Origin of the sequence: Pseudomonas sp. A-B-19 (assembly GCF_019947515.1) — a bacterium.
Taxonomy (GTDB): Bacteria; Pseudomonadota; Gammaproteobacteria; order Pseudomonadales; family Pseudomonadaceae; genus Aquipseudomonas.
Genome location: NZ_JAGYGN010000011.1, coordinates 112,588 through 169,670 on the forward strand (window position 1 = coordinate 112,588; position 57,083 = coordinate 169,670).

The 57,083-nt window shown below is 60.5% G+C and carries 50 protein-coding genes and 1 riboswitch (2 of these 51 only partly in view); of the genes, 19 read left to right on the top strand and 31 right to left on the bottom strand.

Going from position 1 to position 57,083, the window contains the following annotated elements:
- The 3 genes from KGA81_RS14760 to ahcY form a co-directional block, all read right to left on the bottom strand.
- Positions 1-354 carry the beginning of a substrate-binding periplasmic protein gene (locus KGA81_RS14760; protein ID WP_223546937.1) on the bottom strand. The gene continues 462 nt to the left of window position 1, outside the view, so only the first 354 of its 816 coding nucleotides appear in the window; it begins with the start codon at positions 352-354; its stop codon lies off the left edge, out of view.
- Between the two features lie 214 nt (positions 355-568).
- Positions 569-1,414 carry a methylenetetrahydrofolate reductase [NAD(P)H] gene (gene metF, locus KGA81_RS14765; RefSeq protein WP_223546938.1) on the bottom strand — a complete coding sequence of 282 codons (846 nt, stop codon included), beginning with the start codon at positions 1,412-1,414 and terminating at the stop codon, positions 569-571.
- A 161-nt stretch (positions 1,415-1,575) separates the two neighbouring features.
- A complete protein-coding gene (gene ahcY, locus KGA81_RS14770; RefSeq protein WP_223546939.1) occupies positions 1,576-2,985 on the bottom strand; it encodes an adenosylhomocysteinase in 1,410 nt (469 codons plus the stop codon).
- A gap of 23 nt (positions 2,986-3,008) precedes the next feature.
- Positions 3,009-3,108: riboswitch (S-adenosyl-L-homocysteine riboswitch) on the bottom strand.
- 198 nt (positions 3,109-3,306) lie between these two features.
- Here ahcY and KGA81_RS14775 point away from each other — a divergent pair.
- Entirely contained in the window at positions 3,307-3,711 is a 405-nt protein-coding gene (locus KGA81_RS14775) for an acyl-CoA thioesterase (protein WP_007994339.1), read from the top strand.
- A 43-nt stretch (positions 3,712-3,754) separates the two neighbouring features.
- Here the strand turns inward: KGA81_RS14775 and KGA81_RS14780 are convergent, their stop codons facing one another.
- Positions 3,755-4,924: an MFS transporter gene (locus tag KGA81_RS14780; RefSeq protein ID WP_223546940.1), complete on the bottom strand. Its 1,170-nt coding sequence runs from the start codon at positions 4,922-4,924 to the stop codon at positions 3,755-3,757.
- A gap of 312 nt (positions 4,925-5,236) precedes the next feature.
- On the opposite strand from KGA81_RS14780, the gene KGA81_RS14785 reads away from it, so the two are divergent.
- Positions 5,237-6,070 (top strand): EamA family transporter, encoded by an 834-nt coding sequence (locus tag KGA81_RS14785; RefSeq protein ID WP_223546941.1) that lies wholly within the window; start codon positions 5,237-5,239, stop codon positions 6,068-6,070.
- 49 nt (positions 6,071-6,119) lie between these two features.
- Positions 6,120-6,503 carry an MAPEG family protein gene (locus KGA81_RS14790; protein WP_223546942.1) on the top strand — a complete coding sequence of 128 codons (384 nt, stop codon included), beginning with the start codon at positions 6,120-6,122 and terminating at the stop codon, positions 6,501-6,503.
- Positions 6,504-6,630: 127 nt separating this feature from the next.
- Here the strand turns inward: KGA81_RS14790 and KGA81_RS14795 are convergent, their stop codons facing one another.
- Positions 6,631-7,815 carry a murein transglycosylase A gene (locus KGA81_RS14795; protein ID WP_223546943.1) on the bottom strand — a complete coding sequence of 395 codons (1,185 nt, stop codon included), beginning with the start codon at positions 7,813-7,815 and terminating at the stop codon, positions 6,631-6,633.
- A 128-nt stretch (positions 7,816-7,943) separates the two neighbouring features.
- On the opposite strand from KGA81_RS14795, the gene KGA81_RS14800 reads away from it, so the two are divergent.
- A complete protein-coding gene (locus tag KGA81_RS14800) occupies positions 7,944-8,393 on the top strand; it encodes a c-type cytochrome (protein WP_150672059.1) in 450 nt (149 codons plus the stop codon).
- Between the two features lie 63 nt (positions 8,394-8,456).
- Here KGA81_RS14800 and KGA81_RS14805 read toward each other — a convergent pair whose 3' ends face one another.
- The 4 genes from KGA81_RS14805 to KGA81_RS14820 all read right to left on the bottom strand — a co-directional run bounded on the left by KGA81_RS14805 (position 8,457) and on the right by KGA81_RS14820 (position 13,102).
- On the bottom strand, positions 8,457-8,852 hold the full coding sequence (locus tag KGA81_RS14805; RefSeq protein ID WP_223546944.1) for a DUF1090 domain-containing protein: 396 nt from the start codon (positions 8,850-8,852) through the stop codon (positions 8,457-8,459).
- A gap of 96 nt (positions 8,853-8,948) precedes the next feature.
- The gene (ligB, locus tag KGA81_RS14810; RefSeq protein ID WP_223546945.1) at positions 8,949-10,628 is read right to left on the bottom strand and encodes an NAD-dependent DNA ligase LigB; all 1,680 of its coding nucleotides are present in this window, start codon (positions 10,626-10,628) and stop codon (positions 8,949-8,951) included.
- 269 nt (positions 10,629-10,897) lie between these two features.
- The gene (gene metK / locus KGA81_RS14815; protein WP_223546947.1) at positions 10,898-12,088 is read right to left on the bottom strand and encodes a methionine adenosyltransferase; all 1,191 of its coding nucleotides are present in this window, start codon (positions 12,086-12,088) and stop codon (positions 10,898-10,900) included.
- Between the two features lie 18 nt (positions 12,089-12,106).
- Positions 12,107-13,102, bottom strand: coding sequence for an ArsR/SmtB family transcription factor (locus tag KGA81_RS14820; protein ID WP_223546948.1), 996 nt, complete (start codon positions 13,100-13,102; stop codon positions 12,107-12,109).
- Positions 13,103-13,374: 272 nt separating this feature from the next.
- On the opposite strand from KGA81_RS14820, the gene tkt reads away from it, so the two are divergent.
- From tkt to fba, 6 genes are all read left to right on the top strand, one after another.
- Positions 13,375-15,372 carry a transketolase gene (tkt, locus tag KGA81_RS14825; protein WP_223546949.1) on the top strand — a complete coding sequence of 666 codons (1,998 nt, stop codon included), beginning with the start codon at positions 13,375-13,377 and terminating at the stop codon, positions 15,370-15,372.
- Between the two features lie 173 nt (positions 15,373-15,545).
- Positions 15,546-16,604, top strand: a complete 1,059-nt coding sequence (gene epd, locus KGA81_RS14830; protein WP_223546950.1) for an erythrose-4-phosphate dehydrogenase — start codon at positions 15,546-15,548, stop codon at positions 16,602-16,604.
- 24 nt (positions 16,605-16,628) lie between these two features.
- Positions 16,629-17,792 (top strand): phosphoglycerate kinase, encoded by a 1,164-nt coding sequence (locus KGA81_RS14835; RefSeq protein ID WP_223546951.1) that lies wholly within the window; start codon positions 16,629-16,631, stop codon positions 17,790-17,792.
- Between the two features lie 35 nt (positions 17,793-17,827).
- The gene (locus tag KGA81_RS14840) at positions 17,828-18,049 is read left to right on the top strand and encodes a hypothetical protein (RefSeq protein WP_223546952.1); all 222 of its coding nucleotides are present in this window, start codon (positions 17,828-17,830) and stop codon (positions 18,047-18,049) included.
- 56 nt (positions 18,050-18,105) lie between these two features.
- Positions 18,106-18,438, top strand: coding sequence for an MliC family protein (locus tag KGA81_RS14845; RefSeq protein ID WP_223546953.1), 333 nt, complete (start codon positions 18,106-18,108; stop codon positions 18,436-18,438).
- A gap of 225 nt (positions 18,439-18,663) precedes the next feature.
- The gene (gene fba, locus KGA81_RS14850; RefSeq protein ID WP_008081027.1) at positions 18,664-19,728 is read left to right on the top strand and encodes a class II fructose-bisphosphate aldolase; all 1,065 of its coding nucleotides are present in this window, start codon (positions 18,664-18,666) and stop codon (positions 19,726-19,728) included.
- Positions 19,729-19,831: 103 nt separating this feature from the next.
- Here the strand turns inward: fba and KGA81_RS14855 are convergent, their stop codons facing one another.
- Positions 19,832-20,497 carry a polysaccharide lyase family 7 protein gene (locus tag KGA81_RS14855; RefSeq protein WP_223546954.1) on the bottom strand — a complete coding sequence of 222 codons (666 nt, stop codon included), beginning with the start codon at positions 20,495-20,497 and terminating at the stop codon, positions 19,832-19,834.
- Between the two features lie 323 nt (positions 20,498-20,820).
- Here KGA81_RS14855 and KGA81_RS14860 point away from each other — a divergent pair, with 323 nt between their 5' ends.
- The 3 genes from KGA81_RS14860 to KGA81_RS14870 are packed head-to-tail and all read left to right on the top strand — an operon-like array spanning position 20,821 to position 23,812.
- Positions 20,821-22,944, top strand: coding sequence for a putative bifunctional diguanylate cyclase/phosphodiesterase (locus KGA81_RS14860; RefSeq protein WP_223546955.1), 2,124 nt, complete (start codon positions 20,821-20,823; stop codon positions 22,942-22,944).
- A gap of 45 nt (positions 22,945-22,989) precedes the next feature.
- A complete protein-coding gene (locus KGA81_RS14865) occupies positions 22,990-23,478 on the top strand; it encodes a M48 family metallopeptidase (protein WP_223546956.1) in 489 nt (162 codons plus the stop codon).
- A gap of 37 nt (positions 23,479-23,515) precedes the next feature.
- Entirely contained in the window at positions 23,516-23,812 is a 297-nt protein-coding gene (locus KGA81_RS14870) for a helix-turn-helix domain-containing protein (protein WP_007894945.1), read from the top strand.
- Positions 23,813-23,908: 96 nt separating this feature from the next.
- Here the strand turns inward: KGA81_RS14870 and KGA81_RS14875 are convergent, their stop codons facing one another.
- Positions 23,909-24,361: a GNAT family N-acetyltransferase gene (locus KGA81_RS14875; protein WP_223546994.1), complete on the bottom strand. Its 453-nt coding sequence runs from the start codon at positions 24,359-24,361 to the stop codon at positions 23,909-23,911.
- A gap of 256 nt (positions 24,362-24,617) precedes the next feature.
- Here KGA81_RS14875 and KGA81_RS14880 point away from each other — a divergent pair, with 256 nt between their 5' ends.
- A complete protein-coding gene (locus KGA81_RS14880) occupies positions 24,618-25,355 on the top strand; it encodes a substrate-binding periplasmic protein (protein WP_223546957.1) in 738 nt (245 codons plus the stop codon).
- A 157-nt stretch (positions 25,356-25,512) separates the two neighbouring features.
- Here KGA81_RS14880 and yccS read toward each other — a convergent pair whose 3' ends face one another.
- From yccS to betI, 9 genes are all read right to left on the bottom strand, one after another.
- On the bottom strand, positions 25,513-27,696 hold the full coding sequence (gene yccS, locus KGA81_RS14885) for a YccS family putative transporter (RefSeq protein ID WP_223546958.1): 2,184 nt from the start codon (positions 27,694-27,696) through the stop codon (positions 25,513-25,515).
- A 261-nt stretch (positions 27,697-27,957) separates the two neighbouring features.
- The gene (locus tag KGA81_RS14890) at positions 27,958-29,136 is read right to left on the bottom strand and encodes an NAD(P)/FAD-dependent oxidoreductase (protein ID WP_223546959.1); all 1,179 of its coding nucleotides are present in this window, start codon (positions 29,134-29,136) and stop codon (positions 27,958-27,960) included.
- Positions 29,137-29,265: 129 nt separating this feature from the next.
- Positions 29,266-30,603, bottom strand: coding sequence for an ATP-dependent RNA helicase DbpA (dbpA, locus tag KGA81_RS14895; protein ID WP_263293349.1), 1,338 nt, complete (start codon positions 30,601-30,603; stop codon positions 29,266-29,268).
- 105 nt (positions 30,604-30,708) lie between these two features.
- On the bottom strand, positions 30,709-32,136 hold the full coding sequence (gene mdtD / locus KGA81_RS14900; protein WP_223546961.1) for a multidrug transporter subunit MdtD: 1,428 nt from the start codon (positions 32,134-32,136) through the stop codon (positions 30,709-30,711).
- Positions 32,137-32,319: 183 nt separating this feature from the next.
- Positions 32,320-33,657 (bottom strand): TldD/PmbA family protein, encoded by a 1,338-nt coding sequence (locus KGA81_RS14905; RefSeq protein ID WP_223546962.1) that lies wholly within the window; start codon positions 33,655-33,657, stop codon positions 32,320-32,322.
- Entirely contained in the window at positions 33,657-35,099 is a 1,443-nt protein-coding gene (locus KGA81_RS14910) for a TldD/PmbA family protein (RefSeq protein WP_223546963.1), read from the bottom strand. The genes KGA81_RS14905 and KGA81_RS14910 overlap by 1 nt, the downstream gene beginning before the upstream one ends.
- A gap of 283 nt (positions 35,100-35,382) precedes the next feature.
- Positions 35,383-37,083 (bottom strand): choline dehydrogenase, encoded by a 1,701-nt coding sequence (gene betA, locus KGA81_RS14915; protein WP_223546964.1) that lies wholly within the window; start codon positions 37,081-37,083, stop codon positions 35,383-35,385.
- A 153-nt stretch (positions 37,084-37,236) separates the two neighbouring features.
- Entirely contained in the window at positions 37,237-38,709 is a 1,473-nt protein-coding gene (gene betB, locus KGA81_RS14920; protein WP_223546965.1) for a betaine-aldehyde dehydrogenase, read from the bottom strand.
- A gap of 62 nt (positions 38,710-38,771) precedes the next feature.
- Positions 38,772-39,365, bottom strand: a complete 594-nt coding sequence (betI, locus tag KGA81_RS14925) for a transcriptional regulator BetI (protein WP_223546966.1) — start codon at positions 39,363-39,365, stop codon at positions 38,772-38,774.
- A 381-nt stretch (positions 39,366-39,746) separates the two neighbouring features.
- On the opposite strand from betI, the gene KGA81_RS14930 reads away from it, so the two are divergent.
- Positions 39,747-41,687: a BCCT family transporter gene (locus KGA81_RS14930; protein ID WP_223457004.1), complete on the top strand. Its 1,941-nt coding sequence runs from the start codon at positions 39,747-39,749 to the stop codon at positions 41,685-41,687.
- 244 nt (positions 41,688-41,931) lie between these two features.
- Here KGA81_RS14930 and choV read toward each other — a convergent pair whose 3' ends face one another.
- The 3 genes from choV to KGA81_RS14945 all read right to left on the bottom strand — a co-directional run bounded on the left by choV (position 41,932) and on the right by KGA81_RS14945 (position 44,966).
- Positions 41,932-43,110 (bottom strand): choline ABC transporter ATP-binding protein, encoded by a 1,179-nt coding sequence (gene choV / locus KGA81_RS14935; RefSeq protein ID WP_223546967.1) that lies wholly within the window; start codon positions 43,108-43,110, stop codon positions 41,932-41,934.
- Entirely contained in the window at positions 43,107-43,952 is an 846-nt protein-coding gene (gene choW / locus KGA81_RS14940; RefSeq protein WP_223546968.1) for a choline ABC transporter permease subunit, read from the bottom strand. Before choW ends, choV begins: the two co-directional genes overlap by 4 nt.
- A gap of 66 nt (positions 43,953-44,018) precedes the next feature.
- Positions 44,019-44,966, bottom strand: a complete 948-nt coding sequence (locus KGA81_RS14945) for a choline ABC transporter substrate-binding protein (protein WP_223546969.1) — start codon at positions 44,964-44,966, stop codon at positions 44,019-44,021.
- Between the two features lie 435 nt (positions 44,967-45,401).
- On the opposite strand from KGA81_RS14945, the gene KGA81_RS14950 reads away from it, so the two are divergent.
- Together KGA81_RS14950 and KGA81_RS14955 are read left to right on the top strand one after the other, a co-directional pair.
- The gene (locus KGA81_RS14950) at positions 45,402-46,778 is read left to right on the top strand and encodes an L-serine ammonia-lyase (RefSeq protein WP_223546970.1); all 1,377 of its coding nucleotides are present in this window, start codon (positions 45,402-45,404) and stop codon (positions 46,776-46,778) included.
- 539 nt (positions 46,779-47,317) lie between these two features.
- A complete protein-coding gene (locus KGA81_RS14955; RefSeq protein WP_223546971.1) occupies positions 47,318-48,421 on the top strand; it encodes a GlxA family transcriptional regulator in 1,104 nt (367 codons plus the stop codon).
- A gap of 99 nt (positions 48,422-48,520) precedes the next feature.
- On the opposite strand, the gene KGA81_RS14960 is transcribed toward KGA81_RS14955, so the two are convergent.
- From KGA81_RS14960 to KGA81_RS14985, 6 genes are all read right to left on the bottom strand, one after another.
- Positions 48,521-48,784 (bottom strand): hypothetical protein, encoded by a 264-nt coding sequence (locus KGA81_RS14960; RefSeq protein WP_223546972.1) that lies wholly within the window; start codon positions 48,782-48,784, stop codon positions 48,521-48,523.
- Between the two features lie 385 nt (positions 48,785-49,169).
- A complete protein-coding gene (locus tag KGA81_RS14965) occupies positions 49,170-50,333 on the bottom strand; it encodes a gamma-butyrobetaine dioxygenase (protein WP_223546973.1) in 1,164 nt (387 codons plus the stop codon).
- A 13-nt stretch (positions 50,334-50,346) separates the two neighbouring features.
- Positions 50,347-50,823: a thioesterase family protein gene (locus KGA81_RS14970; protein WP_223546974.1), complete on the bottom strand. Its 477-nt coding sequence runs from the start codon at positions 50,821-50,823 to the stop codon at positions 50,347-50,349.
- 135 nt (positions 50,824-50,958) lie between these two features.
- Positions 50,959-51,924, bottom strand: coding sequence for an L-carnitine dehydrogenase (locus KGA81_RS14975; RefSeq protein WP_223546975.1), 966 nt, complete (start codon positions 51,922-51,924; stop codon positions 50,959-50,961).
- A gap of 108 nt (positions 51,925-52,032) precedes the next feature.
- Positions 52,033-52,920: a 3-keto-5-aminohexanoate cleavage protein gene (locus tag KGA81_RS14980; protein ID WP_108216978.1), complete on the bottom strand. Its 888-nt coding sequence runs from the start codon at positions 52,918-52,920 to the stop codon at positions 52,033-52,035.
- Positions 52,921-53,015: 95 nt separating this feature from the next.
- Entirely contained in the window at positions 53,016-53,960 is a 945-nt protein-coding gene (locus KGA81_RS14985; protein ID WP_223546976.1) for a choline ABC transporter substrate-binding protein, read from the bottom strand.
- A 210-nt stretch (positions 53,961-54,170) separates the two neighbouring features.
- On the opposite strand from KGA81_RS14985, the gene KGA81_RS14990 reads away from it, so the two are divergent.
- Positions 54,171-55,115 carry a GlxA family transcriptional regulator gene (locus tag KGA81_RS14990; RefSeq protein ID WP_223546977.1) on the top strand — a complete coding sequence of 315 codons (945 nt, stop codon included), beginning with the start codon at positions 54,171-54,173 and terminating at the stop codon, positions 55,113-55,115.
- Positions 55,116-55,254: 139 nt separating this feature from the next.
- Here KGA81_RS14990 and KGA81_RS14995 read toward each other — a convergent pair whose 3' ends face one another.
- Positions 55,255-55,671 carry a DUF3010 family protein gene (locus KGA81_RS14995; RefSeq protein ID WP_046039547.1) on the bottom strand — a complete coding sequence of 139 codons (417 nt, stop codon included), beginning with the start codon at positions 55,669-55,671 and terminating at the stop codon, positions 55,255-55,257.
- 61 nt (positions 55,672-55,732) lie between these two features.
- The gene (locus KGA81_RS15000) at positions 55,733-56,134 is read right to left on the bottom strand and encodes a lysozyme inhibitor LprI family protein (RefSeq protein WP_223546978.1); all 402 of its coding nucleotides are present in this window, start codon (positions 56,132-56,134) and stop codon (positions 55,733-55,735) included.
- Positions 56,135-56,358: 224 nt separating this feature from the next.
- On the opposite strand from KGA81_RS15000, the gene KGA81_RS15005 reads away from it, so the two are divergent.
- A protein-coding gene (locus KGA81_RS15005) for a dipeptidase (protein WP_223546979.1) crosses the window boundary here: on the top strand, positions 56,359-57,083 show its 5' portion. The gene runs 253 nt beyond the window's last position; only the first 725 of its 978 coding nucleotides appear in the window; its start codon is at positions 56,359-56,361; its stop codon lies off the right edge, out of view.

The following is a 57,083-nucleotide window of genomic DNA, read 5'->3' on the forward strand; positions in this document are numbered from 1 at the left end:
GGGCCGCTCATTGGCGTAGAACATCACGAACTGGACTTCAGACAGTGGTTCGCTGGGGTAGAGCAGGGTCGCATCACGTTCGTCGCTGTGGAAGATGTCCAGTGCGCCGTCGGCCTGCCCGGTTTCAAGCATCGACAGGCAGCGTTTCCATGGCAGAAACTGCCATTCCACTTCGATGCCCAGGCGCTTGAAGACAATGGCGGTGGTTTCGTAGTCCAGGCCCAGTGATTTGCCGTTGACTTCATACACATAAGGCGCCCACGGCTCCGTGACAATGCGCAGCTTCTCGCCCCGGGCGGCGAAGCTCAGGCAAGCGAAGACAAGCATGGCGATTAACTGCGTGATCAAAGGCATGGGTTTGAGATTACGACGAGAAACCGGAAAGAGCCAGAAACTGACCGCAGATGCTCTAACTCCGTGGATTGCTGCACATTAATAGTGCGCTGAAAGCAAAAGATCGCAGCCTGCGACAGTTCCTGCAGGGAATACACATTCCGGGGTAGGAGCTGCCGAAGGCTGCGATCTTTTGGTCTTGCTTGTAGCTTTCAACTTGCAGCTTATAGCTGCTTCAACGTGGCAACTTCAGGTTATTCCACACCGCCAGGCTCGCTTCAGCCTGGTTCAATGTGTAGAAGTGCAGCCCTGGAGCGCCGCCCTGCAGCAATTGTTCGCACATTTCGGTGATGACCTGTTCACCAAAGCGCTGAATGCTCTGGGTGTCGTCGCCGTAGGCTTCCAGTTGCTTGCGGATCCAGCGCGGGATTTCCGCACCGCAGGCATCGGAGAAGCGTGCCAGCTTGCTGTAGTTGGTGATCGGCATGATGCCCGGCACGATCGGGATGTTCACACCCAGCGCCCGCACACGTTCCACGAAGTAGAAGTAGCAGTCGGCGTTGAAGAAGTACTGGGTGATCGCACTGTCGGCGCCAGCATTGGCCTTGCGTACGAAGTTGGCAACATCGTCTTCGAAATTGCGCGCTTGCGGATGCATCTCCGGGTAAGCGGCGACTTCGATGTGGAAATGATCACCGGTTTCTTCACGAATGAATTCAACCAGGTCGTTGGCGTGGCGCAATTCACCGCTGGCCATGCCCATGCCCGAAGGCAGGTCACCGCGCAGAGCGACGATACGCTTGATGCCGGCGGCCTTGTACTCGGCCAGCAGGCCACGCAGGTCAGCTTTGCTGTCGCCCACGCAGGACAGGTGCGGAGCGGCAGGGATTTTGACTTCGCTTTCGAGCTGCAACACGGTGTTCAGCGTGCGATCACGGGTCGAACCGCCGGCGCCGTAGGTGCAGGAGAAGAAATCGGGGTTGTAGGTGGCCAACTGGCGAGCAGTGGCGAGCAGCTTTTCTTGCCCGGCATCGGTCTTCGTAGGGAAGAACTCGAAGCTGTAGCGACGATCTTGGGACATGGTCATATCCTTGGAAACTCGAAAGCCAAACGGTGTGTCCGTCACGACGCCTTCGCTGGCAAGCCAGCTCCTACAAGTGCGACATAAACCCTGTAGGAGCTGGCTTGCCAGCGAACCAGACAACACGGTGCGCCAGGCACACCGCGTTGTCATTCAAGGTATCAGTAGCGGTAAGCGTGCGGCTTGAACGGACCCTCGACGGTCACGCCGATGTAGTCGGCCTGGGTCTTGGTCAGTTGAGTCACGACGCCGCCGAAGCCACGGACCATTTCCAGGGCCACTTCTTCGTCGAGTTTCTTGGGCAGTACTTCAACGGTCAGGCGCTCGGCTTTCCGGGCTGGCGACAGGTCGGCGTACTTCTGGCCGAACAGGAAGATCTGCGCGAGAACCTGGTTGGCGAACGAACCGTCCATGATGCGGCTCGGGTGGCCGGTTGCATTGCCCAGGTTAACCAGACGGCCTTCGGCCAGCAGGATCAGGTAGTCGTCGTTCTGTGGGTCGAAATCGCCAGCGCCGGTACGGTGGATCTTGTGAACCTGCGGCTTCACTTCTTCCCATGCCCAGTTCTTGCGCATGAAAGCGGTGTCGATTTCGTTGTCGAAGTGACCGATGTTGCAGACAACTGCACGCTTCTTCAGGGCTTTGAGCATGTTCGAGTCGCAAACATTGACGTTACCGGTGGTGGTCACGATCAGGTCGATCTTGCCCAGCAGGGCCTTGTCGATGCTCGCTTCAGTACCGTTGTTGATACCGTCGATGAATGGCGAAACCACTTCGAAACCGTCCATGCAGGCTTGCATGGCGCAGATCGGGTCGACTTCGGAAACCTTGACGATCATGCCTTCCTGGCGCAGGGACTGAGCGGAACCCTTGCCCACGTCGCCGTAGCCGATGACCAGCGCTTGCTTGCCGGACAGCAGGTGGTCGGTGCCGCGCTTGATGGCATCGTTCAGGCTGTGACGGCAGCCGTACTTGTTGTCGTTCTTGCTCTTGGTCACCGAGTCGTTGACGTTGATGGCCGGGATTTTCAGCTCGCCCTTGGCCAGCATGTCCAGCAGGCGGTGAACGCCGGTTGTGGTTTCTTCGGTCACGCCGTGGACGCGATCCAGAACCTGTGGGTACTTCTTGTGCAGCAGCTCGGTCAGGTCGCCGCCGTCGTCGAGGATCATGTTGGCGTCCCATGGCTGGCCATCCTTCAGGATGGTCTGCTCCAGGCACCACTCGTACTCTTGTTCGGTTTCACCTTTCCAGGCGAAAACCGGAATGCCGGCAGCGGCGATGGAGGCGGCGGCCTGGTCCTGAGTCGAGAAAATGTTGCAGGACGACCAGCGCACTTCGGCACCCAGGGCAACCAGGGTTTCGATCAGCACGGCAGTCTGAATGGTCATGTGGATGCAGCCGAGGATCTTCGCGCCCTTGAGCGGTTGCTCTTCGGAGTATTTGCGACGCAGACCCATCAGGGCTGGCATTTCGGATTCAGCGATGATGGTTTCGCGACGGCCCCAGGCAGCCAGGGACATGTCGGCGACTTTGTAATCGGTAAAATCTGCAGGCGTGATAACAGCGCTCATGAAGAGCCTCCATTCGTAATGTATGCGAATGGGCGCCGTTGTGCGTTTAGTGTCTGGCTTAAGGCCAGGCAACGCCCCATCCGAGCCTGACAGGACGAACCTGCTGCAGCGCCCCTCGGACAGGTGGCGGGAAAACGGTATCAAGCGATGATGACCGTTTTGAAACGGTGGCGATTATAGCGGGCTATGCTGATCTTCCAAAGCGTTTCTGTCGGTCAATGTCCGAACGGTAATCGAGACCATAGTCAAAGCTTGATAGAGCTCTAGCCCGGGCTCTGCCATGATGCCAGGCATCAATCGGCAAGATGGTCAGGAGTGAGCATGAATTTCCACACCCGCAAATGGGTAAAACCCGAAGACCTCAACCCTAACGGCACTTTGTTCGGCGGCAGCCTGCTGCGCTGGATCGACGAAGAGGCGGCGATCTACGCCATCGTCCAGTTGGGGAACCAGCGTGTAGTGACCAAGTACATTTCCGAAATCAACTTCGTCAGCGCCTCGCGCCAGGGCGACATCATCGAACTGGGCATCACGGCAACCGAATTCGGCCGCACCTCGATCACCCTGACATGCGAAGTGCGCAACAAGATCACCCGCAAAAGCATCCTCACGGTGGAGAAGATGGTCTTCGTCAACCTGGGTGAAGACGGTTTGCCCGCGCCCCATGGCCGAACCGAGATCAAGTACGTCAAAGACCAGTTCAAGGATGATGATGCTGCTCAGTGAGATCAGTGGCGCGCCCTTCGCAAGCATACGATCGAGTTGATGCTCAACCCGCCAGATCAAGCGCAGCCGCAACGCGACGCTGGCGATAGATGAAGAACAATGCAGTCAACACGGTCAGCCCGCTGACCAGCGCACCGGTCCATGGCAAGTCCGCCAGATCCGCGCCGCTGGCCACCACCAGGCCGCCGATCCAGGCTCCGGCGGCGTTGCCGAGGTTGAAGGCGCTCTGGTTCAAGGTCGAACCCAGGTTCGGCGCCTCAATGGCCTGATCGATGATCAGCAGTTGCAGGATCGGGCAGAGCGCAAAGGCGAACGTCCCCCACAGCACCAGCGTGATCGCTGCCGGAATGGCCGAATGGCTGGTTTGCGTGAACGCCGCCAGCACCACCAGTACCGCCAGCGCCATGCCCACCAGTGAAGGCAGCAAACGGCTGTCCGCCAGACGACCACCGAGCATGCTGCCGGCGGTCAAGCCAACGCCGAACAACAGCAGCATGAGGGTGACGCCGTGCGGGCTGACGCCAGTGATGTCCTGCAGGATCGGCGCGATGTAGGTAAACACACTGAACAGGCTGGTCGAGGCCAGCACACTCATACCCAGCGCCAGCAGTACGTTGGCCTTGCCCAGCACCTTGAACTCGCTGGCCAGGTTGGCTTTATCCATCGCGATGTTCTTCGGCAACCAGACCCATTGCGCAATCGCCGCCAGCACACCGATCACCGACACTGCCCAGAAGGTCGAGCGCCAGCCTGCGTATTGCCCGAGTGCGGTGCCCAGCGGCACGCCGAGCACGTTGGCCAGGGTCAGGCCAGTGAACATCATGGCAATCGCCTGGGCCCGTTTGTTGGGTGCCACCAGTCCGGCGGCGACCACCGAACCGATGCCGAAAAATGCGCCATGGCACAGTGCGGTGATCACTCGCGCGGCCATCAGCGTGGCGTAATTCGGCGCCAGCGCGCAGAGCATGTTGCCCAGGATGAACATCAGTGTCATGCCCAGCAGGGTAGCTTTGCGCGGCATGTTGGCGGTGCCGACGGCGAGGATCGGTGCGCCGAACACCACGCCCAGGGCATAGCCGGTGATCAGCAGTCCGGCATCGGGAATGCTCACGCCGAGATCGCGTGCGACGTCGGGCAACAGGCCCATGATGACGAATTCGGTGGTGCCGATGCCGAAGGCGGCAACAGCGAGGGCAAGCAAGGCGAGTGGCATGCGCAAGGTCTCTGTCGGTAGTCTTGACGCTGTGATCAGGCATACGCAGGCCGGTGTCCGTTCTCGACGAGAGCGGGCCGGGCAGAATTTTTATTGGAATTAGTCGTGCGCAACTGAATGCGGCGTGGTCGCTTGCAGTATAAACAGCCACTGATATATCGCGAATCAATTCTCCGCCGAACACTGTAGGAGCGAGCTTGCTCGCGAAAAACGTCAGGGCAACGCGTTCAGGCAGCTAGTACGCGTTATCGTTGACGTCCATCGCGAGCAAGCTCGCTCCTGCAAGGGGCTGGGTCAAAAAAGGAGTAGGCCGTGCTGGCAACGGCGTTGGTGTTGATGGCGGCGCTGTTGCATGCGGCGTGGAATACCCTGATCAAATTCAGTGCGGAGCGGCTGCTGGTGGTGGCCTGCATGGACAGCGTGGGGCTGCTCTTTGTCGCGCTGATGTTGCCATTGCTGAGCGTGCCGCCGCTGGAGATCTGGCCGTGGATCCTGGCATCGGCGGCGTTCGAGTTGCTCTATCGCTATTTGTTGATCCAGGCCTATCGGGTCGGCGACCTTGGGCTGGTCTATCCATTGATGCGCGGCCTGTCGCCGTTGGTGGTGCTGGCGTTGACGCTGATCTTTGCCGGGGAAGAGCTGACCCGCCAACAGATTTTCGGAATCCTGCTGATCCCGTTCGGCATGCTGTGCCTGCTCTGGCAGGGCGGCGGCGGTGCGCGTTTGCCGTGGTCGATGCTGCCGGTGGTGGCGCTGATCGGCCTGTGCATCGGCTGCTACACCTACATCGACGGGCAGGCATTGCGGCGCTGGTCCCATCCACTGGATTACCTGGTCTGGGTCACTCTGCTCAGCGCCTGGCCGTTTCCTCTATTGGCGTGGGTGCGCAAACGACCGGCGTTCTTGCTGTTCTGGCGCGAGCAGTGGCGGCTGGGCCTGGCGGTCGGGTTCTGCGTGTTGTTCAGCTACGCTTTGGTGCTGTGGGCGATGCAGCTGGGTTCGATTGCCGAGGCCGCAGCATTGCGCGAGATCAGCGTGATTCTGGTGGTGCTGTTTGGCATGCGCTACCTGAAAGAACCGTTTGGCGGGCCACGGTTGCTCGCCTGTAGCCTTGTGATGATAGGCATGCTTGTGATGAAGTTTTGATCGCCCGGATGGAATTCAACTTTCCACAACCAGAAGAAAGGACGACGTTATGACGGTGGCTCTATGGTGCATTTTGATTGCGATACTCCTGCCGTATATGTGTACGTGGATCGCCAAGATCAGTGGCGGATTCCGGCTGAAAGACAATCATGATCCTCGGGATTTTCTCGATTCTCTGGAAGGCTTGGGCAGGCGGGCACACTCGGCGCAGTTGAACAGTTACGAAGTGACCCCGGCGTTCGCGGCGGCGGTGATTGTGGCGCACCTGGTCGGCAATGCCGAACTGGTGACGATCAATGTGCTGTCGGTGTTGTTCATTACCAGCCGCCTGCTTTACATCATCTGCTACCTGGCGGACTGGGCGACGCTGCGGTCGCTGGTGTGGTTCGTGGGGATGGCGTTGATCGTGAGTTTCTTTGTGGTGTCGGTCTGACAGATCTTCGCCGACACCATTGACCTGTAGGAGCCGGCTTGCCGGCGAAAGCGGAGTGTCAGGCGACATCATTGTTGATCAACCCGCCGCCTTCGCCGGCAAGCCGGCTCCTACAGTAATTTGTTGCTCACGGATTGGCTTTAACCGCATCCGCCACCTGCGGCACTTGCGGTAGCGCCGCACCTTTGGGCCAGAGCATCCAGATTTGCCCCTGTTGCTTCATGTCTCCGGCCAATTGCCCGGCCGCATCGCCGGTGCCCCAGAACAGATCCGCCCGGACCTCGCCGGCAATGGCGCCGCCGGTGTCCTGTGCGGCCACCGGGCGAACCAGCGCAGTGCCGTCCGGTTTGGTGGTGGACAGCCACAACAGGCTGCCCAGCGGAATGACCTTGCGATCCACTGCTGCGCTGTAACCGGCGGTCAGCGGTACGTTCAGCGAGCCGCGCGGGCCTTCGTTGCTGTCCGGGTTGCGGGTGAAGAACACGTAGCTGGGGTTGCTGCCGAGCAGTTCGGGAATCCGCGACGGATTGGCCTTGGCCCAGGTGCTGATGGCGCCCATGGTCACGTCTTCTTTTTTCAACTCGCCCTGTTCCACCAGCCAGCGGCCGATCGGTCGATACGGATGGCCGTTTTGATCGGCGTAAGCAATGCGCAACTGGCGGCCGTTGTCGAGCTGGATACGACCCGACCCCTGGATTTGCAGGAACTGCAGGTTCATCGGATCGGTCAGCCAGGCCACGACAGGCGCCTTGACTCCTTTGTTTTCGATGGTTGCCGCATCGTCGTACGGCTTGAGCACGCGACCTTCGAGCCGACCACGCAGGCGTTTGCCCTTGAGTTCCGGGTAAATGCTGTCGAGGGCGACGACGATCATGTCTTCGGGGACGCCATAGACCGGGACATTGGCAGCGCCGGTCTGGGTCAGGCTCCCGGGATAGACCGGTTCGTAGTAGCCGGTGATCAGGCCGCTGGGGTTGTCGTTGGCGGCACGCAGGCCATAGACATCGAGGTTCTGTTTGAGAAAACCGCGAATGTCGTTGGCGGTTTGCGGTACGTTGGCAGCCGCTGCGCAGGTGCCACCCCAGACCGGGTCGGCCTTGAGTCGGGTGCAGGCGCTGCGCCACGAGCCGAAGCCGGCGACCAGGTCGTTGTCGGACACCGCCGGCAGCGCCTCCCATGTGGCGCTGGAATAGGTCGCCAGAGCGTGGGTCTTCGGTTGTTGGTTGTCGCCACCGGTGCAACCTGCGAGCAGGGCCACCATCGGCAGGGTCCAGGCCAGGCTGCAACGCCATGCCTTGAAACGGCTGTTCATGGAGCGATTCCTTTGCCGGTTGCCCGAGCGCATGGAGCGCTCAGGCAACCCTTGTTGATAATAGGGCTATTGGTCTTTGCCGATGACGCGAGGATACTGGCCGCCGTTTCCCGTGACCTGAAGCCACCATGACTCTTAAAAGACTTTCTGTTGTATTGCTGGCCTGCCTGACGTTGTCCGCTTGTGGCGGAGTCGACCCCAACTCGCCGCTCGGCCAGCGCAAGGCCATTTTCAAGCAGATGCTCAAGACTGGCGAAGACCTGGGCGGCATGCTGCGCGGGCGCATTGCCTTCGATGGCCCGAAGTTCGCCGAGGGCGCGGTGAAACTCGATGCGCTGTCCCGTGAGCCGTGGCAACACTTTCCGCAGGTCCGCGAAGAAGATCACACCAGCGCCAAGAGCGATGTCTGGGAGCAGCAGGCGCGTTTCCAGGCCATGGCCCGTGACCTTGAGTCCGCCACTGGCGAATTGGTGATCGCCAGCCAGGTTCAACCCTACAAGGCCAGCAACCTGGGGCCGTCGGTGCAGAAAGTCGAAGATGCTTGCAGTGCGTGTCATAAGGCGTTTCGGGATCATTGATTGGGTGCTACGCATGACCTGTGGCGAGGGGGCTTGCCCCCTCGCCACAAAAGAACTGTTGCGTTACTTATCCAGCTCATCGAGTGCTTCCTGCAATTCCTTGCGGGCATCGGCGAGTTTGTCTTTGCGCTTGTTGATCTTGTCAGAGTCGCCTTTGCTCATGGCCTTGTCGAGGTCCGCCTGACGCTTGCTGACCTCGTGCCTGGCGTCAAGCACCTTGTTTTCCCGTTCCTTCTTCAGCGAGGCGTCGGTGCAGTTCGCCTCGACTTCGCTCAGGGCTTTTTCCAGGCCTGCCTGCTGGTCGGCGTTGCCGTGGACCTTGGCCAATTCGATCTGGTTGACGATACCTTGCTTCCTGGCCGCGCAACCGGTCAGCCCTGGCGCTTCCTCGTCTGCCATCAACGGGGTGGTCAGCACGCTGCAAAGGGCCAACAGGACGAGCGGCGAAAGAAATTTCATAAAAGCTCCATACAAGAAGACAAGCGGGCCGGTGTGGCAACGGCTTGTTGGAGCCCGGCGGTCCCCTGGGGTTCCCGCTGGGCGCAAGGCTGACCGCTAAAAGCCGTCAATCCCCGCATCACGTAATGTTTCACTCAAGGCCAGGACCTGCGGATCGCGGAAAAAGGCGTTCAGTTGTGCCGCGCGTCCCGGGCCGATATCGGTCTCGGCCCGCCATTGTTCGATGTCTCGCTGCGCCAGTGCCTGCCACGAGTTGCCGAGGTGCACCTGACCTGTCGGAGGTAATCCCAGGGCTTTGAGCCAGTGCGCGAACGGGCGTTGCCGGGCTCGGTTGAAGCTGTCTGCAAGGCGAACCGCGCTACGCTCGCCGAAACCGTCAATAGTAGCAAGCTCTTGAGCATCGAGGGTCAACCAATCCAGCAGTCCGTTCAAGCGACCTGTTGCAAGAAGTTTTTCCCAAGTGCCCGGACCCACATTGGGCAGCGCCAGGCCCTGTTTGCTGCTGAGCCAGGTCAGGCGTGCGAGAAACTGGCTCTCACAGCCCGGAGTCGGTTGCCAGCAACTCAACGAATGAAAGTCCGCTGCCAGTGGTGCGTTCAACTCGGCGCGTTCGCTGCTGCGCAATACAACGCTATCGAGCCTGGGAATGGTCAGCCCGGCCAGGCTGATGGCGACCTGGTCACCCGGACGTATGTCCAGCGCCTGCCAGCGTTGCAACGAACCGACACTGACGTGTTTGATCTGCCGGTCATCGAGCTGCACCGGGGTCAATTCAAGTACCGGAGTGATCCGCCCGGTCCGGCCGATTTTGAAGTGAACCTGGCGGACTTCGGCCAGTGCCTGGGCGAAGGGGTATTTCCAGGCGATGGCCCAGTAAGGTGATCTGGCCTGCCAGCGTTCGGCGGCCGGGCGCTGGTTCTGGCGCAGGACAATGCCGTCGCTGGCAAAGGGCAGGGGGGAGCGATACCAGTGTTCGCGCCAGTGTTCGGCATCGGTGACGGAGGCGATTGGCTGGCTGTATGCCGTGGTACTCGGGAAGCCCAGCGCAGTCAGCGCCGCAGCACGCGCGGGTACGCTCGCCGGCCCTTGGGGCCAGTCCCAGACAAACAGGTCGATGTTGGCGGCCTGCTCGGTGCTCAAGACCTTGCGCGCCATCAGGCCGGCCACCGAGGCACGAGCATTGAGGCTGCCGGCCCGGGCTTGCACGTGATCGGTCAGGCGCCAATACAGTTCGCCTTGCACGATCACGTCCCGGGCTTGCGATAGCCGTTGCGGGATGGCCGGAATCTGCCGTGCAGGAGCGGTCCAGTCCTGACCGCTTTCGCCGTCACCACGGCTGATGGCCTGGGTCAACAGGCCGTTACGGTAAACCAGGGTCACCGCCACACCATCGATTTTAGGCTGGACCCAGACGTCCACCCGGTCACGCAGCCATTTTTCCACGGCGGGACGGTCATGCAGTTTGTCCAGGCCAGTGTGGGCGATGGGGTGGGGCAGCGTGCCGCGCGCAGTGCGCAAGGGGTCTGCGGACGGGCTCAGGTTGAAGCAGTGGCGCCATTGGGTGAGTTGCGAGCGGGACTGGTCGTAGAGTTCATCGGCGACCAGTGAGCGTCCCTGGCGGTGATAGCTGTCGTCCCAGAAGTCGATTTGCTGTTGCAGTTGGTTGACTTCGTTCTGGGCGCGTTCCGGTGGCCAGTCCGGGCATTCGGCGGCATTGGCGGTCAGGTGGGCAAAGGTCAGTAGAAAGACGAAAAACAGGCGCAGGTCGGAAAGCATCTTGAGCGTCCTTGCTCGGTGAGGTGCGTGAAGGCTAGGTCAGTATGGGGTGGCGCGGAGAGGGGGTATTTTGCCGGGTATTTCCGGTGGCAGGACTGGCCTCTTCGCGGGCAAGCCCGCTCCTACAGTAGACGGTGGTGTTTTGACCAACTCATTACCCTGTGGGAGCGGGCTTGCCCGCGAAGGATGCGACGCGGTGTAAAGCGAATCCCAATAAAAAGCCCCGCAAGGCGCGAACCGTGCGGGGCTTCGGGTGTTGCGGGGAAATCTTACAGGCCGGCAGCAGAACGCAGAGCGTCGGCGCGGTCGGTTTTTTCCCAGGTGAACGTGGTGAAGGTGTCGTCACCAACGGTCTTGGTTGCCGGGGTGCGACCGAAGTGGCCGTACGCAGCGGTTTCCTGGTACATCGGGTGCAGCAGGTCGAGCATGGTGGTGATCGCGTATGGACGCAGGTCGAACACTTCGCGGACCAGTTTGACGATCTTGTCATCGCTGATCTTGCCGGTGCCGAAGGTGTTCAGCGAGATCGAAGTCGGCTGGGCAACGCCGATGGCGTAGGACACCTGAATTTCGCAGCGCTCGGCCAGGCCGGCGGCAACGATGTTCTTGGCTACGTAACGCCCGGCGTAGGCTGCCGAACGGTCAACCTTCGATGGATCTTTACCGGAGAACGCGCCGCCACCGTGACGGGCCATGCCGCCGTAGCTGTCGACGATGATCTTGCGGCCGGTCAGGCCGCAGTCGCCCACCGGGCCGCCGATGATGAACTGGCCGGTCGGGTTGATATGGAACTGGGTGTCCTTGCTCAGCAGTTCGGCAGGCAGCACGTGCTTGACGATCAGCTCCATCACGCCTTCGCGCAGGTCTTTGTAGGACACGTCCGGGTTGTGCTGGGTCGACAGGACAACGGCGTCGATGCCGACGACCTTGCCGCCTTCATAACGGCAAGTCACTTGCGACTTGGCGTCCGGGCGCAGCCAAGGCAGCAGGCCGGACTTGCGGGCTTCGGCCTGACGCTGGACCAACTGGTGAGAGAAGGTGATTGGTGCCGGCATCAATACGTCGGTTTCGTTGCTGGCGTAGCCGAACATCAGGCCCTGGTCACCGGCGCCCTGGTCTTCCGGCCTGGCGCGATCGACGCCCTGGTTGATGTCGGGGGACTGCTTGCCGATGATGTTCATCACGCCGCAGGTCGCGCCGTCGAAGCCGACGTCGGAGCTGTTGTACCCAATGCCCAGGATCACGTCACGAACGATCTGTTCCAGGTCGACCCAGGCTGAGGTGGTGACTTCGCCGGCGATGATCGCCACGCCCGTTTTCACCAGAGTCTCGCACGCCACACGGGCGAACTTGTCTTCAGCAATGATGGCGTCCAGCACCGCATCAGAAATCTGGTCGGCGATTTTGTCCGGATGCCCTTCAGACACGGACTCGGAGGTGAAAAGGGAGTATTCGCTCATCTCGATGTTTTCCTGAAATTACCGATGGTGAGTGTCGCCAGCCGGTCGCTGAAAATGGCGGACCTGGATCTGGAAACCATTACGTAAGCCTACATAGAGGCTTTCCCCGGGAACGAGTCCCGCAGCGGTGGCCCAACGGGCCAGATCGTCCTGTTCAAACCCCAACCAGAGATCACCGCAGGCCTCCCTGGCCCAACTCTGGTTGTGGCTACATAACTCTGTCACTAGCAGGCTACCGCCTGATTGCAGCAAATTGGCCATATGCTTGAGCGCATCGGCCGGCGCGGCAAAATGGTGCAGCACCATGTTCAGTACCACGCAATCGGCCTTGAGGCTGACGCCGTTCAATGCATCGGCCAGTTGCAGGCTAACGTTAGTCAGCTTGTCGCGTTCGCAGACCTGGCGCGCCAGTTCGAGCATCGCACTGCTGTTATCCAGCGCCGTGACTTGCGAGAAGCGGCGCGCCAGTTCCGGCAGGAATGCGCCATCGCCGGGGCCGACTTCAATTGCCGTGGCGTCTTTGCCAAAGCTCAACTTGTCGAGCAGGGCCACCACGCTTTCGCGGTATTGCGGCAGGCCGGCGATCAAGTCTTGCTGGGCGCGAAACTTCTCCGCCACCCGTGAGAAAAAGTCCTGGCTGGCGGCCGCCCGTTGCCCATGGACCTGGGCGATGCGCGACTGTACGTCGGTCGGCAGCGTCAGGTTGTCCACTTCTTCGAGCAGGGCTGCGTGCAGCTTGCCGCCCAGCAGTTCGGTGTGGGGCAGGGCGCGACGGTAGAAAATCGCGTTGCCTTCGCGGCGCGTCGCCACCAGGCCGGCCTGGGCCAGTACCTTGAGGTGGTGGCTCATGCCTGACTGGCCGATGCCGAAGATCTGCGCCAGTTCCAGTACGCCAAACGAGTCGTTGGCCAGTGCGCGCAAGACATTCAACCGCAGGGGATCGCCGCCAGCCTTGCACAAGGCCGCCAGCTCATCGCAATCGTCATGCTGAATGGAGGGCACACGTAAATTCATAAGGCCGGCAGTCTAGTCATGGGTCGAAGGCATCGCAAGAGCAATATCAAAAAGTTTTGATATTGCTCGATAGATGGCACTTCTTGACGTTAGGTTCAGTCAACAAAGCCAGAGCAGAAAGGTTTCATCACGTTAATACGTCGTTATCCATTGGAAAAACGCCTCCAGATGACTATCTGTCATTGCCCCGAGGCGGCCCGGTGAGGGAAAATGCTCGCCTTTTTTCCGTTTCGATTTACTCACTCTTGTTTCAGAATCCCAGGAGAACAGCGATGCCTAGCCGTCGTGAGCGTGCCAACGCCATTCGTGCCCTCAGCATGGATGCCGTGCAAAAAGCCAACAGCGGCCATCCCGGTGCCCCTATGGGTATGGCAGATATCGCCGAGGTACTCTGGCGCGACTACCTCAAGCACAACCCGAGCAATCCATCGTTCGCCGACCGTGACCGCTTCGTGCTGTCCAACGGCCATGGCTCGATGCTGATCTACTCGCTGCTGCACCTGACCGGCTATGACCTGTCGATCGATGACCTGAAGCAGTTCCGCCAACTGCACAGCCGCACCCCGGGCCACCCGGAACTCGGCTACACCCCAGGCGTAGAAACCACCACCGGTCCACTGGGCCAGGGCCTGGCCAACGCCGTGGGTTTTGCCCTGGCTGAAAAAGTCATGGCAGCGCAGTTCAACCGTCCCGGCCACAACATTATCGACCACCACACCTACGTATTCCTGGGTGATGGCTGCATGATGGAAGGCATTTCCCACGAAGTCGCTTCCCTGGCCGGTACCCTGGGCCTGGGCAAACTGATCGCCTTCTACGATGACAACGGCATCTCCATCGATGGCGAAGTCGAAGGCTGGTTCACCGACGACACGCCGAAGCGCTTTGAGTCCTACAACTGGCAAGTGATCCGTAATGTCGACGGTCACGACCCGGAAGAGATCAAGACGGCGATCGACACCGCACGCAAAAGCGAGCAGCCAACCCTGATCTGCTGCAAGACCACCATCGGTTTCGGTTCGCCGAACAAGCAAGGCAAGGAAGATTGCCACGGCGCCCCGCTGGGTGACGCGGAAATCGCCCTGACCCGTGCGGCGCTGAAATGGAATCACGGCCCGTTCGAAATCCCGGCCGACATCTACGCCGAGTGGGACGCCAAGGAAACCGGTCGCGCCGTGGAAGCCGAGTGGGATCAGCGTTTTGCTGCCTACTCTGCCGCTTTCCCGACTGAAGCCAACGAATTGGTGCGTCGTCTGAGCGGTGACCTGCCAGCCGACTTCGCCGAGAAGGCCGATGCCTACATCGCCGAAGTGGCGGCCAAGGGCGAAACCATCGCCAGCCGTAAAGCCAGCCAGAACGCCCTGAACGCGTTCGGCCCGCTGCTGCCTGAGTTCCTTGGCGGCTCGGCTGACCTGGCCGGCTCCAACCTGACCCTGTGGAAAGGTTGTAAAGGCGTCACCGCCGAAGACGCCAGCGGCAACTACATGTACTACGGCGTGCGCGAATTCGGCATGACCGCGATCATGAACGGCGTAGCCCTGCACGGCGGCCTGGTGCCTTACGGCGCGACCTTCCTGATGTTCATGGAATACGCACGCAACGCGGTACGCATGTCGGCCCTGATGAAGCAGCGCGTGATCCACGTCTACACCCACGACTCCATCGGTCTGGGCGAAGACGGCCCGACTCACCAGCCAATCGAGCAACTGGCCAGCCTGCGCTGCACGCCGAACCTCGATACCTGGCGTCCAGCCGACGCCGTTGAATCGGCGGTGAGCTGGAAGTACGCACTGGAGCGCAAGGACGGTCCTTCGGCTCTGATCTTCTCCCGTCAGAACCTGCAGCACCAGACCCGCAGCGCCCTGCAGATCGCCGACATCAGCCGTGGCGGCTACGTGTTGAAGGACTGCTCAGGCGAGCCTGAACTGATCCTGATCGCCACTGGTTCGGAAATCGGTCTGGCCGTTCAGGCCTTCGACAAACTGACCGAACAGGGCCGCAAGGTGCGCGTGGTTTCCATGCCGTGCACCAGCGTGTTCGATGCCCAGGATGCCGGCTACAAGCAAGCGGTCCTGCCTTTGCAGGTCAGCGCACGTATCGCCATCGAGGCTTCCCATGCCGACTACTGGTACAAGTACGTGGGCCTGGAAGGCCGCGTGATCGGCATGACCACCTACGGCGAGTCGGCGCCTGCGCCAGCCTTGTTCGAAGAGTTCGGCTTCACCCTGGAAAACATCCTGGGCCAGGCTGAAGAGCTGCTGGAAGACTAAAACGCGACGCGGTGGTTTCACGACCACCGCAGTCCCCTGTAGGAGCGAGCTTGCTCGCGAAAAGCGTAAGGACAACGCGTTTATCCAGAAAGCGCGCGTTATCGTTCACGTCCATCGCGAGCAAGCTTGCTCCTACAAGGGGTGTGTCGTACTTGCGCCTAATCGAGAACCCCATGCCTCAACCGCGTCCCTACAAAGTTGCACTCAACGGCTACGGCCGGATTGGTCGTTGCGTCTTGCGTGCGTTGTTCGAGCGAGGCTCGACGGCTGGGTTCGAGATTGTCGCGATCAACGATCTGGCCGACATGGCCAGCATCGAATACCTGACACGCTTCGACTCCACCCACGGGCGTTTTCCCGGGGAAGTGAAGGTCGATGGCGATTGTCTGCATATCAATGGCGACTGCGTGAAGGTCCTGCGCAGTGCCACCCCCGAAGGCATCGATTGGGCGTCCCTGGGCGTCGATCTGGTGCTGGAGTGCTCCGGCGCTTATCACACTCGTGAAGACGGCCAGCGTTTCCTCGACGCCGGCGCACCGCGCGTGCTGTTTTCCCAGCCGATGGCCAGCGAGACCGATGTCGACGCCACCATCGTCTACGGCGTGAACCAGGATTGCCTGACCGGCGACGAACTGCTGGTGTCCAACGCGTCCTGCACCACCAACTGCGGCGTGCCGCTGTTGCGCCTGCTGAATCAGGCCATTGGTCTGGATTACGTGTCGATCACCACCATTCACTCGGCGATGAACGATCAGCCGGTCATCGATGCCTACCACCACGAAGACTTGCGCCGCACCCGTTCGGCATTTCAGTCGGTGATCCCGGTGTCCACCGGTCTGGCGCGTGGCATTGAACGTCTGTTGCCGGAACTTGCCGGCCGAATTCAGGCCAAAGCCGTGCGGGTGCCGACGGTCAACGTGTCCTGCCTCGATATCACGATGCAGACCGCCACCGCGACCGACGCCACCGAGGTCAACCGAATCCTGCGCGAAGCCGCCACCAGCGGCCCGCTAAAAGGCCTGCTGGCCTACACCGAGTTGCCTCACGCCAGTTGTGATTTCAATCATGACCCACATTCGGCGATCGTCGATGCCAGTCAGACCCGCGTTTCCGGCCCACGGCTGGTGAACATCCTGGCCTGGTTCGACAACGAATGGGGTTTTGCCAATCGAATGCTGGACGTTGCAGAACACTACCTGCAAATAGCTTCATCAAAAAAAACTGCTCTCTAAACAGCTACCCAGGAAATGCGACCCATGACCGTGTTGAAGATGTCCGACCTCGATCTGCAAGGTAAGCGCGTATTGATCCGCGAAGACCTCAACGTCCCAGTCAAGGACGGTGTTGTCACCAGCGATGCGCGTATCCTGGCCTCGCTGCCGACCATCAAGCTGGCCCTGGAAAAAGGCGCGGCCGTGATGGTCTGCTCGCACCTTGGCCGTCCGACCGAAGGCGAGTTCTCGGCCGAGAACAGCCTCAAGCCAGTCGCCGACTACCTGAGCCGCGCCCTGGGCCGTGAAGTGCCGCTGGTGACCGATTACCTGGGCGGCGTCGACGTCAAGGCCGGCGACATCGTGCTGTTCGAAAACGTGCGTTTCAACAAAGGCGAGAAAAAGAACGCCGACGAACTGGCCAAGCAATACGCGGCCCTGTGCGACGTATTCGTGATGGACGCCTTCGGCACCGCTCACCGCGCCGAGGGTTCGACCCATGGCGTGGCCAAGTTCGCCAAAGTCGCTGCTGCCGGCCCGCTGCTGGCTGCTGAACTGGACGCACTGGGCAAGGCCCTGGGCGCTCCGGCCCAGCCGATGGCCGCCATCGTTGCCGGTTCCAAAGTGTCGACCAAACTCGACGTGCTCAACAGCCTGAGCCAGATCTGCAACCAGTTGATCGTCGGTGGCGGCATCGCCAACACCTTCCTGGCCGCTGCCGGTCATCCAGTCGGCAAGTCGCTGTACGAGCCGGATCTACTGGATACCGCTCGCGCCATTGCCGCCAAGGTCAGCGTGCCGCTGCCAGTGGACGTGGTGGTTGCCAAGGAATTCGCTGAAAGCGCCGCTGCGACCGTCAAGCTGATCGCTGACGTCGCTGCCGACGACATGATCCTGGACATCGGCCCGCAGACCGCGGCGAATTTCGCCGAGCTGCTGAAGTCGTCCAGGACTATCCTGTGGAACGGTCCGGTCGGCGTGTTCGAGTTCGATCAGTTCGGTAATGGCACCAAAGTGCTGGCCCAGGCCATCGCAGACAGCGCGGCGTTCTCCATTGCCGGCGGTGGCGACACCCTGGCTGCCATCGACAAGTATGGCGTGGCCGAGCAGATCTCCTACATTTCTACCGGTGGTGGCGCGTTCCTCGAGTTCGTCGAAGGCAAGGTTCTGCCAGCCGTTGAAGTCCTGGAAAGCCGGGCCAAGGCCTGAGGGTCGCCCGTTTGACCAGGCAAGGGAGTGTTTACATGGTCAAGACGTTAACGCTGTTGATCGTCGCGGGTTCACTGGTGGCGTGCGGGAGTAACCCGAAGGCCACATCGGAACCTGCGCCGTCCGAGTCGGAAAAAGGCTGCTACCAGGCTGACTGGCAGGCCGAAACCAACCCGGTGCTCAACAAGCGCGCAGGCCCCGATGGGCTGGACAAATACGAGACCCAGGCACCCGCCAAGGAACATGGCTGCCCTTGACGGGTCTGATTCTTTACTCAGGGCTGGCAGCGTGCGCGGTCAGCCGAGGGGCACGGATGAAAGGATTTATCGCAGTTGCGGCATTGGCGTTGTTGGCCGGTTGTGCTCAGTTGAACCTGTTCCATTCGTCCGCGCCTGTGGATAACTGGACCACCTGGACCTGCGACAGCCAGGCCAAAGTGCTGTGGCGCTACACCGACGACAGCCTTAGGGAAGTCGACGTGCGCCTGGGCGGTGCCGATCAGGTCTACCGCTTGAAGCAGGAGCCGGGTGCATCGGGTTCGCTGTACAGCAATGACATGCTGGCGTTTCACATAAAAGGTGAGGAAGGCCTGGTTTACTGGGTCGCCACCAATGATTTGATCGGCCGTGGCTGCAAGGCCGAATAACAGGTGTACCCCCTGTAGGAGCTGGCTTGCCAGCGAAGAGGCCCTTGAGGCATGTGGTGCCTTGGAAGACGCCTTCGCCGGCAAGCCGGCTCCTACAGGGGATGGATGAGCTTTGACTGAATCCGCAGCCCGGGCTCAACCCCCGATCTGCAATAACTTGAATAGCCGCCGCCGCTACGGCAGGCTGGCACGATTAACGACCCTCAACCGGGAGAGATATACACAATGGCACTTATCAGCATGCGCCAGATGCTGGACCACGCAGCCGAGTTCGGCTACGGCGTTCCAGCCTTCAACGTCAACAACCTTGAGCAGATGCGCGCCATCATGGAAGCCGCTGACAAGACTGACTCCCCGGTGATCGTCCAGGCTTCGGCCGGTGCTCGCAAATATGCCGGTGCACCGTTCCTGCGTCACCTGATCCTGGCAGCCATCGAAGAGTTCCCGCACATCCCTGTGTGCATGCACCAGGACCACGGCACCAGCCCTGACGTCTGCCAGCGCTCCATTCAACTGGGCTTCAGCTCGGTGATGATGGACGGTTCCCTGGGCGAAGACGGCAAGACCCCGACCGACTACGACTACAACGTGCGTGTGACCCAACAAACCGTGGCCATGGCTCACGCCTGCGGCGTTTCGGTAGAAGGCGAGCTGGGCTGCCTGGGTTCGCTGGAAACCGGCATGGCCGGTGAAGAAGACGGTATCGGCGCCGAAGGCGTTCTGGATCACAGCCAGATGCTGACCGACCCGGAAGAAGCCGCTGACTTCGTAAAACGCACTCAGGTCGATGCCCTGGCCATCGCCATCGGCACCAGCCACGGCGCCTACAAGTTCACCAAGCCGCCTACCGGCGACGTGCTGGCCATCGACCGCATCAAGGAAATCCACAAGCGCATTCCGAACACTCACCTGGTGATGCACGGTTCGTCTTCGGTTCCGCAAGAGTGGCTGGCGATCATCAACCAGTACGGCGGCGACATCAAGGAAACCTACGGCGTACCGGTTGAAGAGATCGTCGAAGGCATCAAGCACGGCGTGCGCAAGGTCAACATCGACACCGACCTGCGCCTGGCATCCACTGGCGCCATGCGTCGCCTGATGGCCACCAACCCGAGCGAGTTCGACCCGCGTAAATTCTTCGGCGCCACCGTGACCGCCATGCGTGATGTGTGTATTGCTCGCTACGAAGCCTTCGGTACTGCCGGCAACGCTTCGAAGATCAAGCCGATCTCCCTGGAAGCGATGTACCAGCGCTATCTGAAGGGTGAGTTGAACGCCAAGGTCAACTAAACCTGAGCGTTAAACTGCCGTGATGAAAAACCCGCCGAGAGGCGGGTTTTTTGTGGGCGACACGATCATTGTAGGAGCGAGCTCGCTCCTACAGTTTGTGTGTTTATTGATTGTGATCGATATCCAGTCTGCTGAACGTCACTTCCCCGCCTTCGCTTGTGTATCCCGTGTTGTCCTGCACATAGACGCCGGCCTTGAAGTACAGCGGTTTGTCACGCCACATCGCGCTGATATCGGTATTCCACTGATAGCCCGCCGCACTGATGCCCAATGCACCGCCAGGGCTTAAGTGGATGAGGTAGGAGAATTCCTGATTGAGTTTCACGCCGGTGGCGATGGTGATGACTCGGGGGGTGTCGTCGGGGTGCATGCGGACTTTGGCGACGATGTTGCCGGTCGAGCTGGAGGTTTTGTATTGATACTCGACCTTCACCATGGGCTTTTGGCTGTTATAGGCGTGGATCTGGCCAATGACGATCTTGCCCGAGCTGGGTACCTGGCTGACCGAAAGGGTCGCATGCAGGGAGTTGTCAGCGTCGGGGTAATACCAGTTGTGCAACGTGCCATTGCTGTAGGTTTCACGCAATTCGGTGCGTGGATAAATCGCGTTTTCGGTACGGGAACCGGTCACGGGCGTCCAGAAAAACAATGTGCCGGTGTCGGAATGGAAGTATTGATCCTTGAAACCATCCACCAGCTTGGCGGTTTCGACGGTGTACGGCGGGCTGCCGACGGGGACGCTGAGGTTCCAGGTTGCGAGATCGATCATGTCGGTTCTTCCGCTCGATTCATGCTGCACAGGTGTGCCAGAAGCTCTAGACCGCACCTTTAGGGGAGGCCTTTATAAGCGTAGCGGGATATTTTGTTAACGCTCGTCGGACGGGTGGTTGACGTCAACATCCTGTCGGAATCCCATCTGTCCCGGTTTCATGAGTCTGAACCATCGACCGTTAGTCGGTAAAAAGACACAATAATGAATGATGGCTCACTGACACCTTCTGCTTTTTCAGAACCGGGTCTAGAGTGATGGCACAGTATTTGTCCGGTTTTCACGAGAAGCCGGCCTGACACCCCCGCAATTAGAGAAGCAGCATGGAATGCGCGCAACCCACGCCAGTAGAAGGCGGCTCAACCCTTTTAGTCGTCGACGATTACCCTGAAAACCTGATCAGCATGCGTGCGTTGTTACAGCGCCAAGGCTGGCGGGTCATGACTGCCGCCTCGGGTCTCGAGGCCCTCGGCTTGTTGCTTGAACACGATATCGACCTGGTACTGCTGGACGTGCAGATGCCGGGCATGGACGGTTATGAAGTGGCGCGCCTGATGCGCGGTAGCCAGCGGACCCGTCTCACGCCGATCATTTTCCTGACCGCCAACGAACAGTCCCAGGACGCGGTGATCAAGGGCTATGCCAGTGGTGCGGTGGATTATCTGCTCAAGCCGTTCGACCCACAGATCTTCACGCCCAAGGTCCAGGCGTTGCTCGAACACCAGCGTAACCGCCGGGCTTTGCAGCGCCTGAGTCATGATCTGGAATCCGCTCGTGCCTTTAATGCGTCGGTGCTGGATAACGCTGCCGAAGGCATTCTGGTATTGAGTGAGGACGGTCTGATTCGTTTTGCCAACCCGGCGATGTCACGGCTGCTCAATGCCACGGTGCAGGAACTGCAAGGCAAGGAGTTTCTGGACTACCTGCAAAAACCGCATATCCCGATCTGGGCCGACTCCGAGTTGCTGGCCGGATATAAACGCGGCGAAACCCTGCGCCTGCACGATGCCCTGCTACGTACGGCGCCCGGCCAGCAAGTGCCGGTGGCCTTGTCCTGCGCGCCGTTGCCTGCCGAGCAACATGCGATGGTCGTGACCATGCTGGACATGTCGGTGGTGCGCCATCTGCATCAGCAACTGGAATTTCAGGCGGTCACCGATCCGCTGACCGGATTGCTCAACCGCCGGGGTTTTTACCAGACCGTAGAGAACCTGTTGTTGCGCGGCGAGCGTTCCGACAGTTCCTGGGTCTTGATGTACCTGGACCTCGACGGCTTCAAGCGCGTCAATGATTCGCTCGGGCACGATGCCGGCGATCGGGTGCTGCGTTGGGTCTGCGAGCAGTTGAAGGCTTGCCTGCGGCCCTTCGACATTCTGGCGCGGATGGGTGGCGACGAATTCACCGCGCTGCTGGATCTGGAGTTCCCCGAGCAAGCGGCGAAGATCGCCGAGAAGCTCATCGAGCGAGTCTCGATCTGTCAGCAGATCGACGGCCTTGATATTGCCCTGGGTGCCAGTATCGGCATCGCCACGTTCCCGGATTGTGGCGCCAATCTCGACGGGATGCTGCGGGCGGCCGACATTGCCATGTACGAAGCCAAACGTGCCGGTCGCCAGCAATATCGCTTCTACGATCACGAAATGAACGGCCGGGCGCGCTCGCGGCTGATGCTGGAAGAAAGTGTGCGAACCGCCATTGAGAATCGGGATTTCAATCTGGTGTATCAGCCTCAGGTGGCAATTGCCGACGGGCGGATTCGTGGCTTCGAGGCCTTGTTGCGCTGGCAGCATCCGAGCGTTGGCGATGTACCCCCGGGGCTGTTTTTGCCATTGCTGGAGGAGGCGCGGCTGATCAGTCGTCTGGGCAGCTGGATCTATCATCGCAGCGCCGGGCAACGCAAAGCCTGGGAGCCCCTGTTTACCGAGGACCTGGTACTCGGCGTCAGTTTGAGCAGTACGCAGTTCGGCATGCCCAACCTGGTCACTGAGTTGCGTCAGGTGCTTGAGCGCCATGGCTTGCAACCGCGTTATCTGGAAGTCGAGGTCACGGAAGAGGCCTTGATGCACAATCCTGAAGAAACCCGCAAGCAATTGCGTCTGCTGCACAACCTTGGTGTGCGAGTGGCACTGGATGACTTCGGGGCCGGACCGTGCTCCCTGTCGCACTTGCGCGACCTGGAGCTGGATACCCTCAAGCTCGACCGGCATTTGATCGCCCGGTTGCCGGAGTCGGTACGGGATGCGGCGTTGGTGCGCAGTGTGATCGAACTGTGCAAACAGTTCGGGATGCTGGTGATTGCCGAAGGGGTGGAAACCGTCGCGCAGTATGAATGGCTGCAGGCCAACGGCTGTGAATATGTGCAAGGCTTCCTGGTGGCCCGGCCGATGATGGCCGAAGACACCGGGGTCTTTGTCCAGCCGTTTGACTGGAGCGCGCTGCCCCGCTGAATTCGCTACACTGGCGACCTTTTAGTGACGTGTATTGCCGCCCCGATGACCGTGTTGAAATATCTCCAGGCTTATCCCGCTACCTTGCAGGATCAGGTGCGCCAGCTGATCGCCGACGGTCGGCTGGGCGATTACCTGAGCCAGCGTTACCCGGAAAAACACGGGGTGCAGAGCGATAAAGCGTTATACACCTTTGCCCTGGACCTCAAGCAGGAGTACCTGCGTAATGCGCCGGCCATCGACAAGGTGCTGTTCGACAACCGCCTGGACCTGACTCATCGCGCGCTCGGCCTGCATACCACGATCTCCAGGGTGCAAGGCGCAAAACTCAAGTCCAAAAAAGAAATCCGCATCGCTTCGCTGTTCAAGGAGGCGCCTTGCGAGTTCCTGAAAATGATCGTGGTGCATGAGCTGGCGCACTTCAAGGAGTCGGACCACAACAAGGCCTTCTACAAACTGTGCGAGCACATGCTGCCGGGTTATCACCAGGTGGAATTCGATGTGCGGGTTTACCTGACGTGGCGGGATCTGTAGGAGCTGCCGCAGGCTGAGATCTTTTAAGGAGCATTGGATGGACGTGAGCAAGACCAAGAGCAGCTTCTACCGCCGGTTGTACGTGGCGTACCTGATCGACAGCGGGCTGGCCAGCAGTGTCCCGGCGCTGACCGAGGTCACCGGCATGCCCCGGCGCACGGCACAGGACACCATTGCGGCGCTGGCGGATCTGGATATTGTCTGTGAATTCGAGCAGGAAGAGGGCGCGCGCAACCATGCGGGGCGCTATCGGATTCGCGAGTGGGGTGCAATCGATCGCGGGTGGATCGAGCGTAATCTGCGGCAGATCAAGGCAGTGCTGGAATATCCCTGAGTTTGGCGGCATCTGTGCTGACGCCTTCGCTGGCAAGCCAGCTCCTACAGGACTCACACAAGCCCTGTAGGAGCTGGCTTGCCAGCGAAGGGGCCTTCAGGGACGACGCATCCCGATATGCGGAATGCCGTCCTCGACAAACTCCTCGCCCGTCACCACAAACCCGTACCGCCCGTAATACCCCTGCAAATGCGTCTGGGCCGAGAGGTAGACCGGCAGGCCGGGCCAGTATTTCTCGATCTGTTTCAATGCCTGATCCATCAGCTCATGCCCCAGGCCTGCACCGCGTGCCTGCGGGGCAATGATCACCCGCCCGATCACTACGTCGCCGCCCTGTGATTGCGGGTCGAGCAGCCGCAGGTAGGCCACCAGCCGGTTACCGTCCCAGGCCATCACGTGGCAGGTGTCGCCTTCCAGATCCTGGCCATCAATGTCCTGGTAAGCGCATTTTTGCTCGACGACGAACACCTCGGCCCGCAACTGCAAAATGGCGTACAGCTGCTCCTTGCCCAGGTCGCTGTGGTGTTTGCAGATCCAATCGACTGTCATGTTTTGATTCCCTGAAAACGTCGTTCCGATACTAAGCGCAGTCACGCCAGAAGTCTTTATGGCGGAAGAATCTGTGACATAGGCCAAAATGCCATCATTCATTTCTCGCGCGGATGTCTTCTTTGTGTAATCTGGATCGAAGCGCTGTGCTGTGGCTTCGATGAGCTGATGTTTCATACCTGGGTCTTGTCAGTACGAGGCCTTGGGGTTTTGGCTGAAAACACGTAGGGCAATCCGCCCGCTAAGGATTTCTGGCATGCCGCGATTGCATCGAGCTTTTGCTTTGATTGGATTGCTGTTGCTGGTTCAGGGAGCCGCGGCAGAAAAACTGCGGTTGGTCGCTGATGCCTGGCCTCCCTTTACCGACTCCACGCTCGTCAACGGTGGATTGGCCACGGATATTGTCAGTACCGCGCTCGCCAGGGCCGGCTATGCCAGTGAGTTTGAGCAAGTGCCCTGGGCGCGGGCCTTGCTGGGAGTGGGCGAGGGCCGTTACGACGTGCTGGTCAACGCCTGGTACAACGACGAGCGCACAAAGTTCGGCCAGTTCTCCGGCGAATACCTGCTCAATCGCGTACGGTTTCTCAAGCGTAAAGACGCGCCCATCGAGTTCAACAACCTGCAGCAATTGCATACGTATCCGATTGCCATCGTGCGCGGTTACGCCTATTCGCCCGCGTTCGACAACGATGACTCGTTGCAGAAAATCCCGGTGCACAGCTTTGCCATGGCAGTGCGCATGGTTGCAGCCGACCGGGTCAAACTGACACTGGAAGATGAGTACGTCGCCCGTTACTACCTGTCCCGTGAGTCATCCAAGGTACGCAACGCCGTGGAGTTCCTGCCCAAGGCTTTGAGCGAAAACAGCCTGCACATTCTGGTCAGCCTGAAGAATCCGCAGCATGAGCAGATCGTCGCCAGTTTCGACCGGGAAATTGCGGCGATGAAGGTGGACGGGAGTTATGACAATTTGATGAGGCAGCATGGGATGTGAGTGGGTTCAGCCAGTTTCTATGTTGTTGCTGATGGCCTCATCGCGAGCAAGCTCGCTCCCACAGAGGTTCTCTGGTGTTCAAAAAATTTGTGTCGACTGAAGATCTACTGTGGGAGCGAGCTTGCTCGCGATGAGGCCAGCCCAGACACCACTGATCTCAATCCTCACTGGTGTCCTTGATCAGATGCGCCGCCAACGTCCGCAATGGCCCGAGCTGACGACAAATCAGCGCCAGTTGCGTCTGCACCAACCGCTGCCCCTCATCGATTTCATCGGGCATCTGCTCCAGTCCATTGGCCAGTGCTTCTTCCTCATCGCTTTGAATCGCAATTGAGGATTTGCTCGCCAGCCCATGGGCGATTTCGTCGATGCTCGCAGCCAGTTTCATACCGGCCCCGTCGATCAAATGTTCATGCACATCCGCTGGCAGTTGGGTTTCCCGGTGTGCGCCCAGGCCTGACAGGTAGCTCAGTAGCGTGTGCGACAGCACCAGGAAGCGGAATCCGACATCCGCTTCCTTACGGAAATGCCCAGGCTCCATCAGCATATTGGCCAGTGTGGTCGACAGCGCCGCGTCGGCGTTGTGCGCGTTGCGGCGGGCCAGGCGGTAAGCCAGGTCGTCGCTTTTGCCCGCGGCGTATTGCTGCATGATCTGACGCAAGTAAATGCTGTTGCAGGCCAAGGTGTTGGCCAGCACTTTGTTCAGGCGTCGGCCCTGCCAGTCCGGCAGGAACAGGAACACCGCGAGCCCGGCGATCAGGCTGCCGAGCAAGGTATCGAACAGCCGTGGCAGGAACAGTCCGTAACCGTCACCCACCTGGTTGAAGCAGAACAGCACCATCAGGGTGATCGCTGCCGTCGCCAGGGTGTAGCGGGTGGTGCGGTTGGTAAAGAACACCACTCCGGCGGCGATGGCGAAACACGACTGGATCAGCGGGTTCGGGAACAGGTCGAACAACGCCCAGGCCAGGGTCAGGCCGATGGCGGTGCCGATGATCCGTTGACCGAGTTTGCGGCGGGTGGCGCCGTAGTTCGGTTGGCAGACGAACAGCGTAGTGAGGATGATCCAGTAGCCTTGGGACGGGTGAATCAAATGCACCATGGCATAGCCGATGCTCAAGGCCAGGGGCAATCGCAGGGCATGGCGGAACAGCAGCGAGGTCGGCGTCAGCTGCGTGCGCAAGCGCAGCCACACGTCCTTGAGGCTGCGCGGCGAACGGTCGAGCAAGCTGCTGTCGGTGGCGTCGGCCAGGGCGTCGGGATTGCTGGCATCGCTGAGCAAGCGGTCGAGAGTGCCAAGGTTGGCCGCCAGCGCCCGCAGTGAGCGCAGCAAGCCGCGCCAGGCCGGGTTGCTCTGGATGCGCAGGTGTTCCAGGGAGGCATCCAGATCGCTCAGGGCTTCGGCGAAACTGGCGTGGTAGGTGAACGGCTGACGCATCTGGATCGATTCGGCCAGGGCCCGGCAGGCTTTGCCTTGCTGGCGCAACAGGCGCTGACAGCGGAACAATACGTCGCTGTGGAAAAAGGCGTCGGCCAGGGCGTTGTAAGGGTAGTGCGACGAGCTCGCGCGCTCGTGGATGTCCTGGGCGAGGAAGTACAGTTTCAGGTAGCGGCTGACTTTCGACCCCGGGCGTCCATTGCCGACCCGGTGCAGGATGATCTCCTTGGCGGCGTTCAGTGCCGCCACCACCCGGCCGTTCTGCTGGGCCAGTTCCAGGCGCCGCGCCTCCACGTCCATCTGCCGGATCGGCTCGAACAGCGAGGATTTCAGCTTCAGGTAAAAGCCCAGTTCACGGAACAACCGCGCCAGGCTCTGCTGCACCGGCTGATTGGAGAACAGCGCCTGCCACAATACCGAGAGCACGCCGTACCAGGCTGCACCGGCCACCAGCAGCAACGGCTCGTGCCAGACATCGATGACCGCGCCGCCGCGCTGGTCCACGCCGATCATGGTGTAGACCGACAGAATCAGCGTTGCCGAGGCAATCGCGCCATAGCGCTCGCCCAGGGCGCCGAGCATGGTCAGGCAGAACGCGGCCAGCGCGAAGGCGATGATAAACAGCCAGGGGTAGGGGAAGAGCAGTTCGACGGACAGGGCGGCGACCGCGAAACACACCAGCGTCACCGCCAGCGCGTTGAGACGTCCCTGCCAGCTGTCGTCGGTCTCGGCCAGGGCGCTGGCGATAATCCCCAGGAACAACGGGATCAGCAGGCCCATTTCATCCTGATACCAACACAGCGCCATGGTGCCGGTCAGGGCAATGAATACCCGCACGCTGTAGCTGAATTTATCCAGCGCCCAAAGGCGACGCAGAGACTGGCGGAACGAGGTCGATGACATGAAATGCGAAGGCCTTCCGAGGCAATGACGCTAAATTGAGCCACTAATGACGCCGACGCAATGGCGTCGATCACATCAGACAGCAAAATCTGTTCCTTTGGGCATTGGTGATCTGGGTTGATCACAAGTTTTGTGGCTGGCCGAGAAACCTGTGGGAGCGAGCTTGCTCGCGATGAGGCTATAACATTCAACAGAGATGTTGACTGATAGGCCGCAATCGCGAGCAAGCTCGCTCCCACAGGGATTGTGCAGGTTTTTGAATCAGACGTACTGCGCAGCCGCGTAGCCCGAAGCCCACGCCCACTGGAAATTGAACCCACCCAGGTGCCCGGTCACGTCGAGCACTTCGCCGATAAAGTACAGCCCCGGGCTTTTCAGCGATTCCATGGTCTTGGACGACACTTCATTGGTGTTGACGCCGCCCAGGGTCACCTCGGCGGTGCGATAGCCTTCGGTGCCCGCCGGCACGACTTTCCAGCTCGCCAGTTTTTCCGCGATATCGGCCAGTTCCGCATGGGTGTACTGTTTCATCGGTTTGGACACGAACCAGTTGTCCGCCAACAAATTGGCCATCTTCTTGGTGAAGATTTCCCCGAGCAGGGTTTTCAGCTCGCTGTTCGGACGTTCGGCCTGTTGCTGTTGCAGCCAGCTCGGTACGTCATGGTCGGGCATCAGGTTGATCTCGACGGTATCGCCGGATTCCCAGAATGACGAGATCTGCAAAATCGCCGGGCCGCTGAGGCCGCGGTGGGTGAACAGGATGTTCTCGCGAAAGCTCTGGTCATTGCAGCTCACCAGGCAATCCACCGACGTGCCGGACAACTCGGTGCACGAGGCCTTGAGCTGATCGGTGATAGTGAATGGCACCAGACCGGCGCGGGTCGGCAGCAGTTCGTGGCCAAACTGTTTGGCCACCTGGTAACCGAAGCCGGTGGCGCCCAGGGTCGGGATCGACAGGCCGCCGGTGGCGATCACCAGGGATTCGCACGTTATCTGGTCGAGCGTCGTGTCCAGCAAATAGCCTTTCTCAAGCTTCTCGATGGTCTGGATCGACGTGTCCAGGTGCAGGCTGACGCCGACCTGGTCGCACTCATTCAGAAGCATTTCCAGGATGTCGCTGGATTTGTTATCGCAGAACAACTGGCCGAGTTTTTTCTCGTGGTACGGCACGCCATGCTTGGCCACCATGCCGATGAAGTCCCACTGGGTGTAACGGGCCAGGGCGGATTTGCAGAAGTGCGCATTCTGCGAGAGGAAGTTGCTCGGCTCTGTGTACATGTTGGTGAAATTGCAGCGGCCACCGCCCGACATCAGGATTTTCTTGCCGGCCTTGTTGGCATGGTCGAGCAGCAGCACCTTGCGCCCGCGCCCGGCGGCGGTCAGTGCACACATCAACCCTGCGGCGCCAGCGCCAATGATCACGACTTCGGTAGAGCGCAAAACGGTGTCCTCACACAAATTCCACTACAGGCACAATTCCTGTAGGAGCTGGCTTGCCAGCGAATTGGGCAGCGCGGTGTGCCAGGCACGCCGCCTTCGCCGGCAAGCCGGCTCCTACACAGTGACTGTTTACAGGATACGAACGCGCAACGAACGGCCTTTGATCTTGCCGTCGTTCAAGCGCTGCAAGGCCTGTTTGGCGACGCCACGCTCCACGGCCACATAGGCCTGGAAGTCGAAAATCGCGATCTTGCCGACCTGGGCACCGGGGATGCCGGCATCACCGGTCAGCGCGCCGAGAATGTCGCCCGGGCGAACCTTGTCCTTACGGCCGGCAGCGATGCACAGCGTACTCATCTGCGGCAACAGCGGACCACCACCCTTGGAAGTGAGGTTGTCGACCTGATCCCAGGTCAATGGCGTCTGCTGCAATTGCTCAATGGCTTGTGCGCGCTGTGCTTCGGACGGCGCGACAAGGCTGATCGCGAGGCCTTTCTCACCGGCACGCCCGGTACGGCCGACACGGTGGATGTGGATTTCCGAATCACGGGCCAGTTCGACGTTGATCACCATGTCCAGGGAATCGATGTCGAGACCGCGGGCAGCGACGTCGGTCGCCACCAGTACCGAAGTACTGCGGTTGGCGAACATCGCCAGCACCTGGTCGCGGTCACGCTGTTCCAGATCGCCGTGCAGGCCGACGGCGGAGATACCTTTGGCGGTCAGGTGGTCGACAGTTTCCTGGACCTGCTGCTTGGTGAAGCAGAACGCCACGCAGGAGGCCGGGCGGAAGTGGCCAAGCACCTTGGTCACCGCACTCATGCGGTCGTCCGGGGAAATCTCGTAGAAGCGCTGCTCGATCTGCGTGTCGTCGTGGAACGCTTCGGCCTTCACCTGCTGCGGGTTACGCATGAACTTCGAGGCCAACTGCTTGATGCCCACCGGGTAGGTGGCGGAGAACAGCAGGGTCTGGCGACGCTCCGGGGCCTGCATGATGATTTCTTCGATGGAATCGTAGAAACCCATGTCGAGCATGCGGTCGGCTTCGTCGAGGATCAGGGTGTTGAGGCCGTGGAGTACCAGCGAGCCCTTGCGCAGGTGCTGCTGAATACGGCCCGGGGTGCCGACGATGATGTGCGCACCGTGTTCCAGCGAAGCGATCTGCGGGCCGAGGGACACGCCGCCGCACAGGGTCAGGACCTTGATGTTGTCTTCGGCACGGGCCAGGCGACGGATTTCCTTGGCGACCTGGTCAGCCAGCTCGCGGGTCGGGCACAGGATCAGCGCCTGGCAACCGAAGTAGCGCGGATTGATCGGGTTCAGCAGGCCGATGCCGAACGCGGCGGTCTTGCCGCTGCCGGTCTTGGCCTGGGCGATCAGGTCCATCCCCTTGAGGATCACCGGCAAGCTTTGCGCCTGGATCGGCGTCATCTGGGCATAACCGAGGGAGTCGAGGTTAGCCAGCATGGCGGCGGACAGCGGCAAAGTATTAAATTCGGTGGCGATGGTGGTCACGGGACTGGCCTGCAAAACAAAATGTCGCGCAGTGTACCAGCCCGGTGGCCATTCGCCCTAAGGTTCGATGTGCTGTTCCGGACGTTTGACACGCCGTCCGTCTTGCTTTGAGAGCTGGGAAAAGATGGTTGCGGCGAGCATGGCCATGATTCCGACGGTCACGAAGGTCAGTTGGAACGCCCCCAAAACAGTCTCGACGCCGTCATTGCCAATCTGTGCCGTGAACCCGCCGAGCAACGCACCGGCGCACGCAACCCCCAGGCTCAGGGACAATTGCGCGACCACCGACAGCAGGCTGTTGCCGCTGCTGGCGCTGGCGTCGTCGAGGTCGATCAGGGTCACGGTGTTCATCGCGGTGAACTGCAAGGAGTTGATCGCCCCGAGGATCGCCAGCAGGCACAGCAGCAGCCAGTACGGCGTCTGCTCGCTGACCAGGCCCATGCTTGCCAGCATGATCCCCAGCGCCAGGGTGTTGCCGGTGAGCACGATGCGATAACCCAAACGTTCGATCAGCGGTCGCGCGACCCACTTGGCAATCATCGCCGCCGCCGCCAGCGGCAGCATGCTCATCCCGGCCTGGGACGGCGAATAACCCAGCGCCACTTGCAACAGCAATGGCACCAGAAAGGGCAGGGCACCGCTGCCGAGACGGGCGAACAGGTTGCCGAGAATGCCCACGGCAAAGGTCCGGGTCTTGAACAGCGAGGGCGCAAACAGCGGATTATCGATATGCCCGGCACGCAGCCAATACGCCGCCAGGCAAGCCATGCCGCCGAACAGCAGCAACATTACCCGCAAATGCGGCAGGTGCAGCTCGCCAAGGCCTTCCATGGCGATGGTGATCAGAATCATCGCCGCGCCGAACAGCACGAAACCCAGGCTATCGAAACGGGTGCGCTCGGTGCCGCGAAGGTCGGGGATGAATTTCCACACGGCGTAGCAACCGACAACGCCGACGGGCAGGTTGATCAGGAAGATCCAGTGCCAGGTCAGGTATTGCACCATCCAGCCGCCCATGGTCGGGCCGATCAACGGGCCGAGCAGCCCGGGAATGGTGATGAAGCCCATGATCCGCACCAGGTCCGAACGCGGATAGGCGCGCAACACCACCAGCCGCCCGACCGGCAACATCAACGCGCCACCCAGGCCCTGGATCACCCGGGCACCGATCAGCATGCTCAAGCTGCTCGACAGCGCGCAGAGCAGCGAACCGAAGCTGAACAACAGAATCGCGCTGAAAAAGATCTTTCGGGTGCCAAAGCGATCGGCGATCCAGCCCGAAGCCGGGATCAGCAACGCGACCGTGAGCATGTAGGCGATGATCACGCCCTGCATGCGCAATGGGTCTTCGGCCAAGTCGCGGGCCATGGCTGGCAGGGCAGTGTTGAGAATCGTCCCGTCGAGGGACTGCATGAAGAAGGCGATGGCGACGACCCACGGCACCCAACGGGCGGTGACAGCGTCGAGAGGTGGGCGGTTGGGCATGGGACCTCTTGTGGATGAAATCAACGCAAATTACTGGGTGATCACAGTCATTGTGGGAGCGAGCTTGCTCGCGATAGCGGTAGTTCAGTCGACATTGATGTTGAATGAAATGGCCTCATCGTCGGAACGCCGCCCGGAGCAAGCTCGCTCCCACAAGGTTCCCGGTGTACCGGGAGTTTGTGGTTACAGCGTTAATGTGAGCCGGTTTACGAGCGCCCCCGGCAACAATGCCGAAGCCGTCGCCCGCTGGCTGTAGGTACTGGCCGACAGCAACAACTCCCGCTCTTGGGTCAACGCTTCCAGTTGCGAACCGAGCAGGCTGAAGGCGCTGTCATCAAAACGCATGGTGCTGACCGGTGCCTGGATCTCGCCGTTCTCGACCCAGAACGTGGCAAAGCGGGTCATGCCGGTCAGGCGTGCGGCCGGTTGATCCGAGAAGTTCAGGTACCACAGGTTGCTGATGTACAGCCCCGTGCCCAATTGCTTGAGGATGTCCGCGTCAGGCAATGCCCCGGCTTTCATGTTCAGGGCGCTCGGTGATTCACCGCCGCTGGCGCCATTGGCAGTCAAACCGTATTCAGCGGCGCTGCGCGAGCCGACCAGTTGTGCCCCGGCCTTGCCGTCGACGATCAACTTAAGGTCGCTGCGCGGATAACCCTCATCGGAAAACGCCGGGCTCAGCGAGCCGCTGACTTTTTCATCCAGCGAGACCAACAGACTGAAAGCGCTGTCACCCCCGTAGAGCTTTTGCAGCGGGCTGCTTTTGCTGGCAATCGACTGAGCCGAGAAACCACCCCAGCACAGCATGCCCATGATTTCTTCCAGCGCCGCCGGAGCCAGGTAGGCGCGGTACTGGCCGGGCGCCAAGGTGCGCAGCGGCCGACCCAGAAACTTGAGCTGTTCGCGGGCTTGCTGGAAGCGTTTGGCAAAGCCTTCACTGCTCCAGTCGTGCCCGGCGTAGCTGGCTTTCACCGCCTGGCCATTGTCGTGGAACAGGCTGAAGTCGAAATTGAAACTGTTGGCCTGATGCCAGCCGAAGGCGCCCGAAGAACTGGCAAAGCCACGACTGATAGGCCCTGCAGCATAGAATCCGACCAGATCCAGGCCTTCGGCGGCCTGGGTGATTTGCGCGACGACCTGCTCGGTGTCCGGCAGCGGGTGCGACTGCACATTGTTGCTCTGCCAGCCGTTGTGGTTGAGCAGCAAGTACGGGTCCGCAGGCAGCAGTGGCAGGGTTTCACGCAACTGTTGCAGACCTTCGCTCAGGCGCTGCGCATCCACCTGCGGATCGCCGGCCAGGGTGATGTGCAGGTCGGCATGGCGGCCTTCGTTGATCAGTTTCAGGCCGATGCTCGCCTGCTGCACCTGGCCGGCCTGACGCACCTTGGCGTGGTTGAAGCGCACGAAGGCTGACGATTCGGCGGCGTAGCTGAGGGTGAACTGCTCAGGCTCGCGAAGCGCTTCACGCAAGCTTTTGACCAGTGCCTTGAACGACACGCACTGGCTGTTTGAAGGATTCATCAGGCGTCTCCTCCGAATACATCGACATTGCTGAACACGCAGGCCGGTGACGCGTGGCCGACGCGGATAACCTGGTTCGGTTCACCCTTGCCGCAGTTCGGTGTGCCGAGGACCTTGAGGGTACTGGCATCGCCGACGGCGCTGAGGCTCTTCCAGAACTGCGCGGAAATGCCCCGGTAATTGGGATTTTTCACCACGCCTTTGAGTTCGCCGTTTTCGATAATTTGCCCCCATTCGCAGCCGAACTGGAATTTGTTGCGCGCATCGTCGATCGACCATGAGCGGTTGGTCGACATCAGCACGCCGTGTTCGATGCCGCCGATCAGCTGTTCGATGGACTGATCGCCAGGTTCGATGTTGAGGTTGGCCATGCGGTCGATGGGCGGACGGTTCCAGCCGCAGGCACGGCTGTTGGCGACGCCGTCCATGCCGGCACGGAATTGCGACAACGCACCACCCAGCGGGCGCAGCAACAGGCCTTCACGGATCAGGAACTGTTTGCTGGCGGGCGTGCCGTCGTCGTCATGGCCGTAGCTGGCGAGTTCCTCGGGGATGTCCGGGTCGAAGGTCACGTTGAGCAGGCCGGAACCGTATTGCAGGCGGCCGAAATCGCTGGCTTTGACGAAACTGGTGCCGGCGTAATTGCGCTCGTCGCCGAGGATGCGGTCCAGCTCCAGCGGGTGGCCGATGGACTCGTGGATTTGCAGCATCATCTGGTCGGGCATCAGCAGCAGGTCGCGCTTGCCTTGCGGGGTGTTCGGCGCCAGGAGCAATTGCAGGGCCTGATCGGCCACCAGGGCACCGGCACCGATCAGGCCGCAGCGACTGATGACGTCCGCCGCGCCTTGCTGGCCGAAGTTCTCGCGACCAAGGCTGCGGGTCTGGCTGTCGTTGCCGTCGTAGGCCGTGACGTCCAGGCCAGGGTACACAAAGCGTTGGGCCTGGCGCAGTTCGGCACCGGCGCTGTTGAGGTAGATCTGCTCGACGTGGGTAATCCCGAGGCTGACCTGCCAGTTCACCAGGCGCTCGTCCTTGGGCACGGCGGCCGACTCGGTGCCGAGCAGTTGGTAGCAGTCGCTCAGGGACGGGAAGGCCTGGTCGAGGTTGGGTGAAAAGTAATCGGCGCGGTCGCTGGAAACAGCCTGCTCGCGCAGGTCCAGCAAAGCGTGGGGCTTGAGTCGACGGGCCTGGAGTTCGGCGCGTTCGAGGGCGGCTTGCAGGCCCTGTTGTGACAGGTCGTTGGTGGCCGCGTAGGCCTCGACGCCATTGACCCGTACGGTCAGCATCGCCCCTTCGTCACGGCTCAGGCTCGGTGGTTCGGCGACGTTCTTGCGCACCGACAGGTACTGCCCGGATTCGCGCACATAACGCAGGGAAAAGAATTCGGCACCCGTGCGCAAGGCAGCAAAGCGCTGCTTGAGCTGGGGATGGAAATCGAACATTCGTGAACCTCCTGGAAATGGAGTGGCGATGGAGCGGTGTTGCGAAGGGAGAGGTGAAACGATTGCGTGGCGCTAGATTAGGCTTGCGCGGGGGGAGGATCAAGTTTGGATCGGAGTGGGGAGGGATAAATGGGTTTGGCCGCAAGATGTGTGTGGACTGTCACGGCCCCATCGCGAGCAAGCTCGCTCCCACAGGGATCCAGGTTGATCGCACATCTGCAATTCAACCCAAAACCTGTGGGAGCGAGCTTGCTCGCGATTGGCCGTGACGCGGTGTAACGCCTTACGCCGTCTGGCTCACTTCCCGCACCGGCTTGCCCTTCACCGGCGCATCGCCCGCTACGTAGTAGCTGGCCTGGCTGCGCGGCAACGGCTTGCGGCCACGGATCTTGTCGGCGATTTTCTCGGCCATCATGATCGTGGGTGCGTTGAGGTTGCCGGTGGTGATGATCGGCATGATCGACGCATCGACCACACGCAGGCCTTGCATGCCATGCACACGACCTTCGCCATCGACCACAGCCATCTCGTCGGTGCCCATCTTGCACGAGCAGGACGGGTGGAACGCGGTTTCGGCGTGCTCGCGGATGAACTTGTCCAGTTGCTTGTCGGTTTGCACCTCGATGCCTGGGCTGATCTCGCGACCGCGGAAGGCGTCCAGCGCGGGCTGCTGCATGATTTCCCGGGTCAGGCGGATGCCGTCGCGAAATTCCTGCCAGTCCTGCTCGGTGGCCATGTAGTTGAACAGGATGCTCGGGTGCTGGCGCGGATCCTTGGACTTGGCCTGGATGCGCCCGCGGCTTGGCGAACGCATGGAACCCATGTGCGCCTGGAAACCGTGCTCTTTCACACCATTGCTGCCGTTGTAGTTAATCGCTACTGGCAGGAAGTGGTACTGGATGTTCGGCCATTCGAATTCCGGACGGGTGCGGATGAAACCGCCAGCTTCGAACTGGTTGCTGGCGCCGATGCCGGTGCCGTTGAACAGCCATTCGGCACCGATGGCCGGCTGGTTGTGCAAGAGCAGCGAAGGGTACAGCGAAACCGGTTGGGTGCAGGCGTACTGCAGGTACAGCTCAAGGTGATCCTGCAGGTTTTCACCGACGCCTGGCAGGTCGTGGACCACCGGAATGTCGAGCTTGTTCAGCAGTTCGGCCGGGCCGACGCCGGAGCGTTGCAGGATCTGCGGCGAAGCGATGGCGCCGGAGCACAGCAGCACTTCCTTGCGCGCTTTGACCTCAACGCGCTCTTCAGCCGCGCCGACCAGGTAACGCACGCCGACCGCACGCTTGCCTTCGAACAGGATCTTGTCGGTCAGGGCGTGAGTGACGATGGTCAGGGTCGAACGCTTCTTGGCCACGTCCAGATAACCACGGGCGGTGGAGGCACGACGACCTTTGGGCGTCACGGTGCGGTCCATCGGGCCGAAGCCTTCCTGCTGGTAGCCGTTCAAGTCTTCGGTACGCGGGTAACCGGCCTGCACGCCGGCTTCAACCATGGCGTGGAACAGCGGGTTGTTGCCGGCTTTCGGCGTGGTCACGCTGACCGGGCCGTCGCCACCGTGGTAGTCGTTCGGGCCGATGTCGCGGGTTTCCGCTTTACGGAAATACGGCAGGCAGTCCAGGTACGACCAGTCTTCCAGGCCTGGCAGTTTCGCCCAGCCGTCGTAATCCATGGCGTTGCCGCGGATGTAGCACATGCCGTTGATCAGCGAAGAACCACCCAGGCCCTTGCCGCGACCGCATTCCATGCGGCGACCGTCCATGTGCGGCTCGGGATCGGTTTCGTAGGCCCAGTTGTAGCGACGGCCTTGCAGCGGGAACGCCAGGGCGGCCGGCATCTGCGTGCGGAAATCCATGCGGTAGTCCGGGCCGCCCGCTTCGAGCAGCAGGACGGTGACGCCGGCGTCTTCGGTCAGACGGGTCGCCAGGGTGTTACCGGCCGAGCCGGCACCGATGATGATGTAGTCGAATTCTTGGGACATTGAATGCACCCTCTTTGAAGTTGGTCAGGTCAGGCCTGACGAGTGCTGCGCACTCGATTCGCTGGCAAGCCAGCTCCTACAGGTCATGCGCTGCCCTTTGTAGGAGCGGGCTTGCCCGCGAAGGGGGCCTCGCAGGCAATACAAGACTCGGGGTTAGAACACCGAGACGTAATCGCCCAGCTCGACCTGTACCGATTTGATGCGGGTGAAGTTGTTCAGCGAGCTGATGCCGTTCTCACGGCCGACACCCGACTGCTTGTAGCCGCCAACCGGCATCTTCGCGTCGGACTCGCCCCAGGCGTTGATCCAGCAGATACCGGCTTCCAGTTGATGAATCACGCGGTGAGCGCGGTTCAGGTCGCGGGTGACGATACCGGCGGCCAGGCCGAAGTCGGTGTCGTTGGCGCGGCGGATCACTTCTTCTTCGGTTTCGTAGGTGAGGATCGCCATCACCGGGCCAAAGATTTCTTCACGCACGATGGTCATGTCGTCGGTGCAGTCGGTGAACACGGTCGGGGCCACGAATGCACCTTTGGCGAATTCGCCGTCGGTCAGGCGTTCGCCGCCGCACAGGACGCGGGCGCCTTCTTCCTTGCCCTTGGCGATGTAGCCCAGCACGTTTTCCATGTGGGCGAAGCTGACCAGCGGGCCGAAGTTGGTGTTTTCGTCTTGCGGGTTACCGACGCGGATGCGCGCAACACGCTCAACGATCTTGGCTTCGAAATCGGCTTTCAGGTGAGCCGGTACGAACACGCGAGTGCCGTTGGTGCAGACCTGGCCGGAGCTGTAGAAGTTGGCCATCATCGCGGTGTCGGCGGCGCGATCGAGGTCGGCGTCGTCGCAGATGATCAGCGGCGACTTGCCGCCCAGTTCCATGGTCACGTCCTTGAGCGACGAAGCCGAAGCACTGGCCATGACTTTCTTGCCGGTGTCGGTGCCGCCGGTGAAGGAGACTTTCTCGATGCGCGGGTGCTCGGTCAGCCAGGTGCCGACTTCGCGGCCGCTGCCGGTCAGGACGTTGAACACGCCAGCCGGCACACCGGCTTCGGTGTAGATCTCGGCCAGTTTCAGGGTGGTCAGCGAGGTGACTTCACTTGGTTTGAAGATCATCGCGTTACCGGCGGCCAGGGCTGGTGCGGATTTCCACAGGGCGATCTGGATCGGGTAGTTCCACGCGCCGATACCGGCCACGATGCCCAGCGGCTCGCGACGGGTGTAGACGAACGAAGTGGTGCGCAGCGGAATCTGCTCGCCTTCGATGGCCGGTACCAGGCCCGCGTAGTACTCCAGCACGTCGGCGCCGGTGACGATGTCGACGTAGCGGGTTTCGGAGTAGGCCTTGCCGGTGTCCAGGGTTTCCAGGGCGGCCAGTTCGTCGTTGCGCTCGCGCAGGATTTCCACGGCACGACGCAGGATGCGCGAACGCTCCATGGCGGTCATCGCGGCCCAGATTTTCTGGCCCTTTTCGGCGCTGACCACCGCGCGCTCGACGTCTTCTTTGGTCGCACGTTGTACTTTTGCGAGGACTTCGCCGTTAGCCGGGTTGATGGCTTCGAAAGTGGCGTCGCTGCTGGCGTCACTGTAAGCGCCATCGATGTAGAGTTTTTGCAGTTCGAAACGGGCCATAAAGTCCTCGCAAGAGCATTAAGTGGTTGGCACGGTCCGGTGGTTGAGCGTTTATGTGTGCTCTAACTCACCCGCTTGGCCAGTTGGATATCCATGTATTCGTAAGCGATCCGTTGCGCCTGCTCAGTGTCGAAAGCATCTCCCGACAGCGCGCCGCGCAACCACAAGCCATCGATCAACGCTGCCAGGCCCCGGGCGGCACTACGCGCATCATTGAGCGGCAGCACACGGCGGAACTGGCAGCACAGGTTGGAATACAGACGGTGATCGTTGATCCGCTGCAACCTGTGCAAAGACGGCTGGTGCATGCTGGTGGCCCAGAAGGCCAGCCAGGTTTTCATTGCCGGGCCATTGACCTGGCTGGCGTCGAAGTTGCCTTCGATGATCACCTGCAGATGCGCCCGGGGGCTGTCATCTTTCAGCGCCTGTCGACGCGCGGTGACGCTCTCGCTCAGGACCGTCATCAGGTGCCCCATGGTGGCGGCGATCAGGCCATTCTTGTCCTGAAAGTAGTGACTGATGATGCCATTCGAGACACCGGCCAAACGGGCGATCAGCGCAATGCTGGCGTCCCCCATCCCGACCCGATCGACGGCCTGCAAAGTGGCTTCGATCAATTGCTGGCGGCGGATGGGTTGCATACCGACCTTGGGCATCTTGCACATCTCCTTAGGCCTTCCGGTGGACGCAGGACGGCTACCGGGTTGAAGGCCAGTCTATTTTGTTTTGATTGAACGTTCAATCAACAAAGAATAAGATCTGCGACAAATCGTCGCTGCCTACAGATTTTTCCTACATGTAGCGGCGGAAAAAACGACTTCCGAAACTGCTCGAAACCTACGCGCTGCGGCGCTCCAGGGGTTTCGGGCTTTTTTCGGGCTGTCTTTATATCACCCGACGGTCGGCTGCCAACTAACCGATTGGTCGGGTAACCCGTTTGTCTTGCGTTCTTCTCTCGCACTGCCCGGAGCATCTGTGCCATGAGTTCTGCCTCACTAATAAAGACCCCACCCGAGAAGGTGACGGTCAACGGTTGGGTGTTCTACACCTCTACCGCGTTGATTCTGTTGTTGACCGCCATTCTGATCATCGCCCCGCAAGAGGCCGGCAGAATGCTGGGTACGGCACAAGCCTGGCTGTCCCGCAGCTTCGGCTGGTACTACATGGTGGTGATTGCCGCCTACCTGATTTTTGTCGTCGGCCTGGCGTTTTCGTCCTACGGCAAACTCAAGCTCGGCAGCAAGGACGACACCCCGGACTTCAGCTACGGCGCCTGGGCGGGGATGCTGTTTTCGTCGGGTATCGGCATCTCGTTGCTGTACTTCGGTGCTTCCGAGCCGCTCGACCACTACTTCAACCCACCGGAGGGCGTGGCCGGCAGCAACCTTGCCGCCCGTCAGGCCGTGCAGCTGACATTCCTGCACTGGGGCCTGCACGGCTGGGCGATTTACGCACTGGTCGGTTTGGCCGTTGCGTACTTTGCCTACCGTCATAACCAGCCGTTGGCGTTGCGTTCGGCGCTGTATCCGCTGGTGGGCGAGCGTTGGGTCAAGGGCGCGGCCGGGCATGCGGTAGACGGTTTTGGCATGTTCGTGACCCTGCTGGGGCTGGTGACCAACCTGGGGATTGGTTCGCTGCAAGTGTCGTCGGGGCTGGAAAACCTGTTCGGCATGGAGCACAACAACACCAACCTGCTGATCGTGATCATCGTGATGAGCACCGTGGCGACCATCGCTGCCGTGTCGGGCGTGGAAAACGGCATCCGTCGTCTGTCCAACCTCAACATCGTGCTGTTCAGCGGCCTGCTGATTTTCGTCCTGTTGTTTGGCCCGACTCTGCACCTGCTCAACGGCTTCGTGCAGAACGTCGGTGATTACCTGAACGGCGTGGTGCTGAAGACTTTCGACCTCTATGTGTATGAAGGCGACAGTGAGAAGTCCGATCGCTGGCTGGGCTTGTGGACCCTGTTCTACTGGGCCTGGTGGATTTCCTGGGCGCCATTCGTAGGCATGTTCATCGCGCGTATTTCCCGTGGTCGCACGGTGCGCGAACTGGTCGCCGGCGTGCTGCTGATTCCGCTGGGCTTCACCCTGGCGTGGCTGTCGATCTTCGGCAACTCGGCCCTGGACCTGGTGATGAACCACGGGGCGGTAGAACTCGGGAAGACGGCGCTGGAGCAGCCATCCATGGCGATCTACCAGTTGCTTGAGCATTACCCGGCGTCGAAAGTGGTGATCGGCGTGTCGATCTTTGTCGGTTTTGTGCTGTTCCTGACCCCGGCGGATTCCGGCGCAGTGATGATGGCCAACCTGTCCTGCAAGGGCGGCACCGTCGATGAAGACGCACCGCACTGGCTGCGGATCTTCTGGTCGGCGGTGATCACCCTGGTGACCATCGGCCTGTTGTTCGCCGGCAACTTCGAAGCCATGCAAACCATGGTGGTGCTGGCCGGTCTGCCGTTCTCGGTGGTACTGGTGTTCTTCATGTTCGGCTTGCACAAGGCTATGCGCCAGGATGTGCAGATCGAACAGGAACAAGCCGAGCTGGCGGCACGCGGTCGTCGTGGTTTCAGCGAGCGCTTGACCCAACTGGACCTGCAACCGAGCCAGTCGGTCGTGCAGCGTTTCATGGACAAGCACGTCAGCCCGGCGCTGGAAGATGCGACGGTGCAAATGCGCGCTCAGGGTCTGCAGGTGCAGACGCTGTTGGGCAAGTCCAAGCGCTGCATGGGCGTGCGGGTCGAGATGGAAGAGGGCAATCCTTTCGTCTACGAAGTCAGCCTGGACGGTTACCTGGCCACACCGACCGAATCGGCCCAGTCCGATGAGGCGCGTCAGCGTTACTACCGTGCCGAGGTGTACCTGCACAACGGTAGCCAGGACTACGACTTGATGGGCTTCACCCAGGATCAGATCACCCGTGACGTGCTCGATCAGTTTGAAAGCCATCGGCAGCTCCTTGGCCGCGTCTATAGCTGAGTGAACGGGAAGCCCGGCACACAGCCTTTGTAGGAGCTGGCTTGCCAGCGAATGCCTCACTGCGGTGTATCTGACGCACCGCATTGCCTTTGTAGGAGCTGGCTTGCCAGCGAATGCCACGCAGCGGTGTATCTGACGCACCGCCTTCGCTGGCAAGCCAGCTCCTACAGGGGTAGCGTTGATTCAAGCAATGCGTTCAAACAAAAACGCCGCGATCTCTCGCGGCGTTTTCGTTTCTGTTGCCTTATCCCAGGTTCTTGCCGAGCAGCGCGTGATACAGCTCGCTGTCGCCGAGAATCCCCACCACCTTGTTGTTGTCGTGCAGCACCAGCTTGTTGCCGGTCTGATAACGAATCTGCAACGCATCGCGCATGCCGATGTTGGAGTCCACCAGAGTCGGCTTGCGTTCCAGGCCTTCGACGGCTTGCCCCGGCATCCAGTTCTGCAGGTCCATGCTCGAACCGTTCTTGCGCGCGCCTTTGATGGTGTTGCCGTCGGCCAGGTCCAGCCACGAATCGCCACCCGGATCGAGGCATACCGAACCGTTGATGCGTTTGCAGTTGTCCAGGGTGCGCATCAGGCTGCGACCGCACAGTACATTCAACGGGTTGGTGTGAGCCACGAAGGTCCGCACGTAGTCGTCCGCAGGGTTGAGGACGATTTCTTCCGGCTTGCTGTACTGGATGATCCGGCCGTCTTTCATGATCGCGATACGGCTGCCGAGTTTCAGCGCTTCATCAAGGTCGTGGCTCACGAAGACGATGGTCTTGTGCAGCTTGCGTTGCAGTTCCAGCAGTTCGTCTTGCAGGCCCTGGCGGATCAGCGGGTCGAGTGCCGAGAACGGTTCGTCCATCAGCAGAATGTCGGCGTCCATCGCCAGGGCACGGGCCAGGCCCACGCGCTGTTGCATACCGCCGGACAGCTCATCGGGTTTCTTGTTGCGCCACTGGGCCAGGCCCACCAGCTCAAGCTTTTCGTCCACCAGCTTGCGTCGTTCTTTCTCGGGACGACCCTGCATTTCCAGACCGAAGCTGATGTTTTCGCGAACGGTCAGCCAAGGCATCAGGGCGAACTTCTGGAACACCATCGCAATGCGCTTGGTGCGCATCATTTTCAGTTCGGCGGGGCTGCAGGACGCGATGTCGATCTGCTTGCCTTCGTGCTCGACGAACAACTTGCCACGGCTGACAGTGTTGAGGCCGTTGATGCAGCGCAGCAGGCTGGACTTGCCGGAGCCGGACAGGCCCATCAGCACGCAGATTTCACCTTTTTCGATATCCAGGCTGGCTTTTTCAACGCCGACAATCTGCCCGGTCTTTTTCAGGATCTCGTTACGGGTCATGCCCTGATCCAGCAGCTTGAGCGCCTCGCGTGGATCCTTGGAGAAGATAACGTCAACGTTATCGAAGCGAATAATGCTCATGCGTCACCCCCTACTTTGGCGTCGGGTTGTTTGCAGATACGGTCGAGCATGATCGCCAGCAGTACGATCGCCAGGCCTGCTTCGAAGCCCAGGGCGATATCGGCAGTGTTCAGTGCGTTGACCACCGGTTTGCCCAGGCCATCGGCGCCCACCAGTGCCGCGATCACCACCATCGAAAGGGACAGCATGATGCACTGGGTGATGCCTGCCGCGATGCTTGGCATGGCGTGGGGCAGTTCGATTCGCGAGAGCAGCTGACGGCGCGAGCAGCCAAAGGCCTTGCCGGCGTCCATCAATTCTTCCGGTACATCGCGGATACCCAGGTAAGTCAGGCGGATGGGCGCGGCAATCGCGAACACCACCGTGGAGATCAGGCCCGGGACCACACCCAGCCCGAAGAGGGTCAGGGTAGGAATGAGGTACACGAAGGTCGGTACGGTCTGCATCAGATCGAGTACCGGACGCATTAAAGTATAGAACATCGGCTTGTGCGCGGCGACGATGCCCAGCGGCACGCCGATGACCACGCAGACCAGGGTGGCGAACAGCACCTGGGCGAGGGTTTCCATGGTTTCCTGCCAGTACCCCAGATTGAGGATCAGCAGAAAGGAGGCAACGACAAACGCGGTCAGACCCCATTTGCGTTGAATGAAGTGTGCCAGTAGTGCGATTAGGCCGATCAGTGCCAGCGGGTTGAACCAGGTCAGCGCAAACGTCACGCCGTGGATCATCGTTTCCAGTGTCACGGCGATTGCGTCGAAGGTGCTGGCGCCGTGTTGCGTCAACCATTCAACGAAGCCCGCGATGTACTGGCCTAAGGGTATTTTCTGATCAATCAGCATGGTAGTGAACGTCCGCATGCAAGGTAATTAACAGCCCGGACGGCCGAGGCCGCCCGGCATAAGCGATTACTTGGCCAGTTTGGCTTTCACGGCCTCCAGGCCAGGGTTACCGTCAATGGTGGTCACGCCAGCGAGCCAGGTATCGAGCACCTGTGGATTCTTTTTCAGCCAGGCCTTGGCGGCCGCGTCAGGCTTCATCTTGTCGTCCAGGATGTTGCCCATCAGTTCACTCTCCATGTCGACGGTGAACTCCAGGTTCTTCAGCAGCTGACCGACGTTGCTGCACTCCTGTGCGTAACCCTTGCGGGTGTTGGTCGCTACGGTGGCGGCACCAAAGTCCGGGCCGAAGAAGTCATCACCACCGGTCAGGTATTGAATCTTGAAACGCTTGTTCATCGGGTGCGGCGCCCAGCCGAGGAACACCACGGCGGTGTCGCGTTTCTGCGCGCGGTCGACCTGCGACAGCATGCCTGCTTCGGAGGATTCGACGACTTTGAAACCGGCGGTCTTCAGGCCGAAGGCATCCTTGTCGATCATGCTCTGGATCAGACGGTTGCCGTCGTTGCCAGGCTCGATGCCGTAGATCTTGCCATCGAGCTCTTTCTTGAATTTGGCGATATCGGCGAAGTCATGCAGCCCCTTGTCGTACAGCGCTTGAGGGACGGCGAGGGTGTACTTGGCGCCCTTGAGGTTGGTACGCACGGTTTCCACGGTGCCGGCATCGCGGTAGGCCTTGATGTCGTTTTCCATGGTCGGCATCCAGTTGCCCAGGAACACGTCCATGTTCTTGCCGTCGGCCAGCGACTTGTAGGTCACGGGAACGGAAATCATGGTGGTCTTGGTCTTGTAGCCAAGGGCGTTGAGCACAACGCTGGTGGTCGCGGTAGTCGCGGTGATGTCGGTCCAGCCGACATCGGAGAAGTTTACGGTGCTGCACTGTGCCGGTTCTGCGGCTTGCGCCAGAACCGGCAGACTAAGCATGGCGGCCAACAACAACGACGGGGAACCTTTCATGGATGGACTCCTTGGTGTTTTTTTTGGCAGTGTTCCGACTGGACCACCGCACTTATAGGTTGCGGTTGGATGGCGTTCTGGAGACAGCTCTACCACGTCGCCTTGCAATCGAGTCGATATGATCATGTACCAGTGAAAATCTGACGCCTACAGGGTGCGTCGTATCCAGTACAGGGATGGTCGCATCCAGTGTCGGTGACGTCGTTTACAGATTTTTTCAGCCCGATTTCCCCCTCTGAATCGCAAAAAAACGGCGAAAACACGGCGTAAAAGACACGCGGCGCTGCTGGGCATGAGTGCGTCGGTTAGAGACGTCGAACAACTGGATAAAAGCTTGATGATGCGCTCATCTCGGCGGATTGCAGCTTGAGCGTAGCAGCTCCGTCACCGTGCGCTTTTGCGTGCGCAGTGGGCCCATCCAGGAGTTCGGCAGTAATGGCTATCAGTGTTTTCGACTTGTTCAAAATCGGCATCGGCCCTTCCAGTTCACATACCGTGGGGCCTATGCGGGCGGCGGCTTTGTTTGTGCAAGGCCTGCGTGAGCGCGGGTTGCTTGAGCAGGTGCGGCGTGTCGAAGTCCAACTGTTCGGCTCTTTGTCGGCCACCGGTATCGGCCACGGCAGCGACAATGCCGTGATCATGGGCCTGATGGGTGAGTGGCCGGATGCGATCGATCCGTCGCAAATCGGCATGCGCATCGCCACCCTGCGTGAAACCGATACGCTGTTGCTCGACAGTCGCTTGCCGGTGTCCTTCATCTGGGCCCGGGACATGCGCCTGATCGACGAGAACCTGCCATTCCACCCCAACGCCATGACTTTGGTTGTCGAGGGTGATGACGGCGAGTTGCATCGCGACACCTACTATTCGGTCGGCGGCGGTTTTGTCGTCGATGAGGCTCAGGCCTCCAGCGGTGTCGTCGACCTCGACCGCACTGTGTTGCCTTATGACTTTTCCAGTGCGGCCGAGCTGCTGGAGCTGTGCAAAAAGCACAAGCTGCGCGTGGCTGAGTTAATGATGGCTAACGAGAGGGTGTGGCGCAGCGAGGACGAAATCCGCAGCGGCCTGATGAAGCTCTGGCGCGCCATGCAAGATTGCGTCGAACAAGGCCTGAAGCACGAAGGCATCCTGCCCGGCGGGCTGAACGTGCGCCGTCGTGCGGCCAAGCTGCACCGCAGCCTGCAGGAACTGAACAAACCCAACGTGATCGGCTCGACCTTGAGCGCCATGGAGTGGGTCAACCTGTTCGCCCTGGCGGTCAACGAAGAAAACGCCGCCGGCGGGCGCATGGTCACGGCACCGACCAACGGCGCGGCGGGGATCATTCCGGCGGTACTGCACTACTTCATGAAGTTCAGCGAAGCGGTGACCGACGCCAATGTCGTGGATTACTTCCTCAGTGCGGCGGCAGTGGGAATCCTGTGCAAGAAGAACGCCTCGATCTCCGGTGCCGAAGTCGGTTGCCAGGGCGAAGTCGGTTCGGCCTGCGCCATGGCGGCGGCCGGGCTGGCGGAAATTCTTGGCGCCACACCGGAGCAACTGTGCAACGCGGCGGAGATCGGTCTGGAGCACAACCTCGGCCTGACCTGCGACCCGGTCGGTGGACTGGTCCAGGTGCCATGCATCGAGCGCAACGCGATTGCTGCGGTGAAAGCGATCAATGCCGCGCAAATGGCATTGCGGGGCGATGGCCAGCACTTTATTTCGCTGGACCGGGTGATCCGCACCATGCGCGATACCGGTGCCGATATGCATGACAAATATAAAGAGACATCGCGGGGTGGGTTGGCGGTTAGCGCCGTCGAGTGCTGACACACCTGTCCCTGTAGGAGCTGGCTTGCCAGCGAAAGCGGTGGCTCTACCACTGAAGATGTGTCGGATGTACTGGCCTCTTCGCTGGCAAGCCAGCTCCTACACACCGTCAGACCAGTCAAAACTGCGCGCTAAGTGAACACCCGATTTAAAACGCGCCACCTTTTGGCGCGTCGCTAACAGATAACCCGTGTCACCGGTGGTCGGGTCTCATCCAGAGCTCCGACCGCTCGTCACCCGTGCCTGCGGTGACACTCCTTCCGACTCGGCGCAACGCCGTTCCCACAAGTGCTACCGAATTGCTCACAGCGTGTGGGCCAGTGCGCTTGCCAGCCCTGATGGCCATTTAAATCCCCCTGCCTTGCAAGACATATGTAGTCACATTCCGACGTCGTTTTCAGGAGTTATTGAACGCACATTCAAAAATAGGCATGGCAATTGCTCTGTCATTACAAAGCCCGTCTCCCACGCGAGAACGATGGCCATAACAAGAGCCTCCGCCTGAGGCCATCACCCGCTTTGTGTGAGGAGATACCGCGATGACGACGTTCAACTCCGGGGCCCAACCCCAGAACCGTGCGCCTCAATCCATCGGCTTTCTGCTGCTGGACAATTTCACGCTGATTTCCCTGGCCTCCGCAGTGGAACCCCTGCGCATGGCCAACCAGTTGTCCGGTCGCGAGCTGTATCGCTGGACCACCCTGACCGTCGATGGCGGTCAGGTCTGGGCCAGTGACGGCCTGCAGATCACCCCCGACGCCTCCATGCACAAGGCCCCGCCAATGGACACCGTGATTGTTTGCGGTGGCATCGGCATCCAGCGCACGGTGACCCGCGAACACGTGTCCTGGCTGCAAAGCCAGGCTCGCCAGTCCCGCCGCCTCGGCGCGGTGTGCACCGGCAGCTGGGCCCTGGCCTGCGCCGGCCTGCTCGACGGTTTCGATTGCAGCGTGCACTGGGAATGTCTGGCCGCGATGCAGGAAGCTTTCCCACGGGTAGCCATGAGCACCCGGCTGTTCACCCTCGACCGTAACCGTTTCACCAGCTCGGGCGGCACCGCGCCGCTGGACATGATGCTGCACCTGATCAGCCGCGATCACGGGCGTGAACTGTCGGCCGCCATTTCCGAGATGTTCGTCTACGAGCGTATCCGCAACGAGCAGGATCACCAGCGTGTGCCACTCAAGCACATGCTCGGCACCAACCAGCCGAAATTGCAGGAAATCGTGGCGCTGATGGAGGCCAACCTCGAAGAGCCGATCGACCTCGACGAACTGGCGGTGTATGTCGCGGTGTCCCGTCGTCAGCTCGAGCGGCTGTTCCAGAAGTACCTGCACTGTTCGCCGTCGCGCTATTACCTGAAGCTGCGCCTGATCCGCGCCCGGCAATTGCTCAAGCAAACGCCGATGTCGATCATCGAAGTAGCGTCGGTGTGCGGTTTCGTGTCCACGCCGCACTTCTCCAAGTGCTACCGCGAATACTTCGGCATTCCACCGCGTGACGAGCGCGTAGGGTCCAACACGACCCAGCAGGTGGCGATGATGCCGCTGCCGCAAGCGCTGGTGCTGTCGCCGTTGTCCGGGCCGTTGTCGGCGCTGAGCCAGGCGCGTAATGAGTCGACGTTTGCCAGCGTTAGGATTTAAACCGAGAAGCCATTAAAAGATCGCAGCCTGCGGCAGCTCCTACAGGGAACGTGTTTCAACTGTAGGAGCTGCCGCAGGCTGCGATCTTTTGATTTTCTGTCAGCCGCGATGGCTCTGCTGGTACTCCGACAACGCCGGCAGCAATTGTTTGTCGATGGCCTGGCGCACTGCCGGCAGGATCGTCGCGCTGCTGGTGTACATCTCCTTGACCATCTTGCGAAGCTCATACGCCCGAGCATCGTCCAGGCCCCTTACCACGCACTCGCAAGCCTGCTCGGCGGTGGCTCCATTGGGTACGTTGAATCCCAACGCCTTGAGCTGGCCCAACAGGTCTTCCTGGTCTATCAAATCGGCGTGCATCATGACGCAATCCTTCTTCAGGGAACGGTGTCGTGGTTCGATTCTGGTAGGGGTGCCGGGTGTCGGCAAGGACGAATTGTCGCAATGGCTCGATTGGTTATGAACATGTCGTTTTCGGCTAACCTGGCTCGCGGGGTAGTGGGCACACTGGACTCAGCTCGCTTCACGAAGGTTTGGTCACCCTCGCATGGCAGCTCCTCAACAGTACCCTCTGCCTCGATCCTGTCACGGCTTGATCGGGGCTTTTTTTGTCTGTGAATCAGGGAAATATGAGGTGTCTGTCCAGGCGCCATCGCGAGCAAGCTCGCTCCCACAGTTGACCGAGTTCTCCCAGAGGAATGTGATCGAATGTGGGAGCGAGCTTGCTCGCGATGAACGATGACTCGGTTTAACGTTGCAACACGAGGATGCGCGACAACAACTCATCCCGGTCGACATAGCAACCCTGGAAATGCCGCGCCCCGGTGGCCGGGTCGAAGGCGTTGCGGGCATGCAGGGTGCGGCGGTTGTCGAAGCACCACAGCTCCCCGGGATTGAGCCGCTGCATCAACCTGAATCGAGGCTCGCGGGTCATCGCGATAAAGCGCCGGTAGGCGCGATAGAGCCTGGGCATCTGTTCCACCGACGCATCGAACGGTCCGCGCAGAAAGTTCGCCATGCGGATTTCCGACACCTGCCCCAACGCATCCAGGGCAATGATCGGCGCCAGGCAGCGGTAGTCGCTGTGACGATCCTTGTTGCGAAACTCCACCGGGATCTCGCAGAGACTCTTGAAGGATTCCGGATCCTCCCGACGCAAGGCGTCGGCGATGGCAAAACCATCGACGAAAATGCTCTCGCCGCCCTCGGCGTCATTGATCAGGCAATGCAGGAACTGCAGCCCCGGTTGCAACTCACGGGTTGGCAAGTCGCTGTGCAGCGGCAGGTTGAACGCGGTGTAGGCGTTGCTGTCGGCGTCGGCCTTGGATTGCACGTTGAACAGCACGCCGAAATTGCTCTCGCGGATGAAGGAAATCCGTTGGGCGATCAGTTTCAGGGCGCCGGGCTCGGTGGGTACACCACGGACCTGGGTCAATCCGACATCCCGTACCGCCAACAACCATTGCAACAAGGCGTTGGTGTCGTTCATCAGCGCTTGATACTCGAACACCGGCAACTGCAAATCGTTGTGCCAGAGCCTGGCTTTCGGCTTGCGCTGCTGGCGCTCGGCGCGGGAATCATCGTCATAGGCGTGGGCGCGCAGCCAGCCGGGGTCGAAGCGGCTGCAGTGGCCGTCCTGCCAATCAATCGAGAGGCAACCTTCATCATCGATGCGCACTTGGTCAGGCATCAGATCTTGAGCCACATCGACGATTTCCAGTACTTGCTCGCGGGTCACCGTGTAGACGCATTGCGGGCACGGGCAGTTGTCCCGCAGCCATTGATGATGGAAAGGGCTGACACGGTTATCGGCCCACTTCACCAGAACACGGTCCGCCAGAGTCTGCGCGCCAGTCAGCGCGCTGATCAACGGATAGGTACGAAAGTCGGCAAATGCAGCGGCGGTGTTCATGGCGATCTCCTTGTTATTTTTTTGGGGGTAATGCGATCACTCGGCCAATGTACTCGGGTGCTGGCAGGTCTACCTGTTCGGCGACGATGGCTTGCAGCCGGCTCAAGGACAGTTCGCTGAACGGCGCCGAACGCGGCCCGGCGAGATCCACGTGCAGCAGCATCTGTTCGTTGCCTGCCAGTTCCCGGGCATCACCGACCAGATGCAGGCTGTGATAGAGGTGCACGCGCTTGCTGTCGTGGGCGATGATTTGGGTGTGCACTTCGACTTGCGCGTCGAGCTTCACTTCGTGCAGGTAGTTGAGGTGCAGTTCGAGGGTGAACAGCGAGTTGCCGCTGGCTTCGCGGCTGTTGCTGTCCAGGCCCAGGCGATCCATCAGCGCGTCGGTGGCGTAGCTGAAAATCAGCAGGTAGAAGGCGTCGCGAAGGTGGCCGTTGTAGTCGACCCAGTCGGGGATGATGGTGGTTTGGTAGGTGGTGAGGGTGGGCATGTCATCAAATCCTGAGGTCATGAATACCTGTAGGAGCCGGCTTGCCGGCGAAGGCGATTTCAGCACCGCAAAAAAATGGCGGTGGAGGCACTGGCGTCTTCGCTGGCAAGCCAGCTCCTACAGGGGTTGCAGTGTTCAGTCGGCGAACGCCATGCCATGCTTGGCTTTGGTGGTCTTCACCGCTTCCAGCACCGCCAGCAGGCAGTCATCACGATAGCGCTCCAGCGCCGAAATGCTGTGTTTGCCCAGTTGATCGCTGGTGCCATCGACCACGTCATCGATCAGCTTGTCGGTCAGCTCCGGTGCCGGCAGGTAGGTCCACGGCAATTGCAACGCCGGGCCAAACTGGGCCATGAAGTGACGCATGCCGGCATCGCCACCGGCCAGGGTGTAAGTCAGGAACGTACCCATGAACGACCAGCGCAAACCGGCGCCGAAGCGGATGGCATCGTCGATTTCACCGGTGGTCGCCACGCCGTCGTTGACCAGGTGCAGAGCCTCACGCCACAGCGCCTCGAGCAGACGGTCGGCGATGAAGCCCGGCACTTCCTTGCGCACATGCAGCGGGCGCATCCCCAGGGATTCATAGACCTTCATCGCGGCTTGCACCGCTTCAGGGGCGGTGTTTTTGCCGCCGACCACTTCCACCAACGGCAGCAGATAAACCGGGTTGAACGGGTGACCGACCACGCAGCGCTCCGGGTGCGTGGCGCTCTCGTAGAACTCGCTCGGCAACAGGCCGGAGGTGCTGGAGCCGATCAATGCATTGGGCTTGGCTGCTGCGCTGATTTTGCTGTGCAGGTCCAGTTTCAGCTCCAGTCGTTCCGGGGCGCTCTCCTGAATGAAATCGGCATCGCGCACGCACTCTTCGATGGTCGCGACAAAGCGCAGGCGATCCTGCGATGCACCCGGCGCCAGGCCTTGTTTCTCCAGTGCGCCCCAGGCATTGGCGACGCGTTTGCGCAAGGCGGCTTCGGCGCCGGGTGCCGGGTCCCAGGCCACTACATCCAGACCATGGGCGAGGGCGCGGGATACCCAGCCGCTGCCAATGACACCACTGCCCAGCGCTGCGAAGGTTTTGATTTCGGTGATAAAGCTCATGGTGACTTCCTGAAGAGTTTGGTGATCCCTTGTGGGGGCGGGCTCTGTGGCGAGGGGGCAAGCCTCCTCGCCACAAAAGCCCTCCCACAGGGGTATGCGTAGGTTTGATCAACCGCGTTTGGTCAGGCCCATTTTTGCCCGGCCCTCAGCCGGGGTCAGGACGCGGGCGCCGAGGCGGCTGAGGATTTCGCCGGCACGCTCGACCAGTTGACCGTTGGTCGCCAGCACGCCCTTGTCCAGCCACAGGTTGTCTTCCAGGCCGACGCGCACGTTGCCGCCAAGCAGTACCGCTTGCGCTGCCATCGGCATCTGCATGCGACCGATACCGAAGCCGGCCCAGACCGCATCGGCCGGCAGGTTGTCGACCATGGCTTTCATGGTGGTGGTGTCCGCTGGCGCGCCCCAAGGGATGCCCAGGCACAGCTGGAACAACGGGTTGTCGAGCAGGCCTTCCTTGATCATCTGCTTGGCGAACCACAGGTGACCGGTGTCGAAGATTTCGAGCTCGGCTTTAACGCCCAGCTCTTGAATGCGTTTGGCACCCGCGCGCAGTTGCGCCGGGGTGGAGACATAAATGGTGTCGCCGTCGCCGAAGTTCAGGGTGCCGCAATCTAGGGTGCAGATTTCCGGCAGCAATTCTTCGACGTGGGCCAGGCGGGTCAGCGGGCCGACCAGATCGGTGTTCGGGCCGAACTCCATCGGATTCTCGCCACCGCCGATTTCCAGGTCGCCGCCCATGCCGGCAGTGAGGTTGACGATGATGTCCACGTCTGCCTCGCGGATGCGCTCCATCACTTCGCGGTACAGCGCCACGTCACGGCTGAACTTGCCGGTTTGCGGGTCGCGCACATGGCAGTGAACCACGGTGGCACCGGCCTTGGCGGCTTCCACGGCGGCAGCGGCGATTTGTTTCGGGGTGACCGGCACGTGTGGGCTCTTGCTGGTCGTGTCGCCAGCACCGGTGAGTGCGCAGGTGATGATGACGTCGTGGTTCATTTGGCGGTTCCTTACAGGCGAGTTTTTGGTTTTGGCCAGGCGTGGTGGTCCCGTTCGCAGCCCGTCGGGGCTGCGAGACGGTGGTTGGTTCGGGTTTATTTACTGGTCAGTTGCAGGTTTTCAGCGGCCGGTTTGCCATCGAAGGTGGTGACGCCTTCAAGCCAGCGCTTTTTGTCCTGTGGGTGATCCTTGAGCCATTGCCTGGCGGATTCGAAAGCGTCCTTGTGATCCAGCAGCGGCTGCATCATCCGGCTCTCGTCTTCGGCGGTGAACGTCAGGTTGCTCAGCAGGCGACCGATGTTCGGGCATTGCTCGGCGTATGTCGGTGCGGTGACGGTCCACACGGTGGCCTTGCCTTCGTTCGGGCCGAGGGCATCGTCGCTGCCGGTGAGGTAGGTCATTTTCACGTTGACGTTCATCGGGTGCGGCGCCCAGCCGAAGAACACCACGGCTTCGTTGCGACGCACGGCGCGATCCACGGCGGCGAGCATGCCGGCTTCGCTGGACTCGACCAACTGGAACTTGCCGAGGCCGAACTGGTTCTTGGAGATCATGGCCTTGATCTGGGTGTTGGCGCCCGAGCCAGGCTCGATGCCGTAGATCTTGCCGCCCAGTTCTTTTTCGAATTTGGCGATGTCAGCGAAGGTTTTCAGGCCCTTGTCGGCGAGGTAGGTCGGTACGGCGAGGGTCGCGCGGGCATCCTGCAGGCTTGGCGCTTCAAGCACCTTGACCTGTTTGGCGTCGACGAAGGGGGTGATGGTCTGGGTCATCAGCGGGTTCCAGTAGCCGAGGAACAGGTCCAGACGCTGGTCGCGGATCCCGGCGAAGATGATTTGCTGGGAGGCGCTGGTTTGTTTGGTGCTGTAGCCGAGGCCATCGAGCAATACCTGGGTCATGGCACTGGTCGCGATCACGTCGGTCCAGTTCACTACACCCATGCGCACGTTCTGGCACGCGGCGGGTTCGGCGGCCATGACACTGGCGCTCAGCAAAGCGGTACCACTGAGTGCTAGAACACAGCTGCTGATCAGTCGTTTCATTCTCAGGTTCCTCGGCAGTTCGTTTATTGTGAGTTCCGGTGTCTGATGCGCCGGTGATGCCAAGTTACGCAGCCAGGCGGCCGTGAAAGCGCACTGCGGCGACCAGCTCTTGCACTGCAGCGACCTGTGCTCTTGAATGCAGCTTGCAACTGGCGTATCAACGTCCTCACGTTCCCCGCCCTCTCGCTTCCCGCCAATCGAGTGCGTCCCATGTCCCAGGATTTCTACTTCTTGTTGATGCCGGGTTTCTCGGCCATCGGATTTATCTCGGCCATCGAGCCGCTGCGGGTCGCCAATCGCTTTCGCGGCGAGCTCTATCGCTGGCATGTACTGAGCGCCGATGGCGGGGCGGTGCTGGCGAGCAACGGCATGTCGGTCAACGCCGATGCGGCGCTGGAGCCGCTGAAGAAAGGTGCGACGCTGTTGGTGGTCGCCGGTTTCGAACCCCTGAAGTTCACTACCCCGGCACTGGAACACTGGCTGCGCCGCCTGGACAACGAAGGCGTGACCCTCGGCGCCATCGACACCGGCAGCTTCATCCTTGCCGAAGCCGGCCTGCTCGACGGCCATCGCCTGACCCTGCACTGGGAAGCCATCGATGCCTTCAAGGAATCCTATCCACAGCTCAGCGTCACCCAGGAACTGTTCGAGATCGACCGTCGGCGCATCACTTCTGCTGGTGGCACGGCTTCCATCGATTTGATGCTGGATCTGATCGCCCAGGCCCATGGTCCCGACCTGGCGATCCAGGTCAGCGAACAATTCGTACTCGGCCGTATCCGCCCGCGCAAAGACCACCAGCGCATGGAAGTCGCCACACGCTACGGCATCAGCAACAAGAAGCTGGTGCATGTGATTGGCGAGATGGAGCAGCACAGCGAACCGCCGCTGAGCACTTTGGAACTGGCGGAATCGATCAAGGTGACGCGGCGACAGTTGGAGCGCCTTTTTCGTTTGCACCTGAACGACACGCCGAGCAATTTCTACTTGCGATTAAGGCTGGAAAAAGCGCGGCAGTTGCTGCGCCAGACGGACATGAGCGTGCTGGAAGTGAGCATTGCCTGCGGGTTTGAGTCGCCGTCTTATTTCACCCGCAGTTATCGGGCGAAGTATGAGCGCTGCCCGCGGGAGGATCGGCGTACCGCCAAAGCGTGATTCTGAAAACACTGGAGAAACCTGTGGGAGCGAGCTTGCTCGCGATAGCGGTCTGTCAGACACATTGATATTGACTGATACACTGCCATCGCGAGCAAGCTCGCTCCCACATTAGTTCTTTGGTGCCTGGAGGATCAGGTTACTTCTTCACCAACGCCGAACACGCTGCCTTATAGGCCTCATGCTGATACTTGTTCAGCGTCCCCGGCAGTTCGAAGTTGTGCTTCTTGGCCTGTGCATTGATGGTCTGCGGCGACAGCAGGGCTACCTCGCAATTTTCCAGCAACTGGAAAACCCCCTCGATCTTGAACGTGGTCGGCCCGCCGGCGAACTCGCCTTTCTTGCTGCGCTTCTTGATCGCGATGCGGTCGATGGAGTTCTCACGGACAAACGAAGCGACCTGAGCGGCGAACACTTTGACGTTGGCGGCTTCATCGTCATCGTCCAGGGCAATTTTCTTGGTGGCGAGCGCGACATGGCCCAGCGCCTGACCGTCCAGCGTGGCCACGGCGATGATCGCTTCGCTGCCTTTGATTTCGATGCCGCAGACTTTCATGTTCAATCCCATTAGTGACAGAGGGTGTGCAGCTTACAGTTCAAGCTGGCCGGGAAACGGATCACTCCTGCCCGATCGACTCCAAAAACTCCGACCGTTCATCACTCATCCGCGCCACGCAATCGTTCTGGGCAATGGTGAACGCCTTGCTGCCAGCGGTGGCCGGGAAGGCTTCGACGGCGCAATCTGCGTCGCGGGTCTTCAGCCATTGCTGTTGGGCGGCTTTGATTCTGCCGGTGATGTCGGCCAGTTGCGTCGGGTTTTTGCCGTACTGCGACTGCATGCGGTCGTTCAGGCCCTGGAGGTTTTCCTTGAGCAGGTCTTCAGCGGTGGTTTTGCTGAAGGCCGAGCATTCGAGGGTCTGGACGTCGTTTTCGACTTTGTCGCACGGGTTGTCGTCGGACACCTCGGCTGCGTGTACGCCGGTTGCAATCAGTGCCAAAGCCAGAAGGATGGATTTCATTCAGGTCGCCGCTCTATTCCAGTGATGCGGCGAATTCTGGCCCAAGCCGAGGGCCTTGAACAGGTCGGTGATAGTGCCTGGCGACGACCCTTTGTCGCGGATTGACGCTTTCGGCAATTCCCCTGTCGTTTTTGCACCCGGCTGCTTAGGCACCGAGGCATATGCTGGCCCCAAAGCGCCGGCAGACGATTCGGCGCATGAATCGCTAACAAGGGGACAGCCTGATGAGCCCAGCCGAATTGCACGCCGACAGCATCGTTATCGACGGGCTGATTATTGCCAAGTGGAACCGTGAACTGTTCGAAGACATGCGCAAGGGCGGTTTGACCGCGGCCAACTGCACGGTGTCGGTGTGGGAGGGCTTTCAGGCCACCGTCAACAACATCGCCGCGAGCCAGAAGCTGATCCGCGAGAACAGCGACCTGGTGATTCCGGTGCGTACCACCGACGATATCCGCAAGGCCAAGGAACAGGGCAAGACCGGCATCCTCTTCGGCTTCCAGAATGCTCACGCGTTTGAAGACCAGATCGGCTACGTCGAGGTCTTCAAGCAGCTCGGCGTCGGTATTGTGCAGATGTGCTACAACACCCAGAACCTGGTCGGTACCGGTTGCTACGAGCGTGATGGCGGCCTGTCGGGCTTCGGTCGTGAAATCGTCGCCGAGATGAACCGGGTCGGCGTAATGTGCGACCTGTCCCACGTCGGCTCCAAGACTTCCGAAGAAGTCATCCTCGAATCCAAGAAGCCGGTCTGCTACTCCCACTGCCTGCCGTCGGGGCTCAAGGAGCACCCGCGCAACAAGTCCGATGAAGAGCTGAAGTTCATTGCCGACCACGGCGGTTTCGTCGGGGTGACCATGTTCGCGCCGTTCCTGGCCAAGGGCATCGATTCGACCATCGACGACTATGCCGAAGCGATCGAATACACCATGAACCTGGTTGGCGAAGA

What these genes read in the sequence shown, in the direction of transcription:
- KGA81_RS14845 (WP_223546953.1), top strand. Translation starts at nt 18,106, where the DNA reads ATGAAAGGATTTATCGCAGTTGCGGCATTGGCGTTGTTGGCCGGTTGT.
- dbpA (WP_263293349.1), bottom strand. Translation starts at nt 30,603, where the DNA reads ATGCTGGCTAACCTCGACTCCCTCGGTTATGCCCAGATGACGCCGATC.
- yccS (WP_223546958.1), bottom strand. Translation starts at nt 27,696, where the DNA reads ATGTCATCGACCTCGTTCCGCCAGTCTCTGCGTCGCCTTTGGGCGCTG.
- choW (WP_223546968.1), bottom strand. Translation starts at nt 43,952, where the DNA reads ATGCTGATTGATCAGAAAATACCCTTAGGCCAGTACATCGCGGGCTTC.
- KGA81_RS14820 (WP_223546948.1), bottom strand. Translation starts at nt 13,102, where the DNA reads ATGAATTTACGTGTGCCCTCCATTCAGCATGACGATTGCGATGAGCTG.
- ligB (WP_223546945.1), bottom strand. Translation starts at nt 10,628, where the DNA reads ATGCTTTCCGACCTGCGCCTGTTTTTCGTCTTTCTACTGACCTTTGCC.
- KGA81_RS14905 (WP_223546962.1), bottom strand. Translation starts at nt 33,657, where the DNA reads ATGAATCCTTCAAACAGCCAGTGCGTGTCGTTCAAGGCACTGGTCAAA.
- metF (WP_223546938.1), bottom strand. Translation starts at nt 1,414, where the DNA reads ATGTCCCAAGATCGTCGCTACAGCTTCGAGTTCTTCCCTACGAAGACC.
- tkt (WP_223546949.1), top strand. Translation starts at nt 13,375, where the DNA reads ATGCCTAGCCGTCGTGAGCGTGCCAACGCCATTCGTGCCCTCAGCATG.
- KGA81_RS14790 (WP_223546942.1), top strand. Translation starts at nt 6,120, where the DNA reads ATGACGGTGGCTCTATGGTGCATTTTGATTGCGATACTCCTGCCGTAT.
- KGA81_RS14775 (WP_007994339.1), top strand. Translation starts at nt 3,307, where the DNA reads ATGAATTTCCACACCCGCAAATGGGTAAAACCCGAAGACCTCAACCCT.
- KGA81_RS14875 (WP_223546994.1), bottom strand. Translation starts at nt 24,361, where the DNA reads ATGACAGTCGATTGGATCTGCAAACACCACAGCGACCTGGGCAAGGAG.
- KGA81_RS14835 (WP_223546951.1), top strand. Translation starts at nt 16,629, where the DNA reads ATGACCGTGTTGAAGATGTCCGACCTCGATCTGCAAGGTAAGCGCGTA.
- KGA81_RS14880 (WP_223546957.1), top strand. Translation starts at nt 24,618, where the DNA reads ATGCCGCGATTGCATCGAGCTTTTGCTTTGATTGGATTGCTGTTGCTG.
- KGA81_RS14980 (WP_108216978.1), bottom strand. Translation starts at nt 52,920, where the DNA reads ATGAACCACGACGTCATCATCACCTGCGCACTCACCGGTGCTGGCGAC.
- KGA81_RS14970 (WP_223546974.1), bottom strand. Translation starts at nt 50,823, where the DNA reads ATGCCCACCCTCACCACCTACCAAACCACCATCATCCCCGACTGGGTC.
- KGA81_RS14990 (WP_223546977.1), top strand. Translation starts at nt 54,171, where the DNA reads ATGTCCCAGGATTTCTACTTCTTGTTGATGCCGGGTTTCTCGGCCATC.
- epd (WP_223546950.1), top strand. Translation starts at nt 15,546, where the DNA reads ATGCCTCAACCGCGTCCCTACAAAGTTGCACTCAACGGCTACGGCCGG.
- betA (WP_223546964.1), bottom strand. Translation starts at nt 37,083, where the DNA reads ATGTCCCAAGAATTCGACTACATCATCATCGGTGCCGGCTCGGCCGGT.
- KGA81_RS14870 (WP_007894945.1), top strand. Translation starts at nt 23,516, where the DNA reads ATGGACGTGAGCAAGACCAAGAGCAGCTTCTACCGCCGGTTGTACGTG.
- betB (WP_223546965.1), bottom strand. Translation starts at nt 38,709, where the DNA reads ATGGCCCGTTTCGAACTGCAAAAACTCTACATCGATGGCGCTTACAGT.
- KGA81_RS14910 (WP_223546963.1), bottom strand. Translation starts at nt 35,099, where the DNA reads ATGTTCGATTTCCATCCCCAGCTCAAGCAGCGCTTTGCTGCCTTGCGC.
- mdtD (WP_223546961.1), bottom strand. Translation starts at nt 32,136, where the DNA reads ATGCCCAACCGCCCACCTCTCGACGCTGTCACCGCCCGTTGGGTGCCG.
- KGA81_RS14975 (WP_223546975.1), bottom strand. Translation starts at nt 51,924, where the DNA reads ATGAGCTTTATCACCGAAATCAAAACCTTCGCAGCGCTGGGCAGTGGT.
- KGA81_RS14865 (WP_223546956.1), top strand. Translation starts at nt 22,990, where the DNA reads ATGACCGTGTTGAAATATCTCCAGGCTTATCCCGCTACCTTGCAGGAT.
- KGA81_RS14945 (WP_223546969.1), bottom strand. Translation starts at nt 44,966, where the DNA reads ATGAAAGGTTCCCCGTCGTTGTTGTTGGCCGCCATGCTTAGTCTGCCG.
- betI (WP_223546966.1), bottom strand. Translation starts at nt 39,365, where the DNA reads ATGCCCAAGGTCGGTATGCAACCCATCCGCCGCCAGCAATTGATCGAA.
- KGA81_RS15000 (WP_223546978.1), bottom strand. Translation starts at nt 56,134, where the DNA reads ATGAAATCCATCCTTCTGGCTTTGGCACTGATTGCAACCGGCGTACAC.
- KGA81_RS14960 (WP_223546972.1), bottom strand. Translation starts at nt 48,784, where the DNA reads ATGATGCACGCCGATTTGATAGACCAGGAAGACCTGTTGGGCCAGCTC.
- ahcY (WP_223546939.1), bottom strand. Translation starts at nt 2,985, where the DNA reads ATGAGCGCTGTTATCACGCCTGCAGATTTTACCGATTACAAAGTCGCC.
- KGA81_RS14805 (WP_223546944.1), bottom strand. Translation starts at nt 8,852, where the DNA reads ATGAAATTTCTTTCGCCGCTCGTCCTGTTGGCCCTTTGCAGCGTGCTG.
- KGA81_RS14795 (WP_223546943.1), bottom strand. Translation starts at nt 7,815, where the DNA reads ATGAACAGCCGTTTCAAGGCATGGCGTTGCAGCCTGGCCTGGACCCTG.
- KGA81_RS14800 (WP_150672059.1), top strand. Translation starts at nt 7,944, where the DNA reads ATGACTCTTAAAAGACTTTCTGTTGTATTGCTGGCCTGCCTGACGTTG.
- KGA81_RS14950 (WP_223546970.1), top strand. Translation starts at nt 45,402, where the DNA reads ATGGCTATCAGTGTTTTCGACTTGTTCAAAATCGGCATCGGCCCTTCC.
- KGA81_RS14840 (WP_223546952.1), top strand. Translation starts at nt 17,828, where the DNA reads ATGGTCAAGACGTTAACGCTGTTGATCGTCGCGGGTTCACTGGTGGCG.
- choV (WP_223546967.1), bottom strand. Translation starts at nt 43,110, where the DNA reads ATGAGCATTATTCGCTTCGATAACGTTGACGTTATCTTCTCCAAGGAT.
- KGA81_RS14955 (WP_223546971.1), top strand. Translation starts at nt 47,318, where the DNA reads ATGACGACGTTCAACTCCGGGGCCCAACCCCAGAACCGTGCGCCTCAA.
- KGA81_RS14985 (WP_223546976.1), bottom strand. Translation starts at nt 53,960, where the DNA reads ATGAAACGACTGATCAGCAGCTGTGTTCTAGCACTCAGTGGTACCGCT.
- KGA81_RS14995 (WP_046039547.1), bottom strand. Translation starts at nt 55,671, where the DNA reads ATGAAAGTCTGCGGCATCGAAATCAAAGGCAGCGAAGCGATCATCGCC.
- KGA81_RS14780 (WP_223546940.1), bottom strand. Translation starts at nt 4,924, where the DNA reads ATGCCACTCGCCTTGCTTGCCCTCGCTGTTGCCGCCTTCGGCATCGGC.
- fba (WP_008081027.1), top strand. Translation starts at nt 18,664, where the DNA reads ATGGCACTTATCAGCATGCGCCAGATGCTGGACCACGCAGCCGAGTTC.
- KGA81_RS14860 (WP_223546955.1), top strand. Translation starts at nt 20,821, where the DNA reads ATGGAATGCGCGCAACCCACGCCAGTAGAAGGCGGCTCAACCCTTTTA.
- metK (WP_223546947.1), bottom strand. Translation starts at nt 12,088, where the DNA reads ATGAGCGAATACTCCCTTTTCACCTCCGAGTCCGTGTCTGAAGGGCAT.
- KGA81_RS14855 (WP_223546954.1), bottom strand. Translation starts at nt 20,497, where the DNA reads ATGATCGATCTCGCAACCTGGAACCTCAGCGTCCCCGTCGGCAGCCCG.
- KGA81_RS14965 (WP_223546973.1), bottom strand. Translation starts at nt 50,333, where the DNA reads ATGAACACCGCCGCTGCATTTGCCGACTTTCGTACCTATCCGTTGATC.